This is a genomic window from Acinetobacter amyesii, assembly GCF_002018365.1.
GTDB classification, from domain to species: Bacteria; Pseudomonadota; Gammaproteobacteria; order Pseudomonadales; family Moraxellaceae; genus Acinetobacter; species Acinetobacter amyesii.
The window spans coordinates 288,357-346,027 of record NZ_MVKX01000004.1 but is presented as its reverse complement, the minus strand read 5'-3'; the positions used below and the strand labels follow the sequence as shown (position 1 = coordinate 346,027).

General features: G+C 40.8%; 58 protein-coding genes (2 of these 58 cut by a window edge). 26 read left to right on the top strand and 32 right to left on the bottom strand.

Annotation, left to right across the window (positions count from 1 at the left end; genetic code table 11):
- The 6 genes from B1202_RS08485 to B1202_RS08460 form a co-directional block, all read right to left on the bottom strand.
- On the bottom strand, positions 1-520 hold the 5' portion of the coding sequence (locus tag B1202_RS08485; RefSeq protein ID WP_078190122.1) for a GTP-binding protein. It extends 26 nt beyond the left edge of the window; the window shows 520 of its 546 coding nt (coding positions 1-520); it begins with the start codon at positions 518-520; the stop codon falls past the left edge of the window.
- 15 nt (positions 521-535) lie between these two features.
- Complete coding sequence (locus B1202_RS08480; protein WP_078190121.1) at positions 536-1,510, bottom strand: hypothetical protein; 975 nt, start codon at positions 1,508-1,510, stop codon at positions 536-538.
- Positions 1,511-1,596: 86 nt separating this feature from the next.
- Positions 1,597-1,956 (bottom strand): hypothetical protein, encoded by a 360-nt coding sequence (locus B1202_RS08475; protein ID WP_078190120.1) that lies wholly within the window; start codon positions 1,954-1,956, stop codon positions 1,597-1,599.
- A gap of 427 nt (positions 1,957-2,383) precedes the next feature.
- Positions 2,384-3,025 carry a hypothetical protein gene (locus B1202_RS08470; protein ID WP_078190119.1) on the bottom strand — a complete coding sequence of 214 codons (642 nt, stop codon included), beginning with the start codon at positions 3,023-3,025 and terminating at the stop codon, positions 2,384-2,386.
- An 18-nt stretch (positions 3,026-3,043) separates the two neighbouring features.
- Positions 3,044-3,472: a ClpXP protease specificity-enhancing factor gene (locus tag B1202_RS08465; RefSeq protein WP_078190118.1), complete on the bottom strand. Its 429-nt coding sequence runs from the start codon at positions 3,470-3,472 to the stop codon at positions 3,044-3,046.
- A 27-nt stretch (positions 3,473-3,499) separates the two neighbouring features.
- On the bottom strand, positions 3,500-4,153 hold the full coding sequence (locus B1202_RS08460; RefSeq protein ID WP_078190117.1) for a glutathione S-transferase N-terminal domain-containing protein: 654 nt from the start codon (positions 4,151-4,153) through the stop codon (positions 3,500-3,502).
- A 164-nt stretch (positions 4,154-4,317) separates the two neighbouring features.
- Here B1202_RS08460 and B1202_RS08455 point away from each other — a divergent pair, with 164 nt between their 5' ends.
- Positions 4,318-4,563: a hypothetical protein gene (locus B1202_RS08455; protein WP_078190116.1), complete on the top strand. Its 246-nt coding sequence runs from the start codon at positions 4,318-4,320 to the stop codon at positions 4,561-4,563.
- A gap of 62 nt (positions 4,564-4,625) precedes the next feature.
- On the opposite strand, the gene rpsI is transcribed toward B1202_RS08455, so the two are convergent.
- Positions 4,626-5,012 (bottom strand): 30S ribosomal protein S9, encoded by a 387-nt coding sequence (gene rpsI / locus B1202_RS08450; protein ID WP_078190115.1) that lies wholly within the window; start codon positions 5,010-5,012, stop codon positions 4,626-4,628.
- Positions 5,013-5,024: 12 nt separating this feature from the next.
- A complete protein-coding gene (gene rplM, locus B1202_RS08445) occupies positions 5,025-5,453 on the bottom strand; it encodes a 50S ribosomal protein L13 (protein ID WP_004722943.1) in 429 nt (142 codons plus the stop codon).
- Positions 5,454-5,644: 191 nt separating this feature from the next.
- On the opposite strand from rplM, the gene B1202_RS08440 reads away from it, so the two are divergent.
- The 5 genes from B1202_RS08440 to B1202_RS08420 all read left to right on the top strand — a co-directional run bounded on the left by B1202_RS08440 (position 5,645) and on the right by B1202_RS08420 (position 9,672).
- A complete protein-coding gene (locus B1202_RS08440; protein WP_078190114.1) occupies positions 5,645-6,025 on the top strand; it encodes a hypothetical protein in 381 nt (126 codons plus the stop codon).
- Between the two features lie 89 nt (positions 6,026-6,114).
- A complete protein-coding gene (pdxA, locus tag B1202_RS08435) occupies positions 6,115-7,098 on the top strand; it encodes a 4-hydroxythreonine-4-phosphate dehydrogenase PdxA (protein WP_078190113.1) in 984 nt (327 codons plus the stop codon).
- A gap of 69 nt (positions 7,099-7,167) precedes the next feature.
- Complete coding sequence (locus B1202_RS08430) at positions 7,168-7,977, top strand: pilus assembly protein PilJ (protein WP_143221591.1); 810 nt, start codon at positions 7,168-7,170, stop codon at positions 7,975-7,977.
- Positions 7,978-8,007: 30 nt separating this feature from the next.
- Positions 8,008-8,820, top strand: a complete 813-nt coding sequence (rsmA, locus tag B1202_RS08425; RefSeq protein WP_078190111.1) for a 16S rRNA (adenine(1518)-N(6)/adenine(1519)-N(6))-dimethyltransferase RsmA — start codon at positions 8,008-8,010, stop codon at positions 8,818-8,820.
- Between the two features lie 6 nt (positions 8,821-8,826).
- Positions 8,827-9,672, top strand: a complete 846-nt coding sequence (locus tag B1202_RS08420; RefSeq protein WP_078190110.1) for a symmetrical bis(5'-nucleosyl)-tetraphosphatase — start codon at positions 8,827-8,829, stop codon at positions 9,670-9,672.
- Positions 9,673-9,725: 53 nt separating this feature from the next.
- Here B1202_RS08420 and B1202_RS08415 read toward each other — a convergent pair whose 3' ends face one another.
- The 6 genes from B1202_RS08415 to hflX all read right to left on the bottom strand — a co-directional run bounded on the left by B1202_RS08415 (position 9,726) and on the right by hflX (position 13,959).
- On the bottom strand, positions 9,726-10,172 hold the full coding sequence (locus B1202_RS08415) for a DUF2147 domain-containing protein (RefSeq protein WP_078190109.1): 447 nt from the start codon (positions 10,170-10,172) through the stop codon (positions 9,726-9,728).
- Between the two features lie 140 nt (positions 10,173-10,312).
- Positions 10,313-10,762 carry a DUF2147 domain-containing protein gene (locus B1202_RS08410; protein ID WP_078190108.1) on the bottom strand — a complete coding sequence of 150 codons (450 nt, stop codon included), beginning with the start codon at positions 10,760-10,762 and terminating at the stop codon, positions 10,313-10,315.
- Between the two features lie 60 nt (positions 10,763-10,822).
- On the bottom strand, positions 10,823-11,275 hold the full coding sequence (locus tag B1202_RS08405; protein WP_078190107.1) for a DUF2147 domain-containing protein: 453 nt from the start codon (positions 11,273-11,275) through the stop codon (positions 10,823-10,825).
- Positions 11,276-11,523: 248 nt separating this feature from the next.
- Complete coding sequence (locus B1202_RS08400; protein ID WP_078190106.1) at positions 11,524-12,198, bottom strand: LrgB family protein; 675 nt, start codon at positions 12,196-12,198, stop codon at positions 11,524-11,526.
- Positions 12,199-12,209: 11 nt separating this feature from the next.
- Entirely contained in the window at positions 12,210-12,581 is a 372-nt protein-coding gene (locus B1202_RS08395; RefSeq protein WP_078190105.1) for a hypothetical protein, read from the bottom strand.
- 43 nt (positions 12,582-12,624) lie between these two features.
- Entirely contained in the window at positions 12,625-13,959 is a 1,335-nt protein-coding gene (gene hflX, locus B1202_RS08390; RefSeq protein ID WP_078190104.1) for a ribosome rescue GTPase HflX, read from the bottom strand.
- Positions 13,960-14,371: 412 nt separating this feature from the next.
- Here hflX and B1202_RS08385 point away from each other — a divergent pair, with 412 nt between their 5' ends.
- The gene (locus B1202_RS08385; protein WP_078190142.1) at positions 14,372-15,196 is read left to right on the top strand and encodes a lysophospholipid acyltransferase family protein; all 825 of its coding nucleotides are present in this window, start codon (positions 14,372-14,374) and stop codon (positions 15,194-15,196) included.
- A gap of 44 nt (positions 15,197-15,240) precedes the next feature.
- Here B1202_RS08385 and B1202_RS08380 read toward each other — a convergent pair whose 3' ends face one another.
- Complete coding sequence (locus B1202_RS08380; RefSeq protein ID WP_228145144.1) at positions 15,241-16,860, bottom strand: phospholipase D family protein; 1,620 nt, start codon at positions 16,858-16,860, stop codon at positions 15,241-15,243.
- 104 nt (positions 16,861-16,964) lie between these two features.
- Between B1202_RS08380 and B1202_RS08375 the strand changes: the two genes are divergently transcribed.
- Positions 16,965-17,975, top strand: a complete 1,011-nt coding sequence (locus B1202_RS08375) for a metallophosphoesterase (protein WP_078190102.1) — start codon at positions 16,965-16,967, stop codon at positions 17,973-17,975.
- A gap of 295 nt (positions 17,976-18,270) precedes the next feature.
- On the opposite strand, the gene B1202_RS08370 is transcribed toward B1202_RS08375, so the two are convergent.
- Both B1202_RS08370 and trhA read right to left on the bottom strand, forming a co-directional pair.
- Positions 18,271-19,584 (bottom strand): MFS transporter, encoded by a 1,314-nt coding sequence (locus tag B1202_RS08370; protein WP_078190101.1) that lies wholly within the window; start codon positions 19,582-19,584, stop codon positions 18,271-18,273.
- A 145-nt stretch (positions 19,585-19,729) separates the two neighbouring features.
- On the bottom strand, positions 19,730-20,371 hold the full coding sequence (gene trhA / locus B1202_RS08365) for a PAQR family membrane homeostasis protein TrhA (protein WP_078190100.1): 642 nt from the start codon (positions 20,369-20,371) through the stop codon (positions 19,730-19,732).
- Between the two features lie 107 nt (positions 20,372-20,478).
- Here trhA and B1202_RS08360 point away from each other — a divergent pair, with 107 nt between their 5' ends.
- Positions 20,479-21,702 carry a class I SAM-dependent methyltransferase gene (locus tag B1202_RS08360; protein ID WP_078190099.1) on the top strand — a complete coding sequence of 408 codons (1,224 nt, stop codon included), beginning with the start codon at positions 20,479-20,481 and terminating at the stop codon, positions 21,700-21,702.
- A 39-nt stretch (positions 21,703-21,741) separates the two neighbouring features.
- Complete coding sequence (locus B1202_RS08355) at positions 21,742-22,167, top strand: GNAT family N-acetyltransferase (RefSeq protein ID WP_228145143.1); 426 nt, start codon at positions 21,742-21,744, stop codon at positions 22,165-22,167.
- An 81-nt stretch (positions 22,168-22,248) separates the two neighbouring features.
- On the opposite strand, the gene B1202_RS08350 is transcribed toward B1202_RS08355, so the two are convergent.
- From B1202_RS08350 to B1202_RS08340, 3 genes are all read right to left on the bottom strand, one after another.
- The gene (locus tag B1202_RS08350) at positions 22,249-22,587 is read right to left on the bottom strand and encodes a hypothetical protein (RefSeq protein WP_078190097.1); all 339 of its coding nucleotides are present in this window, start codon (positions 22,585-22,587) and stop codon (positions 22,249-22,251) included.
- A 184-nt stretch (positions 22,588-22,771) separates the two neighbouring features.
- Entirely contained in the window at positions 22,772-24,904 is a 2,133-nt protein-coding gene (locus B1202_RS08345; protein ID WP_078190096.1) for a 3-hydroxyacyl-CoA dehydrogenase NAD-binding domain-containing protein, read from the bottom strand.
- A gap of 322 nt (positions 24,905-25,226) precedes the next feature.
- Positions 25,227-26,432, bottom strand: a complete 1,206-nt coding sequence (locus B1202_RS08340; protein ID WP_078190095.1) for an acetyl-CoA C-acetyltransferase — start codon at positions 26,430-26,432, stop codon at positions 25,227-25,229.
- 16 nt (positions 26,433-26,448) lie between these two features.
- Between B1202_RS08340 and B1202_RS16595 the strand changes: the two genes are divergently transcribed.
- On the top strand, positions 26,449-26,913 hold the full coding sequence (locus tag B1202_RS16595) for a hypothetical protein (protein WP_228145142.1): 465 nt from the start codon (positions 26,449-26,451) through the stop codon (positions 26,911-26,913).
- A 50-nt stretch (positions 26,914-26,963) separates the two neighbouring features.
- Here the strand turns inward: B1202_RS16595 and B1202_RS08330 are convergent, their stop codons facing one another.
- Entirely contained in the window at positions 26,964-27,974 is a 1,011-nt protein-coding gene (locus B1202_RS08330) for an AraC family transcriptional regulator (protein ID WP_078190094.1), read from the bottom strand.
- A 210-nt stretch (positions 27,975-28,184) separates the two neighbouring features.
- Here B1202_RS08330 and B1202_RS08325 point away from each other — a divergent pair, with 210 nt between their 5' ends.
- The 5 genes from B1202_RS08325 to B1202_RS08305 all read left to right on the top strand — a co-directional run bounded on the left by B1202_RS08325 (position 28,185) and on the right by B1202_RS08305 (position 35,725).
- Positions 28,185-29,306: a CaiB/BaiF CoA transferase family protein gene (locus tag B1202_RS08325; RefSeq protein WP_078190093.1), complete on the top strand. Its 1,122-nt coding sequence runs from the start codon at positions 28,185-28,187 to the stop codon at positions 29,304-29,306.
- Positions 29,307-29,471: 165 nt separating this feature from the next.
- Complete coding sequence (locus B1202_RS08320) at positions 29,472-30,761, top strand: carbohydrate porin (protein ID WP_078190092.1); 1,290 nt, start codon at positions 29,472-29,474, stop codon at positions 30,759-30,761.
- A 171-nt stretch (positions 30,762-30,932) separates the two neighbouring features.
- A complete protein-coding gene (locus B1202_RS08315; protein WP_078190091.1) occupies positions 30,933-33,338 on the top strand; it encodes a glucose/quinate/shikimate family membrane-bound PQQ-dependent dehydrogenase in 2,406 nt (801 codons plus the stop codon).
- Between the two features lie 265 nt (positions 33,339-33,603).
- On the top strand, positions 33,604-35,247 hold the full coding sequence (locus B1202_RS08310; RefSeq protein WP_078190090.1) for a nitrite/sulfite reductase: 1,644 nt from the start codon (positions 33,604-33,606) through the stop codon (positions 35,245-35,247).
- A complete protein-coding gene (locus B1202_RS08305; protein ID WP_078190089.1) occupies positions 35,240-35,725 on the top strand; it encodes a DUF934 domain-containing protein in 486 nt (161 codons plus the stop codon). The genes B1202_RS08310 and B1202_RS08305 overlap by 8 nt, the downstream gene beginning before the upstream one ends.
- A gap of 70 nt (positions 35,726-35,795) precedes the next feature.
- Here the strand turns inward: B1202_RS08305 and B1202_RS08300 are convergent, their stop codons facing one another.
- The 3 genes from B1202_RS08300 to B1202_RS08290 form a co-directional block, all read right to left on the bottom strand.
- Positions 35,796-36,245, bottom strand: a complete 450-nt coding sequence (locus B1202_RS08300) for a VOC family protein (protein WP_078190088.1) — start codon at positions 36,243-36,245, stop codon at positions 35,796-35,798.
- A 207-nt stretch (positions 36,246-36,452) separates the two neighbouring features.
- Positions 36,453-37,628 (bottom strand): thiolase family protein, encoded by a 1,176-nt coding sequence (locus B1202_RS08295; RefSeq protein WP_078190087.1) that lies wholly within the window; start codon positions 37,626-37,628, stop codon positions 36,453-36,455.
- A gap of 113 nt (positions 37,629-37,741) precedes the next feature.
- Positions 37,742-38,263, bottom strand: coding sequence for a GspH/FimT family pseudopilin (locus B1202_RS08290; RefSeq protein WP_078190086.1), 522 nt, complete (start codon positions 38,261-38,263; stop codon positions 37,742-37,744).
- A gap of 378 nt (positions 38,264-38,641) precedes the next feature.
- Between B1202_RS08290 and omp38 the strand changes: the two genes are divergently transcribed.
- Positions 38,642-39,691, top strand: coding sequence for an outer membrane protein Omp38 (gene omp38, locus B1202_RS08285; protein WP_078190085.1), 1,050 nt, complete (start codon positions 38,642-38,644; stop codon positions 39,689-39,691).
- 428 nt (positions 39,692-40,119) lie between these two features.
- Positions 40,120-42,297, top strand: coding sequence for a TonB-dependent receptor (locus tag B1202_RS08280; protein WP_078190140.1), 2,178 nt, complete (start codon positions 40,120-40,122; stop codon positions 42,295-42,297).
- A gap of 65 nt (positions 42,298-42,362) precedes the next feature.
- Here the strand turns inward: B1202_RS08280 and B1202_RS08275 are convergent, their stop codons facing one another.
- Entirely contained in the window at positions 42,363-43,427 is a 1,065-nt protein-coding gene (locus tag B1202_RS08275; protein ID WP_078190139.1) for an SDR family oxidoreductase, read from the bottom strand.
- A 233-nt stretch (positions 43,428-43,660) separates the two neighbouring features.
- Positions 43,661-44,032, bottom strand: coding sequence for a rod shape-determining protein (locus B1202_RS08270; RefSeq protein ID WP_078190084.1), 372 nt, complete (start codon positions 44,030-44,032; stop codon positions 43,661-43,663).
- A 434-nt stretch (positions 44,033-44,466) separates the two neighbouring features.
- Here B1202_RS08270 and rlmF point away from each other — a divergent pair, with 434 nt between their 5' ends.
- On the top strand, positions 44,467-45,441 hold the full coding sequence (gene rlmF, locus B1202_RS08265; protein WP_078190083.1) for a 23S rRNA (adenine(1618)-N(6))-methyltransferase RlmF: 975 nt from the start codon (positions 44,467-44,469) through the stop codon (positions 45,439-45,441).
- Positions 45,442-45,788: 347 nt separating this feature from the next.
- Positions 45,789-46,253 (top strand): heteropolymeric bacterioferritin subunit Ftn, encoded by a 465-nt coding sequence (ftn, locus tag B1202_RS08260; RefSeq protein ID WP_067762676.1) that lies wholly within the window; start codon positions 45,789-45,791, stop codon positions 46,251-46,253.
- Positions 46,254-46,309: 56 nt separating this feature from the next.
- Here the strand turns inward: ftn and B1202_RS08255 are convergent, their stop codons facing one another.
- The gene (locus B1202_RS08255; protein WP_416202514.1) at positions 46,310-46,843 is read right to left on the bottom strand and encodes a peroxiredoxin; all 534 of its coding nucleotides are present in this window, start codon (positions 46,841-46,843) and stop codon (positions 46,310-46,312) included.
- 223 nt (positions 46,844-47,066) lie between these two features.
- Here B1202_RS08255 and B1202_RS08250 point away from each other — a divergent pair, with 223 nt between their 5' ends.
- The 6 genes from B1202_RS08250 (at position 47,067) to B1202_RS08225 (ending at position 52,266) form a co-directional block, all read left to right on the top strand.
- Entirely contained in the window at positions 47,067-47,798 is a 732-nt protein-coding gene (locus B1202_RS08250) for a YqiA/YcfP family alpha/beta fold hydrolase (protein WP_078190081.1), read from the top strand.
- 86 nt (positions 47,799-47,884) lie between these two features.
- A complete protein-coding gene (gene bioA / locus B1202_RS08245; protein ID WP_078190080.1) occupies positions 47,885-49,177 on the top strand; it encodes an adenosylmethionine--8-amino-7-oxononanoate transaminase in 1,293 nt (430 codons plus the stop codon).
- The gene (locus B1202_RS08240) at positions 49,174-50,331 is read left to right on the top strand and encodes an 8-amino-7-oxononanoate synthase (RefSeq protein WP_078190079.1); all 1,158 of its coding nucleotides are present in this window, start codon (positions 49,174-49,176) and stop codon (positions 50,329-50,331) included. The genes bioA and B1202_RS08240 overlap by 4 nt, the downstream gene beginning before the upstream one ends.
- A 7-nt stretch (positions 50,332-50,338) precedes the next feature.
- Positions 50,339-51,127 (top strand): malonyl-ACP O-methyltransferase BioC, encoded by a 789-nt coding sequence (gene bioC, locus B1202_RS08235; RefSeq protein ID WP_078190078.1) that lies wholly within the window; start codon positions 50,339-50,341, stop codon positions 51,125-51,127.
- Positions 51,124-51,768 (top strand): dethiobiotin synthase, encoded by a 645-nt coding sequence (bioD, locus tag B1202_RS08230; protein ID WP_078190077.1) that lies wholly within the window; start codon positions 51,124-51,126, stop codon positions 51,766-51,768. Before bioC ends, bioD begins: the two co-directional genes overlap by 4 nt.
- 39 nt (positions 51,769-51,807) lie before the next feature.
- Positions 51,808-52,266, top strand: coding sequence for a nucleoside deaminase (locus B1202_RS08225; protein ID WP_078190076.1), 459 nt, complete (start codon positions 51,808-51,810; stop codon positions 52,264-52,266).
- Positions 52,267-52,370: 104 nt separating this feature from the next.
- On the opposite strand, the gene B1202_RS08220 is transcribed toward B1202_RS08225, so the two are convergent.
- The 5 genes from B1202_RS08220 to B1202_RS08200 form a co-directional block, all read right to left on the bottom strand.
- A complete protein-coding gene (locus B1202_RS08220; protein WP_078190075.1) occupies positions 52,371-52,784 on the bottom strand; it encodes an ExbD/TolR family protein in 414 nt (137 codons plus the stop codon).
- Between the two features lie 18 nt (positions 52,785-52,802).
- Positions 52,803-53,228, bottom strand: coding sequence for an ExbD/TolR family protein (locus tag B1202_RS08215; RefSeq protein WP_078190074.1), 426 nt, complete (start codon positions 53,226-53,228; stop codon positions 52,803-52,805).
- A gap of 14 nt (positions 53,229-53,242) precedes the next feature.
- On the bottom strand, positions 53,243-54,118 hold the full coding sequence (locus B1202_RS08210) for a MotA/TolQ/ExbB proton channel family protein (RefSeq protein WP_416202517.1): 876 nt from the start codon (positions 54,116-54,118) through the stop codon (positions 53,243-53,245).
- Positions 54,119-54,155: 37 nt separating this feature from the next.
- Positions 54,156-54,854 (bottom strand): energy transducer TonB, encoded by a 699-nt coding sequence (locus B1202_RS08205; RefSeq protein ID WP_078190072.1) that lies wholly within the window; start codon positions 54,852-54,854, stop codon positions 54,156-54,158.
- 148 nt (positions 54,855-55,002) lie between these two features.
- Positions 55,003-57,671 carry the 3' portion of a TonB-dependent receptor gene (locus B1202_RS08200; RefSeq protein ID WP_078190071.1) on the bottom strand. The gene runs 43 nt beyond the window's last position, so the window shows 2,669 of its 2,712 coding nt (coding positions 44-2,712); the start codon falls outside the window, past its right edge; it ends in the stop codon at positions 55,003-55,005.

Below are 57,671 nucleotides of genomic sequence, written 5' to 3'. Positions count from 1 at the left end.
CGATTGAGGTAATTAAAGCTTCAAGTAGCAGTAAAACGTCAGATTTTTTGCGACAGTCGATAAAGAATAGGGGCGAATATAAGTCCTGACTAATTAACCAATCCTTGTAGATAGCAGTATTCGTTGAACTAGTGATTTCGTCTGTATGGGTAATTCCAATGGCTATGTTATCTGTATAGTTTTGGAAGGTTTCTAAATAGCTTTCGAGTTCACTTAAGGGGTCATTAACATTATGATCAATCAGAATAATTGCCCCGATTGCGCCTTGACAAATCACTGGCCAAATAAAATCAAAACGACTTTGTCCAGGGGTACCATATAAACCTATTTTTAAACCATCTTCTAAGGTCACTTCTCCGTAGTCGATACCTACTGTGGTTTCAAGTTTTTGATGGCTGGTTTGATCTGTATTAAACGCCTCGGTCAGTAAAACTGGGATATCAGAAAGTGAACGTATCGCTTCAGTTTTTCCAGCACCCATAGAACCAGCAAAGACAATTTTATATTGCTGAAGAATCATGTTTGATGTCCTATTCTAAAATCCAAATTTACGTCGTAATTTACTAAAGAAGTTTTGTACAAAGTTCTTTTCTTCTGTTGGTTCATGCGTTTCAGGTGGCGTGTAATGTTTATCCCAAAGATTTATCTTTTTAATATTCAGTGATGCCATATTCGCAGCAATGAACTGTCGAACGGTGCTGAGGGGTATATCATATTGTTCTGTGATCGTTGATATCTTTGCGCCCTGGATAAAGCATGCAGAAAGTTGAAAAATTTGTTTATGAGATAAATGTTCAGCAGGTTTTGGCCAGCTTAAAATTCGAAAATGACCATCTTCAGGAACTGTTTGATAAAAATTCGGAGTTTGCCAAAATAGATTCCATATCCAGTCTTGAAGGATGACTGGATGCTTTCGGCTTACATGGGTCATATCTTCAATTGATGCGAAATCATATTTAAAACTAGCATCGGTGTGTTGAAGTTGACGCTCGAGGTTGAGCCAAGCTATGTTTTGTGCGGTATCGATTACCGCTATTGTGCCTAGATCATCATATAGGTGCAATTTTTCATGATTATCTTCTGCATACATTTTTTTGAAGTAATCATCTTCCAAATTAAAATCGCTAAAGCATTGAGTCTGACACTGTTGTGCATACTCTATGGATTCGTTAAGGCCATTATGGCTGACGAGATGCTTATCAATCCATTGATTGAGCTCTTGATTGTCATCAACGGGAAGGAACAGAGTATTATTTCTGACGCGCCCTGATTGTTGGTTGTCTTTCGAGATCTTGAGCCAAGGTAAAGCGCGGCGCGTTAATATTTTTTGAATTCCTTCAGTGTCAAAAAAACGCTCATGAATAAATAAGCAATCGAGATTCACATCAGATGCACTTTTCCATTGGATATTAAAGTGCTGTGGAAAAATTGCGTAAAGCTGATGTTTGAGTTGATCTGAATCATGAATACTTAATCCTGCAATGCCGATATTGATATATTGCTTATTCATGGTGTTCCTCGACTAATTTTATTCAAACCTGTAAAACATTTTGGGAATAAAAAACCCTCTTATTGGCATAAGAGGGTTGGGTGAAATTAAGCAAAATCTAAACTTTTTTCATAGGTTTTTAATTCGTGTCGAGCCATGGCTAGGTTTGCTTTGGCACGATCAAGTACTAAATATAAGAACACGGATTCATTATTTTCCAGCGGACGAATCAAGTGATACTGTTTTCCTAAGGTAATTAAAATATCGACAATATGATCATCTAAGTTGAGTGACTGAGCGACACGTCTTTTGGAGCGAACCACTTCAGTATTTCCAGCAGCTGCTAACTCTAAATCAATATCTCCTCCGCCTTGTGTCGCCATAGCTAGGCCACTTTCACCGTCTACCAGTGCCGCTGCATGAAAACCGTCGATTGTTGTGAGTGATTCTAATGAAACTTTAGCCATTTTTATGCCCCTCTTTTAGGTTATACATGATTATTATTTGTAGATATTTGGGTAATTAAATTAGCGTTTTTAACTACTTAATTTAATTATAGGAAGCAAGCATTGCTTTGCAATCAAATTAATTTTTTGCTTTAAAAGGATAATATTTTCTAATTATAGTGTTTAGTTTTTGGATTAAAAAAATGTGATTTAATTTGCTGTATATATTTTTTTATGTGTTTTCGGACTTCATTTTTGATTTAAAATTTACCAAAAATTCAAATGTAAAGTTTTGTAAATATTGTGATAAAACTCGATTTTTGCAGAATAAAGCTGACTAATTTACATAAAGAAAACAAAAAGTGATCTAAAGACGTGTAATTTAGAATATTCGATTAAAAAAAACCTGCTTAAAAAGCAGGTCATTGATTTAGAAAAATGAAGTCACTTAAGCAAAAATATTACAAGCTGCAGATGCCAAAATCCATAAAATCACCACTGCAACGATAGGCTCTACAATTTTTGACCATGTTGGCACTTGTACTTCAGTTGTCACGTCATCTTGCGTATGTTGTTGATTAACCATTTGATTGAACTCCTTCATTGATGCTTCTAATGATATCTCTTCTTGTAGATTTGGTTTAGAACCAAGGAGCTCTGTTAGGTTGTTTGTTGACCAAACCCAATCATCCGCTTGACCAGAAAGATGTTCAATTTGTCCGTTGAGTAATTCTCGAATACTTTGTGGCGAATGTGAGCCTGTATCATGAAGTTGTTTTAATTCATTTAATTGTAAATGAAAAACTTCTGTAGTTAGGTTTTCGAGTTCAGAGCGTTCTAATATTGATGCATTTGAAGGGGTGGTGGTGAGATGACGTGAAACCTCCTGAATATAGAGTTCATCAGGCTGAGTAATTTCTTGATAAACTTTTTCACCATTAATGCGTAGCTGATGAATCAATTCACCTAAAGTTAAAGCATTAATTTCACGTAAATGTTGTCGTTTTTCTTCACGATTTAAATGACTTAAAAGCGTAGGCTTTTGAGATTCTATTTGTTCGACAAAATATTGTACTAAATCAAAAGCCATTATTCGCTTCCTTATTCTTTAATCGAGCAACCTTAAACCCGGTTTTTTCTTCGGTTGCTCTTGTTGTTCTTGGTCGTTTGATTTTAAAGCATTTTGATCATTCTGAATACCTTCATATTCTTGAGGATCGAAGAACATGCCTTGACCATTTTCACGTGCATAGATGCCTAGAACAGCAGAAAAGGGGATATAGAGGTTTTGCGAAACGCCACCAAAGCGTGCAGAGAAAGTAATCGTCTCATTGCTCATGTGTAGCGCATGCGTTGCATGAGGTGCGATATTCAGGACAATTTGGCCATCTTGAATATATTGAACTGGCACCATCGTACCATTCTGTGTCGCATCGACAAGTAGGTAGGGCGTAAGTCTATTTTCACAAATCCATTCATAAAGTGCCCGTGTCAAGTATGGACGCGTTGGAGTGAGTTGTAGTTCCTGTTCAGACATAATGCTTACTCGAATATTTATGGAAAATTAATTTTTTGCTAAAAGCTCGCTATAGCGATTTTTTTCCTGCAATGTCATTGATTTGATAAATGCTGGACGGCTAAAGATGCGTTGGCAATAGAGAAATATAGGGCGGCATTGCTGTTTGGGGAGCTCAATACCCATGGCTTTTAGGCGCAGAAATATAGGCGCGAGCATACAGTCTAACATGCTAAATTGTTCAGACATAAAATAAGGATAATGCTGAAACAAGGGGGTTAGTGATATGAGTGTATCACGTAATTGTTTTTGTGCTTTTTGCTTGGCTGTTTCATCGAGGGTATCGGGGTGGCGAAGCATAATATCCGCCAGTCTTAACCAATCTTGTTCGAAGCGCCATACATATTGACGTTGCTCTGCACGAGGCATAGGTGCATCGGCATACAGCTTATTTTGACGATAACGGTCATCCAGATATTCGGCAATAATACTGCTGTTATAGAGTTTTAGGCCATTTTCAATCATCATCGGAAGTTGATTATATGGATTTAAACTTGCAAGATCTTCGTCTTCATCATCAGCAATAATTAAATTATGTTTGATTTGCTTCTCTGCAAGTACATAGCGTATCCAGTGTGAGCGAAAGTCATCCGCATGACTGTAAAGCGTAATCCCTTGGAGAGGTGCATTTTCGACTGACATAATCCGAGACGATGAGAAATGAATAAGATAGGATACTAAAATTAGACAGTAAAATCACGGAGACTTTAGCAATATCAATGCAGCTACAGTGAAAATTACAGTTTTGTTTTATTTGATTTTATCTGATAGATTTTCATGTCATTCATTTACCTGATCATCACCGCATGATGACCATTGCACTTGTACAAAAATTATTATTTTTCGCTGCTGTTTTTTTTATGGGTATTGGCTTTTATACGGCACTCGCTGGAGGTTATGCTTCTGATTATGGAGCAGAGGATGATAGCCCAGAACAACAAAGCAAAATGACCATCTGTACAATTACACTAACACTGTCGGTTATATGCTTAATTGCGAGTTTGAGTCTCTTTGTTTATCAGATCGTTATTCTATTAGCATCATCTTCATAAAAATTAAGACATAAAAAAACCTTGGCATAAGCCAAGGTTTTTTGTCCGATTCGGTAAACGAATTAACGTTTAGAGAATTGAGGACGTTTACGAGCTTTACGTAAACCAAGTTTCTTACGTTCAACTTCACGAGCATCACGAGTAACGAAACCAGCTTGACGAAGAGCAGGTTTAAGAGTTTCGTCAGAAGCGATCAATGCACGAGTAATACCGTGACGGATAGCGCCTGCTTGACCACCGATACCACCACCAGCAACAGTGATGTAAAGGTCATATTTCTCAGTAGCTTCTAAAAGCTCAAGTGGTTGGTTAACAACCATACGAGCAGTTTCACGACCGAAATATTGTTCTAAAGAACGGTTGTTGATTACGAGTTTACCAGTACCAGCTGATAGGAAAACACGTGCAGTTGCGGTCTTACGGCGACCTGTACCATAGTTAGTAGCCATGTGCTGTATCCCTTAGATGTCCAAAACTTGTGGCTGTTGAGCAGTATGTGGATGCTCAGTACCAGCGTACACTTTCATTTTCTTGATCATTGCATAACCAAGAGGACCTTTTGGCAACATGCCTTTTACAGCACGTTCGAAGATTTCTTCTGGTTTGTGAGCAACTAATTTTTCAAAATTAGTTTCACGAATACCACCAGGGAAACCAGTGTGGCGATAATATTTCTTATCAAGTGATTTTTTACCAGTCACTTGAACTTGCTCAGCATTGATAACAACGATGTAGTCACCAGTGTCAACGTGAGGAGTATAAGAAGTTTTGTGCTTACCGCGTAAACGACGAGCGATTTCAGTCGCAAGGCGACCTAAAGTTTTGCCAGAAGCATCAACAACGTACCAGTCGTGTTGAACTTCAGCTGGCTTAGCGCTGAGAGTTTTCATTAAACCACTACCTATTATAGTTGGTTTGGACTATGGAAGCTGTCCAAACAAAAGGAGACGCGATTCTATACGAATACGTGAAGAATCACAAATGAAAATATAAAATTTCAAGCGCTGTATTGTAGTATATTTCTTCAGCAATAAACAGTAGATAATCCAGAAATTATAAAAAACGCGGATGAAAGTAAATCATGTCGAATTCTAATCTGTTAAAAAACACATCTGAACCCTTATTTTGGCGGCCTTGGCTGCATTTGATGGGCTTATGTAGCGCCTTGATTTTAAGCCCAACTTTTTTGTATTTGGTGTATTTGCACGGGGCGGATGGCGCAATCATCGTTTTGTTGATGATGCTCACTTTATTTTTCCTTAGTTATTTATTGGTTTATCTGTTGATTGGATTATTGCTTGTGGGTGGTATGTGTTTTTGGTTGATAACGAAGTACCCGCAACATGTGTCAGCCGTTCAGCGCGGCATTGTCATTCTTATTGCATTGATTTGGATTATTGGCATTTCAGGTTTTACTTTCGGTTTCATTCCATACAATGTCGCACAACGTAATTATTTTTGAGTTTTAGTTCGGTATTTTTAGTCAAATAATTAGGTCTGTCATGTGCATCACACAGTATAATAATGCTATTGCACACACAGGATAGACCCATGCTGCCTTTATATATCACGAGCGGTGAACCCGCAGGTATCGGACCTGATATTTGTTTGAGCTTAGCCAATCGAATAGATGAAAGGCCAATTGTGGTACTTATTGATAAAGATTTGCTGCTCAAGCGTGCTCAACAGTTAAAGCTCGAAGTTGAACTGATTGACTATGTTGGGCAGGAGGTGTCGGCAGCTTTAGGCCAGCTTTATGTGGAACATGTACCTGTGACTAAATCTGTCATCGCAGGTCAGTTAGATGTAAGTAATGCAGCCTATGTGTTGGAGCAATTACGACGTTCTGCAGACTATGCGATGTCAGGCAAAAGTGTTGGAGTTGCTACAGCACCTGTGCAAAAGTCGATTATTAATGATGCCGGTATCCATTTCAGCGGACATACGGAGTTTTATCAAGAATTTGCAGGCGTTGATCGTGTCGTCATGATGCTTGCGACAAAAACGCTCCGTGTCGCATTGGCAACGACACATTTACCGCTTCGTGATGTTGCGGATGCCATTACTCAAGATCGATTGCATCAAGTCATCGATATTTTAATTCATGATTTAAAAACTAAATTTAAAAAAGATCATCCGCATATTTTAGTCTGCGGTCTAAACCCACATGCGGGTGAAGATGGCTATTTGGGCATGGAGGAGATTGAAGTGATCAATCCGGTGCTAGAGCGTTATCGCGCTCAAGGGGTGAATATGAGCCTGAGCTTACCTGCTGATACCTTATTTACCCCTGAAAATTTAAAAGATGCCGATGCGGTTTTGGCGATGTATCACGATCAGGGCTTGCCTGTATTAAAGTCACAGGGCTTTGGCGAAGCCATCAATATCACTTTGGGCTTGCCGTTTATTCGGACTTCAGTGGATCACGGCACAGCACTGTCACTGGCTGGAACCGGTCTTGCTAAAAGTTCGAGTTTACAGGTGGCGGTCGATTTAGCTTTAGAATTAGCACGTGCGAAAAATAACGAAACTTAATAATAAGGGTTTGAATTTCATATGAATAATAGTAGAAAATTATCAAAAATAAAACATGAAAATAACAAGATGCTTAGGGCGAAATCGATCATTCGCCCATTTTTGGGGATTACGTTAGCGTTGATGCTGTCAGCATGTTCAACGCTCGCTACAGATCATCATTCTTGTGAATTAAAAGTATTATCGCTGCAAATTCCAAAACAGACGGAAGGATTTATACGTTTTGCATCACCGCGTGCCGTGGATGGCTTTAAACATAATCAGCAAAAATTTAATCAAGCGCTGACCGCGATGCATAAAAAATATGCGAATCGTGGCGGTGCTGATAAAATGCTTCAAGATGGACAGGCAATCAATGCTAATATTGATCTGCTTGTACAGCATCAAAATAGCCTGAATGCGCTATATGAATATCAACTTCTTGTAAGTGAAACCATTCCAAGTATTCAAGCTGAATATAACATTCTGGCTGATATGATGGCTAGAGCAAACAATTCAGCTATTCAAGCAATTATTGCCAAAAATCAAGTCTATATTGCGGGACGGCTGTTGGATTCTTTGCTGAATTTAACTGATGTGAATTCTATTCATCCAGACGATTTAGATGACTTTTTAGCAGATTTTGAAACTTTCAATATTTATTTGAAGGCTCAACTGAATGGTAATCCTGAACTGGGTGTAGAGCGCGTAAACAATGCTGAAATGCGCGAAAGTTTGCTCTCCATTCAGGCTGAAACTGAAGAAATGATGAAATCTGAAACAATGGCTTTGTTGAAACAAAGAGAGCCATTGCTCAGTGTAATTAAAGCGGCTCGGGATAATGTGACCAAGTCCGAAGAAATTTTTGCTCGCTTGAGTGAATTTGAATCAAGTCAGTAATCGTTGTAATAAACCTATGCGGAGAATTTTATGTATCAAATTAATGCCCTAAACCCAAAAGATGAAGGGCATCACACGCGTAAGCGGTTTGGACAGAATTTCTTACATGATCAACGTGTTATTGCCAAAATTGTACGTTCGGTAAATCCGCGTACTGGTGACAATATTGTCGAAATTGGTCCCGGTCTTGCTGCGCTTACATCGCCTTTAATTGGTGAATGTGATGCTCTAACTGTGGTTGAGCTGGACCGTGACTTAGCCGCAGGTTTGCCGGGCCGTGTGCCGCATCCTGAGCGCTTGACCATTGTTGAAACCGACGCGCTGAAATATGACTTTACCGAGCTGTTTGCCGAAGGCCGTCCACTGCGCGTGGTTGGCAACTTGCCGTATAACATCTCGACTCCGCTGCTGTTCCATCTCTTGGAGTTTGGCGACAAAGTCAAAGACATGCACTTCATGCTGCAAAAAGAAGTCGTGGACCGTATTACCGCTTCACCGAATACTAAAGAATACGGCCGTTTATCGGTGATGATCCAATACTTCTGTAAACCGACGTTTTTATTTGAAGTACCGCCGGGCTCATTTAATCCGCCGCCAAAAGTCACCTCTGCGGTATTCCGTTTAGAGCCTTATGCCGTTAAACCGATTGTGGCGAAAGATGAAAAAGCGCTTGCACGTTTGGTTTCACATGTCTTTACTCAGCGCCGTAAGACGTTACGTAATAGCTTAAAAGGCATGCTGGTTGAAGATGGTTTTGAAAATGCAGGGGTTGATCCAATGGCACGTCCAGAAACACTGACACTTGCAGAATTTGTCGCATTAGCAGATCAAATGGTGGCTTAAATAATTATGACTCGCTCTATTCGCTATAACTATGTCATTGGTGATGTTCAAGGCTGTTTTGAAGCATTAAAAGCTTTACTGAAAGAGATCAAGTTTGATGCAGACCAAGATTTTATTTGGTTTGCAGGTGATCTCGTTGCACGGGGTGAAAACTCGGTAGGTGCTTTGCGTTTCATCAAAAAATTAGTGGATAGTGAGGTTGCGGCGACGGTACTGGGCAATCATGATTTGACTTTACTGGCATGTGCTCGCGGTATTAAGGAGATCAATCCTAAAGACAATATCGATGATGTGATTCACGCCTTAGAAAGTGATGATTTGATTGATTGGTTACGCAAGCAGCCGCTGTGTCTATTTCCGAATGAGCAAACTATTTTGACTCATGCGGGTATTCCTTTGAATTGGACTGCGCAGCAAACCGCAGACTTGGCAAAGGAAGTGGAAGCAGTGATTGGTCATGACGACTTTGATGTGGTCGATGCGTTTCTTCAAGTGATGTACGGTAAAGAGCCGAACCTGTGGTCGGATGATTTGTCTGGTCATGCACGTTTACGCTGTATTACCAACTATTTGACACGCATGCGCTTAACCGATGCTGAAGGCCGTTTAGAGTTCAGTTTTAAGGATTCACTCGATGACCCTATGCCGAAGGGTTTTCAGCCATGGTTTGAGTTTGAGTCACAAGCAGCACAGACCCATCAAATCCTGTTTGGCCATTGGGCGGCTTTGCAAGGAAAAAGCATTTCAGCAAAAATCCAAAATGTGGATGGCGGATGTGTCTGGGGCAATCAGTTGATGGCCTATCGTTTAGAAGATCAGCACATGTTTGCGGTCGATAATCCTGTGATGTAAGTATTTAAAAATAAAAAAGCCGCATTGATGCGGCTTTTTTATTGGTGTGAGGATTAATCTAAACGAATCCAAGTTTGGTTACGACCTAAGACTGAAACGCCAATACTTGCACGAATCGAAATACGTTTTCCTGTGCTGTTTAAGCGCACTTTAGCATCATAAACTTTGCCAGAAAGAGGGTCGATAATACGACCTTTTTCATAATTATTTGTATTATTAATCTGCTTTAAACCTTTGACAATTTCCATGCCGAGAATCGGTTGGTTGGTATAAGGTGCAGGGCACTTATTGCAGTTTTTTTGCGGTGTATAGCCCGGACGTGGCGTAATTTTAATAATTTTACCGGTATAGGTATTATTTGATTCTTTGTGAATCGAAATAATCGCTTTGGCCGCTCCTGTTTTATCGTCAATTTGTTGCCACGTGCCAGCAATGTCATTTGCAAATGCGACATTCATCAAACCGAATGTGCACAGGCTGAATAATATTTTTTTAAACATAATCGCTTTTCCCCTAGAAGCGTGATTTATGAGCACGTATGTTAGAAAGTTTACGAGAATAGTCAACTTTATTTTTAAAATAATTTGAATATCTTAGGCATAAAAAAACCGCCATGTTGGCGGTTTTTATGACAATGAGCTTATTCTTGGCGAATCCAAGTTTGGCTACGACCAAGTGCTGAAACACCCATATAGCCACGTAGTGTGAGACGTTTGCCACTGGCATTTAAGCGAACTTTTGTGTCGTAAATTTTGCCAGAAAGTGGGTCAATAATACGGCCTTTGTCGTAATTATTGGTCCCTTCAACATGTTTTAAACCAGTTAACACATCAAGGCCTAAAATCGGTTTGTTTTTATAAGGTGCAGGGCAATTTACGCAGGTGTCACGTGGCGTATAACCCGGACGCGGCGTCACTTTGATGATTTTACCCACGAATGTTCCATTACTTTCTTTACGGATTTCAATAATGGCTTTTTGTGAACCTGTTTTATCATCAATTTGTTGCCAAGTCCCTGAAAGGTCTTGAGCAAAAGCTGAACCACTCATTACAGCAGCTAAGAATAAGAGGCTCACTTTTAATTTTTTCATCAGATATTCCCTGTAGGTGGTTCACCTATATCAAATCAATTAACTGAATAAATTTAAAATTTATTCAGTGCGAATCCATGTCTGTGTACGACCAATCGCGGAAATCCCCAGATATCCACGTAAATGTAAGCGCTTACCATTGGCAGAAATTTTGCCTTTTAAGCTGTAAATTTTGCCCGCTAAAGGGTCAATAATTTTCCCTTGAGAGTAGGTATTTTCACTTTCAAGTTTCAGCCCCTTAAATACATCCATCCCTAAAATAGGCTGGTTGGTATAAGGTGCAGGGCAATTCACACATTTTTCCTTTGGTGTATAACCCGGACGTGGCGTCACTTTGACAATTTTGCCGGTATAGGTGTCTTTGGCATCTTTTCGAATTTCGATCAATGCTTTAGGCGAACCGGTTTTATCGTCAATTTGTTGCCAAGTCCCTGTAAGATCTTGAGCATAGAGTGCAGAGCTTGTGACTACAGCACCAAATAATGCAGCCCATTTCAAACTTTTTTCGATCATATTAATAATCCTTTATCAATACACTTTGTGAGGGTTTATTGATCATACTAGGTAATATTTGAACTTAGAGCAACTACTCTAAGCATAAATATTTACATTTTATTCGGGAAAGTTGACATGTTGCACAAAAGTGCCTTTACCAAAAATGTAACATCCACAGCACATCGTTCAATGTATTGTGGTGTACCCTAGAATTTATATTAAGTTTATTTTTTATACAAAACAATCATTTAAAAGTGATTGCTCAGTCACATATTTTGTAGATAGAGTATGAAAGTTGGCAACCAGATTGCTGTGAATACTGCATTTACTGCCATCCCAAATGCTGCATAGCGCCCAGCAATGCTGCCGCGCTGCCAAGCTTGAGCTGTGCCAATCGCATGTGCAGCAAGTCCTAAGGCGAGTCCTGATGCACGTTCATCATGAATATTTTTAAGTATGATGGGTGAAAATGCTGCACCAATCACCCCTGATAAAATCACAATCAAAATCACCAAAGGAATCGGGGAATGCAACAGCGTGGCAATGTTGATGGCAATAGGGGTGGTCACTGCCCGTGTAGCAAAAGCCATAATGGTTGGATCTGACAAATGCAGCAAATAAGCCAGCCCCATAGGGAGGGCAACGGCACTGATACTGGCAAAGACTAAAATCCCGCCCACGGCTTTTAATGGCAAGTCATCGTAGCGCATCGCTGCTAAAGGAATGGCCAAGGCCACTGTGACATAGCCGAGTAAGTTATTGAACAGTGGATTGACCTGCGCCATATAACTTTCATAGGAAATGCCAAAAAGATAGAGCATACCAATGACGAAAAACATCCCAATCACAATCACGGGGATTTGCGGTAATTTTTTATTAATGGGTTTTGCGACAAGATAGGCGATCAGGGTAATGATGAATCCAGAGATGATTGAAAGCATGTTGATTCTCCTTATAGCCATTTCTTAGACATTTTTGCGTAGACCCACAGCGGTATGAGGGTGCTGACAAAGAGAACAATCAAAAACATTGGAATTTCATCACCTAAATGCATCATCATCAGCAATGAGCCTGCACTAATGGGTAGGAAGGCAAAGGCACTTTCTTTCATGATTTTATTATTGGTATCGACCAAACTGGCTGGAATTTTGTTGAATTTTCTCCAAAATGAAAGCACGATCAAGAGGCTAATCAAACCGACTAGATTGCCTAATTCTGGGTGATTGAATTGCTTCATGACCCAGACCGCGCCTTCACGGAAAATAATAATTAATGCAATAGTGCCTATCCAGGCTTTCCAATCGATGCGCTTGATCCAGTCCATTTTTGTCTTTCGTTAAAATTATACTAATCAAGTTTTAACCGATTTAGTCTTTAATTTCAAATTCTTCAAGTGGACGTTGAAATTGTTGCGCACGCGTTCCCAAGATTTCTTCGATGGGTAAATGCGCCTGTTTAATCAGTTGCTCTAACTTATGCGGGGCAATGATGACGTGCAAAATTAAGTTGCCTTGTTCATCATAACTTTCATTTTGGATCACATTGAGCGCATACAGTTGTGTTCTTAATTTGCCATAAGCTGGTTTTAGACGGACTTCAAAGCTTTGAATTTGGCCCATTAAGCACTCTTGAACCGCTTGGCGTAATAAGGGAAGACCTTTACCACTATGTGCTGAGACATAGACACGTTCCGGCTGATGTGGCTTGCCATAGATGATTTTAGGATCTTCGCCACTGACATCAATTTTGTTATAAACGCGCAGAATCGGAACATCGACACCAATTTCTTTCAGTACTTTTTCGACAGCCTCGATTTGTTCCATCATGTCCGGACTGCTGGAGTCAATGACATGTAACAATAAGGTCGCCTCCAACGTTTCTTCTAAGGTGGCTTTAAACGATTCGACCAATGAGTGTGATAAATTACGCACAAAACCTACAGTATCGGCAAGCACTAAGTTACCGATACCATCCCAATGTAGACGGCGTAAGGTCGGATCAAGTGTCGCAAACAGTTGGTCAGCTGCATAGACATCGCTTTTTGCTAAATTATTAAATAAGGTCGATTTACCCGCATTGGTATAACCCACCAATGACACGGTCGGAACAGCAGCTTTTTGACGTGCCACACGACCTTGCATACGTGTTTGGCGGACTTTCTCAAGTTTCGCTTTGAGTTGTCCCATACGGAGCTTGAGTAGACGACGGTCGGTTTCCAGTAGCGTTTCACCCGGTCCACGTAAGCCAATCCCGCCTTTTTGGCTATCGAGATCGCCACGACTACGAATCAGTCGTGAAGCCATATGTTGTAATTGGGCCAATTCAACTTGCAATTTACCTTCATAGGTACGTGCGCGTTGGGCAAAAATATCTAAAATTAATTCTGTGCGATCGACCACACGACATCGCATGATGCGTTCAAGATTACGTGCTTGGGCAGGGGTGAGGGCATGGTCAAAAATGACCAATTCGGCTTCATGTTCTGCAACCACTTCTGCAATTTCTTCAGCTTTCCCTGAGCCGATAAATAATTTGGCATCAGGCTTGATACGCTGTGCATGCACATGCTGCAGAATATTGGCACCTGCAGATTGAGCTAGTAAGTGGAATTCTTCGGCATCAAGGTCTGCGAGCATTTGTACTGCCACGCTGACTAAAATTACGCGTTCACCGCTCGCTTGATGTTGATTTAAATTTTCCACTCAGCACACACTCCTGTTTAAAGATTCATTTTAGGCGAAAATGGAGTGCGAGGGTTAATCTAAGTGAGGGATTAATGGCTAAGTTGCTGTATGACCTGCTGTTCAATTAGAGAAAGCTGCGAAAGCTCAGCGCCAATAAAAAAAGCACACTCATATACATCAGTGAAAAACCTGCAATGGCTTTTAAAGCTTGCCATGACGAAATAGGGGGGTGGTCCGAATGTGAGTGATTCATAATACATAACCTTTAAAACCGATATAAAAATGATATTTGATTTTTAAAAACGATTAAAATGGGAAAATATTATCTTCGACTTCGGTTTTTATGATCAATGCAAAAAAACTGTCTTCGGTATATGATGATGAAAATTTACGCCAAATTGTGGCACCGTGTCATTTTAGTGAACCGTTTATGAATCAACCTCAAATCGTCAATACACCGCAAATTAATGTGTTTTCAAAATTTTATTTGTATTGTAAAAAAGTCGGTGCAGCAGCTGTTGCCGTGACGCAGGGTTTTTATTTGGTTTATCGTCATCAATTGTATAAAGACCCGAATAACCCGCAAAATACTCGCTATGTGCAGTATTTTTGTCGCAAGTTATGCAAAGTATTCAACCTTGAAGTCAAAGTGCATGGTGAAATTCCACGACAACCAGCCCTTTGGGTAAGTAATCATATTTCATGGTTAGACGTGGCAGTTTTGGGTTCTGGCGCACGTGTTTTCTTTTTGGCGAAAGCTGAAATTGAAAAATGGCCAGTGCTGGGAAATTTGGCGAAAGGCGGTGGCACCTTATTTATTAAGCGTGGCTCTGGTGACTCGATTAAAATTAAAGAACAAATTACGGGCTTTTTAAAACAAGATACGCCGGTACTTTTTTTCCCAGAAGCCACCACTTCGGATGGCAGCAAAATTAAAAAAATTCATGGCCGTATTTTAGGCGCGGCGATTGAAGCCGAGCGTCCAGTCCAAATTTGCTTAATTTGCTATGTGAATCAAGACGGTGAACTAGACAATATTGCGCCCTATGTCGGAGACATTAGCTTTGATCGGCATGTCAAAAATGTCTTAGAAATGCCAAATGTCACCGCGCATCTGATGACATTGCCCGCAATTGATTCGGCAGGACATACTGTTGAAAGCCTAACGCAAGAAGTGCAGCAAAAAATGAATCAGGGATTGGCAGAGCTTCAAGCCAAAGTTCTTAAAGCGCCAGTTCCAGTTGAAGCTAAATAATTTAATGATACAGGCTGTAAGGGGGTGCCTTTGCAGCACAATCTTTACATAAAGCCTTCGAGCGGCAACCAAGAGATAAATTTCACCCCTGCTTTTTGCCACCACTTGATTTTCGGTTCACGTGGATAAATACGCGTTTGACCATTTGACAGCTTAATTTTCCAATTGATTTGTTGGTCTGCATTAAGTACCAACTTATAGGCATATTTACTCAAATTTTCATCCATGGTGTAGTGGACGGCTTTGGCTAAGCGTGGGCTATTCAGTAATACCCCAATTTCAGTATTTAAATATGCTGAGCGAGGGTCAAAGTTAAATGAACCAATAAAAACTTGTTTTTCATCAATTGCCATCAGTTTGGCATGCAGACTCGAACGGCTTAAACCTTTTAGACTAACTTTGGATTTTTCCGCGAGCTCTTTGGTATTGGTGTTGAGGTTTTCTGCATCAGGTCTAGAAAGAAACTCATAGAGTTGAACGTCATGCTCCAAGAGATCTTGGCGATATTTACTATAAAAAGCATGAACCAAAGGCACGTCATTGGCCTGGAATGAGTTGGTCAAAACTCTGACTTTCACGCCATCGGCACTGAGGTTTTTCAGGCGTTCCGCACCTTGTTTTTCTGGAACAAAGTAGGCAGAAACGATATCGACACTTTGCTCCGGTTTATCTAAACGGTTGAGGAGCTGAAAGTTGAGATGCTCTTCTTTTTTTGCCTTAGATTTGATTTTGCTTGGGGAATCTTTGACCACTTCGGCTTTGACCCAGTCAAATTGGATTTTATTGTTGAGCCAGTCATCAAAGGCATGTGAACGGTTGGCTAAGTCTAAATAATTGACCACAGTGGCTTCTTGGTTATAGTCATCGAGTTGTTGTTTGAGACTGTCAAAGCGCAAGCTATAGTGGCGTGGATTGACCAATTGGCGTACTGGAAAGGCATAGTCATCATTCCAATATTCGTCAAAAGAATGAATGATTTCATCGGATGCCGCACCAACCAGCATGACGTCGACATCGGAAAATTGATAATTATCACTGACGTTATAGTATTGGTTACTCATATTGCGACCACCAATCAATGCGATCTGATTGTCTGCAATAAAGCTTTTGTTGTGCATACGGCGGTTGATGCGTTTTAGATCCAGCACCATATCGACAGGGCGGAAATGTCGGAAGCGGTAGGGGTTATACAGTTTGACATCAATATTGGCATGTTGGTCGAGTGCCATATAAATGCCTTCCATTTTTTTGGCATTGTTGTCATCGACCAATAAACGAATTTTGACCCCACGATCAGCAGCTTTGATCATGGCATGTAGGGCCAAAGCACCAATTTTGTCGTTATCCCAAATGTAGTATTGTAGGTCTAAACTTTTTTCGGCCTTATTAATTAGCTCGATGCGAGCCGCTAAGGCTTCCAATGGGTCATAAAGAACATGGTAACCGGTTAAGTTTGGATTTTGTTCACGTAGCGGCAGCACAATTTTCGCAAGGCTAGTATCGTCTGTAGGAGTATTAAAGGCATATTCCACAGGTTGAGTTTGCTGTTTAGGCAAGGTACTACATGCAGATAAAGTCAAAACAAGGCTACAACTCAGCAAAACCGCCTTAGTGTGGTTGTGTATGAAGGGCAAATTTTGCTGTTTCGGTGTAGCTGAGTTCATACTGTTAGACATACTAAAAAATTTGATTTGAGTATAAGTGTCAGCTGTGAAAAGATAAATATAGTGACCGAGTTTTCTCGTTAGGCAAATTGTAGAGCAAATGTATGTGGGAATTAGATTCCGTAGTGATGTATTTTTATATCGGGTTGGCTGTGCTGGGCGTTTGGGCAATTTCCCAAGCTTGGTTAAGTCAGTCGCGCACGGAAACGATTCATCCGTTTAAAGCCTTCGTACATTTGTTGGCATTTTATCTCTCGTATTTACTTATTCCTTTGTTCTTCTTTAGCTTTTATGCAGGCTGGAGTGGTTATTATTCACTACATGAAGCGATTTTTGTCGGTGCTGTTACGGGGCTTTTGTGTTATGCCCGGTTTATCGAGCCGCACATGATTCAGGTAAAAAAATGCCAATATCAATTGCATGAAACACGACAATTATTAAAGCCAGTTCGCATTGCTTTAATTGGTGATTTACATATTGGTTTATTTTCGGGTCATGAACGTCAGTTAAAAATGATCGTCGATAAGATCAATGCACAAAATCCTGATTTGGTCGTGGTTGCAGGGGATTGGACTTATGAGCCAGAAAATAAGTTAGCTGAAGAACTGGCCGTACTAAAAAAAATTATTGCTCCGATTTATTCGGTGAATGGTAATCATGATGAGCAATATCCCGGTCCGCCTATTCAAGAGTTATTAAAACATGCATTAGAAAGTAACCATGTGGTGGATATCGAAGGGCAGGTGGTCGAGTTTAATGAGTTTCGCTTATTAGGCGTTGGGGACTTATGGGCTGGTAAAGCCGATATGCGCTATTTGCCAGAATTGCCACAAGATAAACCTTGGATCATTTTGTCGCACAATCCAGATACCGTCGATATGGTACCTAAACTGCCAGGACGACCATTGATGTTGTCGGGACATACGCATGGTGGACAAGTAGAATTGCCATGGTTGACCGATTATGTAATGAAAAAAGTGTCGATTTTAGGTCATAAAAAAGGGCTATATCAGCATGACAATGCAGATGTCTTTGTCACTGTTGGTACGGGCATGGTTGGGGTACCTTTCCGTTTTCTTGTGCCACCGACCATTGATATTATCGAGCTGGTTTAATCAAAAACTACCGTTCATTATTGCTTAACGGTTTGGTGATTGTTCCTCTTGATGAAGAGCTGCGGACTTGTTATTTAATGGAATTGAACCGTGCCATCAGACATTTGCTGTTTGAAGTTGAGTGAATGACAGTGTCTTGGAACAGATAATGTGTATTGCTACTTAGAGGGATCTAAGCTGCATTCATGAATTAAATCGAAATGCTGTCAACAAGAGAGTAGGTAATCAGGTCATAGGCTCCATTTGAGACATAAAAAAGCCAGCAATAGGTGCTGGCTTTTTTATTGAGTACTGATTAAACCTGATTATTCACATCATCATTTTTGGTTTCGCGAATCATTAAGAACGCGATCAATGAAAGGATTGATGCCGCAGTTAGGTAGTAACCTACTGCATATAAACCATAGCCAGTTGCAAGTTTAGTTGCGATCAATGGCGCGAAAGATGCACCAAAAATACCTGCCATGTTAAAGGTTAAAGCTGAACCTGTGTAACGTACAGACGTTGGGAAGATTTCAGACAATACCGTACCAATTGGACCATAGGTTAAACCCATGATCGCAAGACCGATACATAGGAATAAGAACACCATCGCAGTACTGCCAGACTCAAGCATGCTTGAAAAGACTAAGCCAAACAATGCAGATACAACACAAACCGCAATCGAAGTCGCTTTACGACCAAATTTTTCAGCAAATACAGCAGAAAGTGGAATGAAGGCAGCAAAACAAAGTGTGGCAACCAGTTGAAGTTTTAAAAACTCTTCACGTGTGTAACCGAGCTGAGTTGTACCCCATTGTAAAGCGAATACGGTAGTTAAGTAGAACACAACGAATGTACAAATCGCAGCAATCGTACCGAGAATTAACATACCCCAGTGCTTAGTGATCACTTCTTTGAACGGAATATTTACTTCTTTTTGCTTATCCAATACTTTTTGGAACGCTGGTGTTTCATGTAATTTTAAACGAATCCACAGACCGACAATAACCAATAGCGCACTTGCAATGAATGGAATACGCCAGCCCCATTGCATAAACTCAGCTTCAGACATGAAGTGACCTAAGGTCAAGAATGAGCCTGTTGCAAGAATAAAGCCGATTGGCGCGCCCAATTGAGGGAACATACCATACCAAGCACGTTTGCCTTCTGGCGCATTTTCAGTTGCAAGTAGCACGGCACCTGACCATTCACCACCTAAACCAAGGCCTTGACCTAAACGACAAAGCGCAAGCAAGAGTGGAGCAACGATACCAATTTGCGCATAGGTTGGAAGCAAGCCGATACATACTGTCGAAATCCCCATGGTGAGGAGTGCGGCAACCAATGTGGCTTTACGACCGATACGGTCACCTAAATGGCCAAAGAATGCTGCGCCAATCGGGCGAGCAATGAAGGCAATTGCAAACGTTGCTAGAGATTGAATCGTTGCGGTTGTTGGATCTGTACTCGCAGGGAAGAACAGATGCGGGAAGATAATGACAGCCGCAGTTGCATAGATGTAGAAATCGAAGAATTCGATTGTGGTACCTACAAGACTTGCTGTAAGTACGCGGAATTTTGAATTTGTTGGTTGCTGTTCAGTGGCAGCAGCACTTGAAGACGCCATGGTGGACCTTACACTTACTAAAAATAATTGAACTTAGTTTTAAAAGCGTAATCTTTTTAAAAAAGGCGTAATTTCTTAAAAAAATACGAAATACCAACTTACGGACTGCGGAATTAGGGTCACTAAAGAATGCAGTGTCAGTGGGTTATATCACGTAGAGATAAATCGACAGGAAATGTGATCCTGCACCTATCAATACAAAAATATGCCAGATAGCGTGTGTATATCTTACCTTTTTTAAGGCATAAAACAATGCACCGATTGTATAAGATAGCCCGCCAATGATCAGGTAGGTTAAAGCTTGATCAGATAAAAAGCGTTGCATATCATCCATTACCAGTACTGCAAGCCATCCCATCACCAAATAAGCAATCAACGAAATCTTTTGAAAACGATGAATGAAAATTAATTTGAATAGTGTTCCAATTGCAGCAATAACCCACAGTGCAATGAGTAAATAATGCGCTTTTGCGGTAGGTAGTGCGATTGCCAGAAACGGGGTGTAAGTACCTGCAATTAAATAATAGATTGCGGTATGGTCGAGTTTTTTGTACCAACCACGGCGCTCAGGAGACTCTGCGAAGTGATATAGACTCGACGCTGAAAACAATAACAACATACTGAATGCATACACCCAAAGTGCAAGCCATTGTCCAGTTGGAAGGTATGAGCCTTTTAATATCAGTAGGATACCTGCGATGGCAGACAACGCTGCACCGAAAGCATGGGTATAGAAATTCAGTCTTTCTTCAGCTGGGTCATAAGCTAAAAGATGGGGAGTATTCATAACGTATCTTTTATAATAATTTAAATATACACATGTATAGTAATTCAATTTTGCTTTTGGTGTAAGAAGATTTAAAATTGTTTTGCAAATTTATTTAGGTTTATATTATGTCATCTTTGGCTTCTCCCTCTACGCAAGAGCAGCAATTTTTAGCAGCCTTTCAGCAAGCCATTGAAACACAGCGTTTTGATCGCATGATCTTGAGTCAGTATAAAGGTGAATTAGACCAATTAGAAAAAATGACCTTACGAGTCATTTCGCTGCAAGGTGAGTCATTTCTCAGTTGTTTATATCGTTACAAAACCCAAGACATCACCAAAAACTATCCAATCGCATCTGCAAATCAACAAGTCGAAAGTTTATTGAGCTGTTGTAAGCAAGCCAACCTGATGACCTTGGATGAAGAAATTCAGCTTAAGAAAAATAAAAAGAAAGCCATGCTAAGCATTAGCAAAAAGCAGCCAGCCTTAGGGAAAAATCCTACGGAGCAGCAAGGGCATGATCGAGCGAAACACCGCTATGTCGATCAAGACAGTTATTTCTTACAGCCACTCGGTATTACGGATGCAAAAGCACAAATTATTCCGAGCATGGCACGTAAATGGAAACAAATTAATAAATTTGTAGAAATTTTTTCAGGCGCTTTAAGCCAGATCAAAGAGACCGATCAATCTCTACATGTCGTGGATTTTGGTTCAGGTAAAGGCTATCTGACTTTTGCATTATATGATTATTTAGCAAAACACCAGCAAGTGCCTAAAGTGACAGGGGTTGAGCTAAATCCGAAAATGGTGGAATTTTGCCAAAGCGTTGCGCAGCAGTCGAATTTCAGCCAACTGGATTTTTTCCAAGGCGATGTTCGTACCTATGCGCCTGAGCGCTTAGATGTCATGATTGCACTGCACGCTTGTGATGTAGCAACGGACTTTGCGATTCATACCGGCATTCGATTAAATGCGCAAATGATCATGTGTGCGCCGTGTTGTCATAAAGAATTGCGTCCGCAATTGAAAGCGCCGCAAGTGCTCGTACCGATGTTGCAATTTGGTATTCATGCAGGCCAGCAAGCAGAGATGCTTACTGACACGATTCGTGCACTTTTATTGAAAGCTTATGGTTATGAAACCAAAGTTTTCGAATTTGTGGCACTTGAGCATACCAGTAAAAATAAAATGATCTTGGCAACCAAACGTGCAGACTATGTCGAACCTGATCAAGCGGTATTGGCGCAGATTCAAGCTTTAAAAGACATGTATGGCATTCAAAAGCATTCGTTGGAATTATTGTTGAATGATCAATGGGACCAGCAAGATATTGGCTGTAAATGCTAAATGCTAAATGCTAAATGCTAAATGCTAAAGGATGAAGGGATGCAGCAGTTAAATATTCAATTTGGTCCGTGGGAGCAACTGGCATCTGCAGCTCGACCGATACGTGAACAGGTCTTTATTTTAGAACAGCAGATATCCCCCGAAGATGAATGGGATGCAGAAGATGAGAATTCACTGCATTTTATTGTTCATGATGGGATGAAAGCCGTTGCAACTGCTCGTTTGTTGAAAAATAACAGTATAGGTCGTGTTGCTGTTTTAAAGGCCTATCGCGGTCAGGGGATTGGTAAAATCTTGATGCAAGCCATTATCGAACAAGCGAAATTAGAACAACGTGAATATTTAAAACTATCTTCACAAATGCATGCTATCCCTTTTTATGCAGCGTTGGGTTTTGTTGTTGAAGGTGATGAATATTTAGATTGTGGTATTCCGCATCAAGATATGTATATGGCTTTGGCTTAAATACTTAAAATTCGAAGTTTATAAATAAAAAAACGCTTAATATTTTAAGCGTTTTTTTTATTGCATAGATTGGGTCAAAGCTTAGTGGCCATGATCATTCGATGCAGTAGGTTCAGGGCTCATGTCATCCATATGTGCATGTTGTTCTTCAGTCATATGCATATCTGCTGCAGTCGGCGCAGAAGCTTCACGAGCTGCTTGATCAGCTTGCGCCTTTTTCAAAGCTTCTTCTGACATCACAGGGGCATTTTTAAATGCATGCTGTTGAGTATTGTCTTTTTTCTGTTGGCTCGGCATATAGTCTGGTTCATTGGTCACAGCAAGCCAGAAAATACCCATGAATAGCGCACCTAAAATACAGAAGATAATCAGTGCTTTCCAGCCCCATGGTGATTTTTCAGGAGAAGTATGATCAGTCATAACAAGCTACTCAATCGGATAAAAAGAAATCAAAAAACTTGTTACTTTATAACATAAAATAGATGAGAGTTCGCGTAAAATCTAGACTTGTTTGCAAACACGCGAATGCGAAGGAAAATTAAAAGGAGCCGAAGCTCCTTTTGATGTGATTGAACAGCAAAATTTGCATGCTCAAAATGAATAATTAAATCTTCTCAGCTTTCGCCACTTTGTCTTTCAGCAATTGCGGTGCTTTGAAGCGTTCGCCATATTTTGCTTCTAGTGTATTGGCACGCAATAGCGCTTTTTCCAAACCATATTGATTTAAAAATTGAAGTGCACCACCTGTCCAAGGGGCAAAACCAATCCCGAAGATTGAACCGACATTGCCATCGACAGTCGATTCCAAAACACCTTCTTCTAGGCAGCGTAAGGTATCGAGTGACTGTACAAACAGGAAGCGGTCAATCATTTCCTGTTCAGAAATAGCATTATCTTTCTGCCATTTGCTCAAGCCATCCCAGAGATGCTTTTTACCGCCTTCAGGGTATTCATAAAAACCTGCGCCGGCAGCTTTACCTTTACGTCCGAACTCATGAATCATCGTTTGAATAACGTCATCCGCACCTGAGCGAGGTAAGTCTTTGCCTTCAGCTTGTAGTGCTTTACGGGTCTCAGTTGCAACATGCTCAGAGAGTATTAAAGACACTTCATCTTGAATCGCCAATGGGCCTACAGGCATGCCGGCTTTCAGCGCTGCCATTTCAATACGCGCAGGGTGTACGCCTTCAGACAGCAGACGCAAACCTTCTTGTACAAAGGTGCCAAAGACACGGCTGGTAAAGAAACCTCGGCTGTCATTCACCACAATTGGCGTTTTGCCAATTTGCTGCACAAAGTCAAAGGCTTTAGCCAAAGTTTCAGCCGACGTGTTTTTACCTTTAATAATTTCGACCAATTGCATTTTGTCGACAGGGCTAAAGAAATGCAGCCCGATAAATTTTGCTTGATCTTGAGATGCATTCGCCAAGCCTGAAATCGGCAAGGTTGAGGTATTGGATGCAAAAATACCACTCTCTGCCAGATAGGCTTCTGCTTCTCGCGTCACTTTGGCTTTGAGTTCGACATTTTCAAACACCGCTTCAATGATCAAGTCACAGCCTTGTAGATCGGCAGCATCTGCAGTGGCATGAATCAGTCCTAAAACTTGATCACGTTTTTCTGCACTTAAACGGCCTTGAGCTACTTTTTTATCCAGCAGTTTTTGGCTATAGGCTTTGCCTTTTTCAGCAGCTTCTACAGAAACATCTTTGAGTACAACTGCAATGCCTTTTGATGCTGTGGCATAAGCAATGCCTGCGCCCATCATACCTGCACCCAAAATACCAACTTTGGTGGCTTGCCATTTCGCGACGTCTTTTGGACGGCTTGCACCAGATTTAATAGCGTTGAGACCATGCCAGAAGGTGCCGATCATATTTTTAGAAATTTGACCGGTTGCAAGGTAAGTAAAGTAACGTGATTCAATGGTGAGCGCCGTATCAACATCGACTTGAGCACCTTCAACCGCAGCCGACATAATGGCTTCGGGTGCAGGGTAACAGCCCTTGGTTTTGTCACGCAGCATAGCAGGGGCAATGGCGAGCATTTGCGCCACAGTTGGAGTCGATGGTGTGCCGCCCGGAATTTTATAGCCTTTTACATCATAGGGCTGCTGTGATTTTGGATTGGCTTTGACCCACGCAATGGCTTTGTCCATCAATTCTTCAAGGCTATCTGCAGTGTCTTGAATCAGCCCCAATGATTTGGCTTTTTCGACACCAATTTGTTTGCCTTCCATTAAGAGTGGAAATGCATTTTGCAGACCCAATAAACGTACCATACGGACAATACCGCCACCGCCCGGCAGTAAGCCTAAGGTCACTTCAGGTAAGCCAAACTTCGCCTTAGCATTATTAAGTGCGATTCGATAATGACAGCCAAGAGCTAACTCCCAGCCGCCGCCAAGCGCTGTGCCATTTAAAGCAGCCACAACTGGAATGCCGCGGGTTTCGATATAACGCAGTTTGGCTTTCATCTCTTCAATCATATTGAAGAATTCAGTCGCATGTTCAGGTGTCGCTTGAATCAGTTCGTCTAAGTCACCGCCGGCAAAGAAAGTTTTTTTGTTCGAACGGAAAATAATCCCTGCGATGTTTCCGTCAGCTTGCAGTTTGTCTACTGTTTCAGCCAGTGCAGCACGGAAATCTGCATTCATGGTGTTGGCAGATTGGTTTGGAGAATCTAAAGTTAAAATGACGATATTGTCGGCATTTTTTTCAAATTGAATTGCGCTCATAAATTTTATCCAAATATTTTTTATGACGTTGTTAGTGACTTTTGAGATTTAAATTATTCATAGTCACTACGGAGTCTTTCCAAATTTATTTTTTACGGTTATTTCATTTCAGCTAAAGCAGTGCTTTAGCTTCATTCAGGTTCGACCTACTTTTGTTTTGGCAAAATGAGGAGCGATGCTCCGCAAGAAAACCATTTGTCATCCACAAAACCTGTCAAATAATGTCTTTTTTCTAAAAAATCGCAGAAACATTGTTTTCAAGTTTTGCTCAGGTTGTGGATGACACATACCAAGTATCAGATGTGGTGTACGGTTAGGTTAATTAAACCAACTCAATAATCGTTGCGATGCCCATACCGCCGCCTACGCACAAAGTCGCTAAACCGCGCTTTTTACCTTGGCGTTCCAATTCATCCATCAGGGTGCCTAAAATCATGGCGCCTGTTGCACCCAGCGGATGTCCTAATGCAATTGCTCCGCCATTCACATTGACTTTGGCAGGGTCGACCTTGAGTTCGGTAATAAAACGCATCACCACAGCTGCAAAGGCTTCATTCACTTCAAACAGATCAATATCATCAATGCTTAAGCCAGCTTTGGCTAAGGCTTTACGTGCAGCAGGTGCAGGGCCAGTCAGCATAATGGTCGGGTCTGCGCCCACTAATGCAGTTGCGAGCACTTTGGCACGCGGTTTTAGGCCTTGTTCTTTGACTGCTTTTTCCGAGGCAAGTAATACTACGGCAGCACCATCGACGATGCCCGATGAGTTACCTGCATGGTGTACATGGTTGACTGCACCCACTTCAGGATATTTTTGTAAGGCGATGGCGTCAAAGCCCATTTGCCCCATCATGGCAAAACTTGGGTTGAGCTTGCCTAAGCCTTCTGCTGTGGTCGTTGGTTTAATAAATTCATCTTTGGCTAAAACAGTGACGCCAGCTTTGTCTTTAACTGGAACGACAGATTGGTCAAAATAACCATTGGCTTGCGCTGCGGCTGCTTTTTGCTGAGAGTTGGCTGCAAAGGCATCCACATCTGCTCGGCTATAACCGTCAATGGTGGCAATTAAATCTGCCCCAATGCCTTGTGGTATAAAATCACAGGCCATATTGGTTTCAGGGTCGAGCGCCCAAGGGCCGCCATCTGAGCCCATTGGCACACGAGACATCGACTCTACACCGCCAGCCACCACAAGGTCTTCCCAGCCAGAGCGGACCTTTTGCGCTGCCATATTCACGGCTTCTAAACCTGATGCACAAAAACGGTTGATCTGGACGCCTGCTACATCATTGTCCCAACCTGCTGCAATGGCTGCGGTTTTGGCAATGTCCGCGCCTTGGTCACCAATGGGGGTTACACAGCCCAGTACAATGTCATCGACTGCAGCGGTGTCAAACTGATGGCGGTTTTGCAATTCGTTCAATAAACCGGTCAGCAGGCTGATCGGTTTGACTTGGTGCAGTGAACCGTCTTTTTTCCCTTTTCCGCGCGGTGTGCGGATGGCATCAATGATGTAAGCCTCGCTCATAATCCTGTCCCTATCTATGATGTATAAATTTTTTATTGGTTTTTTGAGTGTACGGATTAATCAATCCAGTGCAATGATGAGAACGGGCGAGTCGTTTGATATTTTTGGTCAACGCTTGCTGCTGAATAAGATAAAAATCAACCTGCATATTGAAAGCGAGGATCGGCTAAGATCAGTTGCTATCGATTCAGTACAAATTGAAGATCTGCTTATGCATAAAAATGTGAAGCGAGTGTTGAAAGGTCTGGCTTGGCTTGTTTTTGCAGGCTGCTTAGGTTTTGTATGTATGATCGGTTTTTATATTTACATGATCTATGGCATTCATCCTTCAGATGAAGGGACTGGCGGTTTAGCTTGTGAGTATGATCGAAATGATCATGTGACCAAGGCAGAAATGTATCGGATACGGGATGGCAAACGAGTGATCACGCCTGTCGATCCATTGCTTTGTCAAAAACAACGCGCAGATTTTCCGAAATAAAAAAACCTGATCGAGATCAGGTTTTAGAGAATGCTAGTTTTGAATGATGCTTAGTGATAACCATGTAATTGGCGGTATAGGCCTGGTGTTACACCGGTCCACTTTTTAAATGCACGGTGGAACGTACTGGTTTCACTGAAGCCAACTTGCTGTGCAACATCTTCAAGCGTTAAGTCTGGATTAAGCAATAAGTGAATTGCAGCATCACGACGTAAGGCATCTTTCACACCTTGGTAGCTCTTACCTTCAGCAGCTAAACGACGACGAAGTGTTTGCGGCGATAGATACAGCATTGAGGCAACATCGTTCAAGGTTGGCATTTCTTCACCAATTTGACTCTTCAGCACATCACGGATACGAGATGTTAATGAATTGGTATTTTTAAATTTAACCAATAACTGTGCAGGAGCTGCTTTTAAGAATTCTTCAAGCGTTTCTTCGTTTTGACGAATGGGTAAATCTAAATAATCCGCTGCAAATGTAATTTCAGTTCGTGGTGTATCAAACTGCATTACAGGTGCAAAAAACAAGGCATCATATTCGTCAGCATGTTCAGGACGTTCATAACCGAAGTGTACGCGTTCTAAAGGCAGACGACGTTCAATCAACCAAGAAGCGAGACCATGCCAAATCATCAGCATACTTTCTGTAATGAAATGGTCTGGGTCCATAGATTTTGGAATTTGAGGAACTAAACGTGCTTCATGTTTATCACGTTCTAGTGTCACCGACCATTCATCACCAAACAGTTTGTAGAACTGCGAAGACAATTCAAGTGCATCACCGAGGGTTTTTGCATGAATAATCAATTGGCACATAATGGCAAAAGTACCCAAGCGGCGCGGTTGAATATCAAAACCGACATGTTCGTCTTGGGTCACCATCCACAACATTTTAATAAAACGTGTGTATTGTTCAGGTGAAATACGGGCTTTGGGTTGGCGTAGAAGTTCAGCCTCAATGCCAACATGAGACAATAAAGTTTCGACATCCATGCCGAGACGTTTCACACCAGTTAAGGCTGCGTTGACGAAATGGATACTGATCGTATCACGACTCATGTTTAATCCTTCAGTCTCTTTAATGTTCACAAATGTTTGACCTAAATGACGCTAAAAAAAGAAATCATGGCAATTTACAACAGCGGTTTTGCCATTTTTACATGGTAAATTGCCGAAACTATCAAGGTAAATGGCTGAACATGACATTGTTTTAATCATTTTATATTTCTACCATGGATAAAAAATCTACACAATTAGAGAAAAATATCCATGGAAGCAGCTTTAAAAGGATTGAAAGTACTCGACTTTTCGACATTACTCCCAGGGCCATTTGCGACCTTGTATTTGGCTGACATGGGTGCGGAAGTTGTGCATATTGAGTCACCGACGCGTCCCGATCTGGTTCGTTTGATGCCACCTTATGCCAATGGGCAAGCCACAGCGCATAGTTATTTAAATCGCAATAAACAATCCATCGCATTGGATTTAAAAGACCCGAAAAGCATTGAACTGATCAAAGCCAAAATTTCAGACTTTGATATTGTGGTAGAACAATTTCGTCCAGGTGTCATGCAACGCTTGGGTTTGGATTATGCAGACTTGGCCGAAATTAATCCGCGACTGATTTATTGCTCGATTACGGGTTATGGCCAAACCGGACATTACAAAGACCGCGCAGGGCATGACATCAATTACTTGGCTTTATCGGGCATTTCAGGTCATAGCGGACGCCAAGATAGTGGCCCGCCACCGATGGGGATTCAAATCGCCGATGTGGCAGGCGGATCAATGCATGCAATTACAGGCATCTTAGCTGCGGTGATTGAGCGTTACCGTAGCGGTTTAGGACAATATATTGATATTTCCATGACCGATTGTGCTGTCGCATTGAACAATATGGCAGCAGCTGGCGTATTGGCTGCCAATGCGGTAACTGCGGCAGAGACGGCACATCTGAATGGCGGCAGTTTCTATGACTATTATCGAACGCAAGATGGTCGTTATCTGTCTATAGGTGGTCTAGAGCCGCAGTTTTTACATGGATTGGCGCAAATTCTAGATTTACCCGCTTTAGCGACTCAAGGCATGTCATTTGAACCGCAAGATCAGACTGAAATTAAGCATGCTATTGCCAGCAAGATACTGACCAAAACATGGGCAGAGTGGAAAATGATCTTTGCCTCTCAAGATGTGTGTGTGGAACCAGTTTTAAGTTTGGATGAAGCCCTAAATTCACAATTGGCTCAAGAACGGGATTGGTGTGTTGAAGTTCCGCTACAAGAAGGCGACACAATGACACAAACTCAACTGGCATGCCCGATTAAATTTTCTAGATCAGCATTGATTTATACCCATGTGGGTAAAACTTTAGGTGCGGATAATTGGTTATGAATGGTATGAAAAAAGGTTATAAGTTAAACAATAAAACCTTTAAAATCTCTTAATTAGATAAATATCTATGTAAATATTGAGTGTTGTTAACAAAAAAATAAATAAATTATACAAATGTGAGAGTATTATATGAACTATTAACACAATTGGTATATAGGTCTCCAAATGAAAATAGCTGTGAGTAAACTTGGATCTTTATATCTTAGCCTCGGAATAATGCTTGCGGGTTCAGCAACCCAAGCGGCAACTGCTGCAGAAGCTTTCAGTTCTGAAAGCCCATGGATGTTCGGTGATTGGAACGGGCAACGAACAGCTCTCCAACAGAAAGGTTACGATTTTAGTTTTAGTTATGGTGGCGAATTAGCCACTTTGTTAGATGCAAAGCATGCTTCTGGTCATGGCACTGAATATGCGGACCAATTCGCGATCGGGGCACATCTCGATTTAGAAAAAATTGCGGGTTGGAAAGATACCGAAGCACAAATCAATATCACTGAACGTAATGGTCGTTCATTGTCTCAAACTTCAGATGCATTAAATGGTCATTTAAGTGCAACACAAGAAGTGTGGGGTCGTGGTCAAACTTGGCGTTTGACTGATTTTTGGATCAAGAAAAAATTCTTAGACCAAAAATTAGATATTAAAGTCGGTCGTTTTGGTGAAGGTGAAGATTTCAACAGCTTTGACTGTGACTTTCAAAACTTAGCACTTTGTGGTTCACAAGTGGGTAACTGGGTCGGTGACCAATGGTACAACTGGCCAGTCAGCCAATGGGCTGCTCGCGTGAAATATAACATACAGCCTGAACTCTATGCACAAGTCGGGGTTTATGAATACAACCCTGAAAATCTAAAACGTGGTAAAGGTTGGAACTTGAGTACCGATGGTTCTAAAGGTGCGATTATTCCTGCTGAAGTAGTGTGGACGCCAAAAGTAGGGACACAAAAGCTTCCGGGTGAATACCGTGCAGGTTACTACTACAGTACCGCTGATGCCGATGTCATTGATAGCCCCGTAAATGAAAAAGATCACCATCAAGGTGGTTGGATTGTGGCGAAACAACAACTGACAGCACACAAAGACGATGCCTCACGTGGTTTAAGCGGTTTTGTGAATGTTACTGTGCATGACTCAGACACCAACAATGTGAGTGATATGCAAAACATTGGCTTGGTATACAAAGGCGCATTCGATGCACGTCCTCAGGATGAAATCGCGATTGGCTTAGGTCGTATCAGCATTAATGATGATGTGAATGACGCCAATATTGCCAATAACAGCGTTGATGCACGCGGTCTACAAAGTGAAGAGTATGACGCAGAGATTTACTACGGTATTCATGCGGCAAACTGGCTGACTATTCGTCCTAATATTCAATATATCCGTCACGTCGGTGCTTACAAAAATGGTGAGAATGCGTGGGTTGGCGGTATCAAATTTCAAACAGCATTTTAATTGATGTCCAATTAGAGTTCTTATAAAAGCAATTCGGTAATTCTGAGAAGAATTACGACATTTCCCCCTTGAATTGTTTTTGTAACAACTTCTCTTTGCGACATAAAAACGGTGGTGCGTTGAACGTGTTTCACGCACCAAATACAACATTCGACAATAGAGGTGGTCAACATGAGCAACCCATCTACTGGAACTGGGATGCGAACATTTACCGTCGTTGTGATGGCAATTTTCGCTTTAGTTCTATTGATTGGTGGTATCTGGCTGGCAGTCCTTGGCGGTTCTTGGTACTACATAATCGCCGGCCTGTTAATGCTGGCTTCAGCAATATACTTAAGAAAAACTCAAAACAGTTCTTTATACATTTATGCAGCGTTGATGCTGGGTACAGTGATTTGGGGACTTTGGGAAGCAGGTTCTGACTTTTGGGCACTTGCACCGCGTTTTGATATTTTAGGCTTATTGGGCCTTTGGTTACTGATTCCTGCCGTGACACGCGGTATGGAAAATGGCAAAACTGCGAAAATTGCATTATCAGGCACACTGGTGATTGCGATTATCGTCATGATCTATTCAATTTTTAATGATCCGCAAGAAATTAACGGTGAAATTAAAAATGCACAACCTCAAGCAGCCAAAGCGATTGAGGGCATTGCTCCTGAAGATTGGCCTGCCTATGGTCGTACACAAGGTGGTGTACGTTATTCTCCACTGGCTCAAATCAATAGCGACAACGTTAAAGATTTAGAAGTGGCGTGGACTTTCCGTACAGGTGAATTACCAACAGAAAATGACTCAGGTGAAACCACAAACCAAGTCACTCCGATTAAAGTCGGCAATGACATGTTTATGTGTACAACTCACCAACGTTTAATTGCACTTGATCCTGCGACAGGTAAACAAAAATGGGCATTCGATCCGAAACTTAAAGCGGACAATACCTATCAACATTTAACATGTCGTGGTGTGTCTTATTTTGACGCAGCAAATACCACTCAGTTTGCAAAAAGCTTAGAGAACAAACGCTCGACTTCAACTGAATGTCCGCGCAAAGTGATCTTGCCTGTAAATGATGGTCGTTTGGTTGCAGTCAATGTTGACACAGGTAAAGCATGTAGCGACTTTGGTCATAACGGCGAAGTCGATCTACAAAAAGATATGCCTTATCCGTATCCGGGCGGTTATATCCCAACTTCACCTCCAGTGATTACTGGTACAACCATTGTGATTGGTGGTTCAACTACCGATAACTTCTCGACTAAAGAGCCATCTGGTGTCATCCGTGGTTATGATGTCAATACTGGTGAATTATTGTGGATCTTTGATACGGGTGCGCAAGACCCGAATGCTATGCCTGGCGAAGGAAAAACCTTCTCTGTTGCGTCTCCAAACGCATGGGCACCTTTAGCATATGATGAAAAATTAGATATCGTCTATGTTCCAACAGGTGTGGGTACTCCGGATATCTTCGGTGGTCACCGTACGCCTTTAGATGAACGCTATGCAAACTCAATGCTTGCGATCAATGCATCGACTGGTAAATTGATCTGGAACTTCCAAACCACACATCATGATTTGTGGGATATGGATGTACCATCACAACCTTCATTGGCAGATATCAAAGATAAATCAGGTAATACTGTTCCTGCGATCTATGTCTTAACCAAAACAGGTAATGCATTCGTCCTTGACCGTCGTACAGGTAAAGCGATTGTACCAATCACTGAAAAAGCGGTTCCACAAACTGTAAAACGTGGTCCACAAACTAAAGGTGAGCATTATTCTGCAACTCAACCGTTCTCTGATTTTGATTTAGCACCAAAAGATAAATTGACTGATAAACAAATGTGGGGTGCCACTATGTTTGACCAGTTGATGTGTCGTGTGTATTTCAAATCATTAAACTACGACGGTATTTATACACCACCTTCTGAAAATGGCACATTGGTATTCCCAGGTAACCTAGGGGTATTTGAATGGGGTGGTATGTCGGTGAACCAAGACCGTCAAGTTGCTGTGATGAACCCAATTGGCTTGCCATTTGTCACTAAGTTGATTCCTACAGATCCAAACCGTGAGCAAACTGCGAAAGGTGCGGGTACTGAACAAGGCGTGCAACCGATGTATGGCGTACCTTATGGTGTGGAAATCAAAGCATTCTTGTCACCACTTGGCTTACCTTGTAAACAACCTTCATGGGGCTTTACTGCAGGTGTAGATTTAAATACACATGAAGTGGTCTGGAAAAAACGTATTGGTACAATTCGTGATAGTTTACCGAAATTGTTCCAATTACCTGCTGTGAAAATTGGTGTACCGGGTCTTGGTGGATCAATCTCGACTGCTGGTAATGTCATGTTTGTAGGCGCAACACAAGATAACTATATCCGTGCAATCAATGTAACGAATGGTGATACTTTGTGGGAAGGTCGTCTACCAGCAGGTGGTCAAGCGACTCCAATGACTTATGAAGCAAATGGTAAACAATATGTTGTGATCATGGCTGGTGGTCATGGTTCATTTGGTACAAAACTTGGTGATTACCTTGTTGCGTATGCTTTACCAGATAAAAAATAAGTGATTTTACATCGCTAAATAAAAAGCCCGATTTATCGGGCTTTTTATTGGCTGAAATTCTTAATGTAAATTTATGCTAAGTAATGGAAAAATAATTCAATATATTAATAAATAAAAGGTAAATCACCGAAATCCGCTATATCAGTGAAATTACGACAGTCTTATCAATAAAATCGCTATTAAATATGTAAAAAACGCATTTTCTTGATAGATGAAATCTCGTTATGCTGTGCATTGTTATAATAGAAATTACTAGCTGTACGCCATGTATTTATATACTGATTTTGACCAGCAACTGGTTAATGAACGTGTTGCACAGTTCCGTGATCAAACGGAACGTTATTTAGCAGGTAAATTGACGGAAGATGAATACCGTCCACTGCGTCTTCAAAACGGCCTTTATGTACAACGTTATGCACCGATGCTACGTATTGCAGTACCTTATGGCCTGATGAATTCTAAACAATTACGTAAAATTGCGTCATTGGCTCAAGACTATGACCGTGGTTATGCGCACGTATCTACTCGTCAAAACATTCAGTTTAACTGGCCTGCACTAGAAAATGTGCCTGACATGTTACAAGAGCTTGCATCTGTTCAAATGCATGCGATTCAAACTTCGGGTAACTGTATTCGTAACACCACCACTGACCAATATGCAGGTGTGGTTGCAGGTGAAATTGCTGACCCACGCCCAACGTGTGAATTGATTCGTCAATGGTCAACTTTCCACCCAGAATTCGCTTTCTTGCCACGTAAGTTCAAAATTGCAGTTTCAGCACTGGAAGAAACTGATCGTGCGGCAACGTCTTTCCATGATATCGGTGTGTATATCGTGAAAAATGAAGCAGGCGAGATTGGCTATAAAATCAAAGTTGGTGGTGGCTTAGGCCGTACCCCAGTGATTGGTAGCTTTATTCGTGACTTCTTGCCACGTGAAGATTTGATTGCTTATTTAGAAGCGGTACTTCGTGTATACAACTTACACGGTCGTCGTGATAACAAATATAAAGCGCGTATCAAAATTTTGGTGAAAGCATTAACACCAGAAGTATTTGCAGAGAAAGTGGAAGCTGAATTTGCACATACCATCAAAACTTTAAAAATTGATGCTGATACCTTGGCGAAAATGGATGAGAACTTCACACCATTTGATTACCAAGATTATGCGGATGAAGATTTTGCAGAGCAATTTGCCGCAGAGCCGAAATTTAAACAATGGTTCAACATCAACACCAATGCACATAAAGTCAAAGGTTACCGCATCGTTACGATTTCTCTGAAACGTGCGGGTATTGCACCGGGCGATATGACGGTTGAAGAAATGAACCTGATTGCTGACTTGGCTGATAAATATACCTTTGGTGAGTTCCGTACCACACATGAGCAAAATATTGCGCTTGTGGATGTACCGCAAAAAGATTTGTTTGATCTATGGAAGATCCTTGATCAACACAATCTTGCACGTGCGCATATTGGGTTCTTAACCGACATCATTTGCTGCCCAGGCGGTGATTTCTGTTCATTAGCGAACGCGAAATCGATTCCAATTTCTGAAGCGATCTCTCGTCGTTTTGATGATTTAGACACCATTTACAATTTGGGTAAATTGGATCTGAACATCTCTGGCTGTATGAATGCGTGTGGTCACCACCATGTGGGTAACATCGGTATTTTAGGTGTAGACAAAAAGGGTGCTGAGTTCTATCAAATCACTTTGGGTGGTAATGCCGACCATGATGCATCAATTGGTGACATCTTAGGCCCATCATTTGCAGCCGAAGTTGTACCAGACATCATCGAAGAAATCTTAAATACTTATCTAGACCTTCGTGCAGAAGGCGAAGAGTTTATTGATACTTACCGCCGTGTTGGCATCCAACCATTTAAGGAGCGTGCATATGCTTAATACAGCACTACAAGTCCTCTCTAAAGATGGCTCGATTGCAGACAATACTTACCAAGTCATTGGTGAAGATGGAGTGTTGCCACAAGGTGACGTGGTTCTAACGGTTGAACAGTTAGATCAACTTGCGAATGTGTCTGGTAAAAAAGCACTTTTCGTAACGGTGGAGGCTTCACCTGAAACCAATGAATTCCCGCTTGACCAGTTAGATGCCATTTTCATCGAATTTGCCGGTTTTAATGATGGTCGTGGCTATTCATTTGCTGCATTGTTACGTCGCCAAGGTTTCCAAGGCGAACTACGTGCGACAGGTGATGTATTCAAAGACGTGTTGAACTACATGAAGCGTTCAGGTTTTGATACATTTGTGGTGAAAGAAGGTAAAGATATTGCTGAAGCTGCTGCTGGCTTAGGTGATTTTACCAATCCATACCAAGCTTCAACTGCTGTGCCGCAAGCACATTATCAAACAGGTGCTTAAGTACCTTGATGGATTAAAAAAGCCTCCATTCGGAGGCTTTTTTATTGATCGAAATACTTTTAATGAGTGATTATTCGTTTTCAAGCTGGCAATTGACCATCCATTTAATACCGAACTGATCGGTAAATGCGCCATACAACGCGCCCCAGAACGTCTTTTCGAGAGGCATTTCTATAGAGCCGCCTTTGGACAATGCATCAAACAGTCGTTTGGCTTCAGCTTGTTCACTACTGTCTAAATTAATCGAAATATAGTGATTGCTGCCTACGGTAAAAGGTTGGTTGGTTTGTGCACAAAATTGTTCGTTGACATCTGAGGCCATCAGCACGGTAAATTCATTGATTGGCAAGGAAATATGCATAATCTTTTGCTGTTCTGCATCAGACAGTGAAATGCCTTCCTCAGCAGGCATATCACCATAACGCATCACATTGAGGAACTCTCCACCAAATACAGAACGATAAAAATTAAAGGCTACCTCGGTATTGCCTTGAAAATTCAAGTAGTGATTGAGCTGCATAATGGTCATCCATTTTTTATTATGTTGACATTTATTTTAAGAGCCTTTGCTGAGCTGTATGTGAACAATTTATGTCTAAAATGTAAGCATAAAAAATCCCTCTTACAGAGGGGTTTTCAGTCTCCCTCCTTTATTAAAGGAGGGATTAGGGGAGGGTTAAAGAATATTCCCTCTAAATCGCCCTTTGTGAAGGGAGTCTACAGAGCATTAAAGCAATTCAATCGCCACAGCAGTTGCTTCACCACCACCAATACACAGCGCTGCAATACCACGCTTACCACCTGTACGTTTTAATGCATGGATCAGCGTTAAAATAATGCGTGAACCTGTAGAACCAACTGGATGTCCAAGCGCACAAGCACCACCGTTGATATTTACTTTTTCAGCATCTAATTTAAATTCATCAATAGGGCACATCGTGACCATAGCAAAGGCTTCATTGATTTCCCATAAATCTACGTCAGCAACATTCCAACCCGATTTATCTAGAACTTTTTGAATTGCGCCCACAGGTGCAATGGTAAATTCTGAAGGATGCTGTGAATTTGATGCATAAGCCACAATTTTCGCGAGCGGATTTAAACCTTTTGCTGAAGCTTGTTCAGTTGAAGTTAAAACTAAAGCAGATGCACCATCAGAAATAGAACTGGCATTGGCAGCGGTAATGGTTCCATCTTTAGCAAAAGCAGGGCGCAGTGTTGGAATTTTTTCGATATTAGCGTTAAAAGGCTGTTCGTCTTTATCGATAATCACATCACCTTTACGACTCGAAACAGTGACAGGCACGATTTCGTCAGCAAAATAACCCTCAGTAATTGCAGTTTGTGCACGTTTAAGCGAGCGAATGGCGAAGTCATCCATTTGTTCACGTGTATAGCCTTTGGTATTTGCCATATCCTGCGCAAAAGACCCCATGAGTCGGCCCGTTTCTGCATCTTCTAGGCCATCTAAGAACATATGATCTTTAACGTCACCGTGGCCCATACGGTAGCCAGCTCGTGCTCTGGTCAAAACATAAGGGGCATTGGTCATAGACTCCATACCACCTGCAACCACGACTTGAGCCGAACCTGCTTTAATCATATCTGCCGCTTGCATCACGGCCTTCATCCCTGAACCACATAGCTTATTGATGGTTACGGCACCAGTTGAATCTGGAAGACCAGCCTGACGCATCGCTTGACGGGCAGGACCTTGTTTCAGGCCAGCTGGGAGCACACAGCCCATAATGACTTCTTCAACATCTGTCGGTTGTAAACCCGCGCGTTCGATGGCTGCTTTAATTGTGACTGCGCCTAATTCAGGTGCAGTGATAGCGGCTAAACTTCCTTGAAAACCACCCATTGCTGTACGGGCACCATTCACGATGACGATATCAGTCATTACATATCTCCATTTTCTTATACATTAATTTTTGAATACGTCAGCAGTATAAGTAAAATTGAACAGGAATAAAGCAAATTTAAAAGGCTGCTTTGGACTCACCGGTTCTCAAATTAGCAAGTGGCTGGGTTTTCAAATCGGATATGTCCCATTCGACTTAAGACTGCTCGGATCGGTTGAAGCGTTGATTTCGAACAGTAGTAGAAACTGCCATTTGAACCATTGGGTAAACCTGAGCTGGCCTGAAAGGTTAGACTTGGAATGTGTAGAGTCCCACGCCAAGAGAGGTCCCCATATTTTAAGTTAAGTTTGTCTTGTAGTAATATTTTTTCATTTGCGTCGACTTGACGGTTTTTATTACTGTCAATAAATATAATCAGACCACTGTTCCAGTTGTTAGGTTGGCAAAGTTTAAAGTCAATACTAGGACAAATCACAATATTGGAATGATAAATAGTGGCCTGAGCCCGTGCGAATGCATTGTGATTCTGAATAGTTAATTTGACGTTATTCGCTTCGCGCTGCGCCATTAAATTGTTGAAATGTGGTAAAGCTATCGTCACGATAATGACCATAATCGCAATTGAGACTAAAAGTTCAAATAAAGTAAAGCCGGTTTCTTTGTTGTAAGGCATTGATTTAATCCAAAAATTAATATTATTTTTATATATTTAGTGTTATATGTGTTTTTAATCGCGATATTAATTTTGAGTATAGAATTTTATTACTCAATTTTAGATAAAGCTGTTAAAATGAAAATAGCAAGTGACAATAGGCGATTCACTGCTCAAAATTGAGTAAAAATTTACCGAATTACAACGGAAATTGTAAGTAATTTTGTCAATAATTTACTTGATTAGATTAATCAAGCACTTGGAAAAAGAATAAAGTGTTTGTATGATTCAGCGTGAATAGCTTAAAAAAAAAACTGGGGTATAAGAAAGCCTATCTCAGGATAGCCAATTTTTCGGCTTGAGCTTGAACAACAATTGTTATCTCTGGAGGATAAATCCATGAAAATGAGTCGTATTGCATTAGCAATGCTCGTAGCTGCTCCTTTAGCAGCTGCAAACGCAGGCGTAACTGTTACTCCATTAATGCTTGGTTACACTTTCCAAGATTCTGAACACAACAACAGCCGTGGCAACCTTACTGAAGGTCCAGAGCTACAAGACGACTTGTTTGTTGGTGCAGCACTTGGTGTTGAATTAACTCCATGGTTAGGTTTCGAAGCTGAATACAACCAAGTTAAAGGCGATGTGGATACTGATTGGGGTGAGTACAAACAAACTCAAATCAACGGTAACTTCTATGCTACTTCTGATTTGATCACTAAAAACTATGACAGCAAAGTTAAGCCATATGTATTGTTAGGTGCTGGTCACTACAAATACAAATTTGACGAAGCTGCTGCTCGTGGTTTAGGTGCTGACCGTGGTACTACTGAAGAAGGTACTTTGGGTAATGCTGGTCTAGGTGCTTTCTGGCGCTTAAACGATGCTTTATCTCTACGTACTGAAGCTCGTGCTACTTACAACATCGATGAAGATTTCTGGAACTACACAGCTTTAGCTGGTCTTAACGTAGTTCTTGGCGGTCACTTGAAACCTGCTGCTCCTGTAGTTGAAGTTGCTCCTGTAACTCCAGTTGCTCCAGTTGCTCCAGCTCCTCAAGAGTTGACTGAAGATCTTAACATGGAACTTCGTGTGTTCTTTGATACAAACAAATCAAACATCAAAGATCAATACAAACCTGAAATCGCTAAAGTAGCTGAAAAATTAGGCGAATACCCTAATGCTACAGCTAACATCGAAGGTCACACAGATAACACTGGTCCACGTGCTCTAAACGAACGTTTATCACTAGCTCGTGCTAACTCTGTTAAATCTTCACTTGTTAACGAATACAACGTTGACCCAGCTCGTTTATCTACTCAAGGTTTCGCGTGGGATCAACCGATCGCTGACAACAACACTAAAGAAGGCCGTGCTATGAACCGTCGCGTATTCGCTACGATTTCTGGTAGCCGTACTGTAGTGGCTCAACCTGGTCAAGCTCAATAATTTGAGTTTAACTTCGGTTAGAAAAAAGCGGCTCTTTTGAGTCGCTTTTTTATTAAAAATTTAAAAAAGAGACTTAAATTTGGCTAAATGGCACTAACGCAAAAGCGTTGTTTACTTTTAAATAATCGTTGGATGTAAATGGATATATCTATTCAAAGGCAATAAAGCATGTAAAAATTCAAATTATTTGTATATTAATTAATCATTTGTTTGCCTTATTGCTTTAATTGAACATACACAGTTTGTGTTTTTAATTTTTATAAAAATAATTAAAAACAAATATTTACATTTGTCTTATCTACATTTTATAAAAAATTAATATTTATATTTCTCATTAAAAAAATATAATCATCGGGATTCATGATGCAGTTAAGAATTATTCTAAATATAATAATGATTCTTATTCAAATAAAACTAATCTTGAAATGATGTATAATTTTGCAAAAACACACTTAGTACGTTCTATAACTTTGGTGCTGCTCGGTGTTGGAGGGGCAACATCTGCGTTTGCAGCGGATACAACGGTACTTGAGACGATTGAGGTTGAGGTGCCTGCAGAAAAGCAACTTGCAAATGGTAAGTTGAAAGCCAATACAGACCTTGGTGCTTTGGGAAATAAAAAAATTGTTGATACGCCATTTAGCGTTGCTGCATATAGTGAAAAGTTAATTGAAGAACAGCAAGCGACCACCGTGGGTGAAGTGCTGAGAAATGATGCGAGTGTTCGTATCACAACAAACCAAGGCCATTTAAACGAAAACTTTAATATTCGTGGCTTTGATGTCAATCATGATGATATTGCATTGAATGGTATGTATGGTATGGCCCCTTATGGGCGTGTACCGACTGAATTTTTAGATTCTGTAACGGTTTTAAAAGGTCCGAATGCATTGGTTGCAGGTATGTCGCCTGCAGGTGGAGTGGGTGGTGTTGTCATTGCCAAAACTAAGCGTGCAGATCAGCAGAAGACCCAAGTTTCAGCATCCATGGAAGACGGTGGCTTTTATCAATCAGGCTTTGATGTTTCACGTCGCTTCGGTGCTGAAAAAGAGTTTGGCTTACGTGTGAATGGGGCTTATGGTCAAGGTGAGCACATCATAGAAGGCATGGATGATAAACATGCTTCAGGTGCAATTGCTGCTGATTATACAACAGATAAATTGAAACTGAATTTTGATGCGTATGCTGTACGTGATGACCGTAATGGTGGTTCGCCTGCGATGGTGGCATTTGGTGTCAAAGATGCACATGGCCATACCTATAATGGCGTGCTTGCTGCACCTAAAGGCGATACCAATTATTTTAAAAATTTGGAAGGCCATACTGATAGTGAGTTTGTAGGCTTAAGTGGTGAATATGCATTTACACCTGACTTAAATGTTTATGCAGGTGTAGGACATATTGACAAGGCGTATAGTGGGCATATTTTTGGTACGCGTCTTGTTGTCGGCCAAGCAGATGGTCATGCCACATCTCAATACTATCGTACGGGGTCATCTGAGTCGATTACATCTGCAAATACAGGTATTCAATATAAGTTTAATACGGGTGCTGTAAAACATGCTGTAAATGTTCGAGCTGATTATTTGACCAAAGAAACAGATCAGCATGTTGCGGCAACACAAGAGAAAATTAATTCAACTAATTTGTATGATCCTGATACGACTGTAGGGATGCCTTCTGCGTACCCAGTGGTTAAACCGAATTTAGATAATAAATATACTAGCTATACGGTATCTGATCAGATTTCAATGATGGATGATAAGTTGCAATTTATTGTTGGTGCACGTTATCAAGATATCGATACTAAGAATTTACAGAAAAAAACAGGCTATCAAGACGATAAAATTTCCCCAAGCTTAGGTGTTGTGGTTAAACCTTTTGGTGAGAATCTTTCTATTTATGCCAACTATGTTGAAGGTCTTTCTGAAGGTGTAACGGTGAATAATGTTGCAGATGCCAACAATAATGTCACCTTTGCGCCATTCCAAACCAAACAATATGAATTGGGTGCTAAATATCAAACAGGTAGTTGGTTAAATACATTTGCACTATATCAAATTGAAAAACCATCGACGATGTCGTCTGATTATTCTGACGGAATTGCAGGCAGTGGCGTCAATCAAATTACAACAGATGATGCAGAAACACGTTCACGTGGTATAGAGTGGGCATTTTCAGGTGAAATCTATCAAGGGTTGAGTCTGATGGGCAGCATGGCTTATATCGATGCCGAATATATCAAAGCTGGAACAAAAAATGGTGTAAATAATCAAGGTAATACGGTGTATGGTATTCCTGACTTTACCGCAACACTCGGCTTAGATTATGCAGTGCCGTATGTGGATGGTTTGAATGTCAATGCACGTGCAAACTACGTGAGTGAACAGTACTTAAATGAAACCAATACACTTAAACTGCCAGACTATACAATTTTAGATCTTGGTGCGCGCTATAAAACTCAGTTAGGTGGTGTGAACACAACGTTCTTAGCTAATATTGATAATGTGACTGATGAAAAATATTGGGAAGGTACATTTAACTCAGGCTATGCCTTAGTGGGTGGCCCACGTACCTATAAAGTTGGTGTGACTATTGATTTCTAAGTTAGATTAGTTTTTTTAATATAAAAAGCCACCTATTCAAGGTGGCTTTTTTGTTGATGAGTGATTCACGGAATATATTGCTTCACAACACCGTCATTGAGGAGTTGTTGGAAATGCTCAACCACACTGTTTTGAATATCACGGTATTCGATCCCTAATTCTTTCTTGCTCTTAGCTGCATTAAAGTAAATTGGGTAGCCCATATTGAGTTCAACAAATTTACGAGGGAAGCCGGCAAGAGGGCCAAATGCCTTAAAGGCAAACTTCGGTAAGGTATTGCGCGGAAATGGAAATTTATTCCCAAAATGTGCGCGCAATAATTTGCCCATATCTAATAGGCTTAATGTACCACCACTAATTATATAACGTCCGCTCGCTGAGGGATTGAGAGCTGCTTGTACGTGCGCATCGGCAACATCGCGAACATCGACGATACCATTCCACATTGGTGGAACACCGGCCAAAGTCATACCATTGGCAAACTGTTGTAGCACTTCAACGCTTCCTGACTGTGTTGACGCAGTTAAAGATGGCCCCATGACCAATGCTGGATTGACACAGACCAGATCCCAACGGTTTTGTGCTTTTTGCATTTCCCACGCTTTGCGCTCAGCCATCACTTTTGAATATGGATAAGGCTGATGGGTTTCTGAACTGGAGGTATTCCAATGCGATTCATCAAATTCATTATGCTCGGTCTGTAGAATATCAATGGCATCACCATAGGTTGATGCGATGCTTGAAGTCACGACAACACGTTTTACTGACTCAGTTTTATTGACACTGTTGAGCACATTTTCAGTGCCTAAAATAGCTGGCTCGATAATATCTTTTATTGCGTCTTTATAATTGGTGACGACAAATGGAGATGCCATGTGGATCACAATGTCACAACCTTGCATGGCTGAATCAAATGCACCCTCATCCAATAAATTGGCTTGAAACAGTTTTAAAGCGCCAGTTGTTTCAGCTGCGATTTTTTCGAGATGTGCAAATCCTGATGTTTTATTGAGATCACGAACTGTGGCATGCACTGTATGACCTAATTCAAGTAAGTTCTTAATGACCCAACTGGCAATATAGCCTGTCGCGCCTGTGACGAGTATCTGTCTTGTTGTCTTGCTATTCATATTCTTCAACTTTAATTGACGCATTTTTTTATCATATTGAGAATATTTGGTTTTGTCTTTGATTGATTTGAAAAAATATATGTTGATGATTGGATTTAATGAGCTCTGAATTAAACAGAAAAAATGACAAAGAGTCATATCTAACTTGTGAGCTTTAATTTAAAGCCTAGATCAGAGTTATAGGCTTCTTCATTTCGTATAGTAGCCATTATGTTAAATGGGGCTTTTAAAAATTATTCTTCAATAGAATTTCCATCAAGGTCATATAGCTTTACTTCTCTTGCACCAGTATTAAAAAATAACTCCTTAAAAGCTCGTATTTCAATCTTAGTTAAACTACCTTGTATCGGCTCCATTATTTGGACAATCGTAATAGGAGCTGTAAATTTGAAAAAAGATAAACCGTTAGAATGGTGTCTCATTAAAGCTTTTAATGTTGTTGTAGCGCTTTCAAAATCTGCCAAAATCATTCTTGGGTGATCATAAGGTGATTTAGGAATTTCAGTTGCTTTGACTATGCCATTCTCTGCCATCAAACTTATACGGTTTTTATAAAAATGTACCCATATTGCTTTAGGATATTTTTTTAAATCGTCTCTTATCATTTTAGTTCTTAACTTGGATGTTCATTTAATTATAAATATATATTTTTTTTAATTTCAATTGGATAATTCTTAATTTATTCTAAAATTAACATAATACACGTTATACGGAATGTAAGTTTTTATTTCATATAAATCATCGTCTTATGTTGGTATAGAAAGCCCGATCACCACCGATTGGGCTTTTTTTGTTGATTCTTCATGTTTCATGATTGTTATTTAATTAATGTTTCACGGTTTTGTTTAATGATATAGCAAACAAAAATGTCCAGATTAAATAAGAATAGATGTCCAAGTCGTTATTGATTTGCAGATAGACAAATAAAAGGTTTTGGGAGAAATTGAGAGTTAAATTCACGTACAATATTGACTAATTTGCAGGTATAGATCCTGCCTTATCAGATGATTCTGTTCTCCCGTTGAATATTGGCATACACATGGCGCAAGCAAAGAAATCTTTTCCGCAGCAAAAATCGGAATTACATGCACGAAATCTGCATCGCAGTCGTTACGATTTTCCTCAGTTAATCAAGAGCTGTCCGGAACTTACGCCTTTTGTCAGCCCAAATAAATATAACGATTTATCGTTAGATTTTTCTGATCCAAACGCTGTGAAAATGCTCAATAAAGCGTTGCTCAAGCATTTTTATGGCATTCAATATTGGGATATTCCCAAAGATTATCTTTGCCCGCCTATTCCGGGCAGGGCTGACTATATTCACTATTTGGCTGACTTGTTGAGTGCCAACAACAAAGGGCAGATTCCAACAGGACACCCCGTTCAAGTCTTAGATATTGGGGTGGGCGCGAACTGTATTTATCCGATCATTGGTCATCGGAGCTATGGCTGGAAATTTGTCGGCTCAGACATACATGCTGCATCGGTTAAAAGTGCTCAATTTATTGTGGAGGCAAATCCGAATCTGCGTAAAGGCATTCAGATTCGATTGCAGAAAGCAGCGAGCCATATTTTCAATGGTGTGATTAAACCTTCAGATCGTTTTGATTTGACCATGTGTAATCCGCCATTTCATGCCTCGCAAGATGAGGCAAACGCGACAGCCACTCAAAAGTTAAGAAAACTAGGCAAGCCGGTTGATCGGACAAAGGTGGTGTTAAACTTTGGCGGTCAAAAAAACGAACTCTGGTGTGATGGCGGCGAAGAGCGATTTGTCTGCCAAATGGTGCAAGAGAGCATTCAGTTTGCTGAGCAATGCCTTTGGTTTAGTACGCTGGTTTCCAAGAAAACAACATTGCCTGTGCTCTTAAAAGCCATAGCGAAGAGCGGTGCAGTGGATGTAAAAACGATTAAAATGACGCAGGGACAAAAAGAAAGCCGTTTTGTCGCTTGGACTTTTTTAGATTCAAAGCAGCAGCAAGCATGGAAGAATGCGCGCTGGACTTCAGCTTAAGTCGGTCTTCTTTGGAAATTTGGGTCATCAGTGCACTATTCCATGAATAGAGGAGAGGCAGTGCAAGTATGGCGTCTTGGATCAATCTGGCGATATTTTTGCTAAACAAGACGCATTGTTAATTGTTACAAAAAACAGCATCCAGCGATTTTTGATTATTTCGTGTTCTAAATGCATGGAATATTCTGCAAGGGCTTCTTTTATATGTGAAAAATGCGCGGAATTGAACTGCAAATGCGTATGTTTATCATTTAAATTTTATATAAATCATAAACTTACAAAAATTATATTTTGCATTCATTTTGAAACTTGTCCATAATATTTGAAAAGGGTATGGAGTGAAGAAAATGCGTGGCAATCCAGAAGTCGTAGACTACTTAAATATGCTGATCGGTGGCGAACTGGCTGCTCGTGATCAATACTTAATTCATTCCCGTATGTATGAAGATTGGGGCTTAAGTAAAATCTTTGAACGTATCGATCATGAAAGCCAAGAAGAAGGCTCACATGCAGATGCATTGATTCGTCGCGTATTGTTCCTTGAAGGAACACCGAATATGAATCGTGATGATATTGAAGTCGGTACAGACGTTGTGACCTGTTTAAAAGCAGATTTGGCGCTTGAATATCATGTGCGTGAGAAACTTGCACAAGGCGTAAAATTGTGTGAAGAAAAGGGTGACTATGTGACCCGTGATATGCTCCGTCAGCAAATGTCAGATACTGAAGAAGATCATACTTACTGGCTTGAAAAGCAAATGCGTTTGATCGAACTTATTGGCCTACCAAATTATATTCAGTCTCAAATGTAATTTAAAAATATCCAAAAAACCCAGCTTCTGCTGGGTTTTTTATTGGGGCATGAAAACTATTGTTGTAGTCTTTTGATATCTGCCAAAACTTGCGCAGCATGTGTCTGTGTATTCACACTGGTATAGTGATAAACAATAATGCCTTTCGGATCAATGAGAAAGGTTTCACGTTTGGCAACTTTCAAAATCCCTAAGTTTCGTACAATACCTAGCTGTGTCGCCAGCTTGTGCTGTTGGTCGGCAAGAATTGGAAAGGGAAGTCCGAGTGTTTTAGAGAACTTTTGATGTGATGCAACATCATCTAAGCTTGCACCCAAAACAACCGTATTACTTTTTAAAAATTGTGGATATAGGGTTTTAAATTGATTGGCTTCTTCTGTACAACCCGGTGAATTGTCTTTGGGATAAAAATATAGAACAAGCCATTTCCCTTGATATTGCTTCAGTTCGTGCCACTTTCCATTTTGATCTTGCAATTTAAAGTTGGGTGCGGGTGTGCCTACCCATTGTTTTTGTTTGTTTTGACTGGTGCTGAGTATTGATGTTTCAGCAACTGTGATTTGGGTAGTTGCTATTAAGGCACATGTCATGAAACAGATTTTTAGCAATGAAGAAACTTTCATAGAGCATCAGTTTATATTGTTCTTTATCTGATCTTAGCAAATTTTAAAGCGCTGTAGGCTGGCTGATTTTATATTTATCAAAGTCGATTTCGAATGTCTTTTGGCAAATCGGTTGATGTGCTGAAATGCCACTATCAAACGTGCTCTGAACTTTTATACTATTTGGAATCGTTTAATTTTAGAGTTTGCATTGAAACAACAGATTTTACTTATTACTGGCTGGGGCGGAGGTCGTAAATTACTTGCTCCTTTACAGCAGGCATTGATCACACAAGGGTATCAGGTCGAATTATGGAATATTTTTGATGCCTTAAATCTAGAAGTGCTCGAACAGAAAGTTGAATTGGCGCAGCAATTTGATGTGATTTGCGGCTGGTCTCTTGGTGGTCAATTGGCAACGATTTTGGTAGATGAAATTCAAAAAAAATGTCAACAACAGAAAGTGCTGATCACATTAGGCTCAAATCCAAGTTTTGTGGCTCATGAACAGTGGCCTGTTGCGATGGATCAAACCAGTTTTCAAAGCTTCAAACAATCTTTCGAGCAGGATGCTATTTCTACCTTAAAGAAGTTTGGTTATATGGTTTGTCAGGGCACTGATAGCAGCAAGCAAGATTTCATCACCTTGCAAAGTTTGATTCAAGCGCAAAATTTAGATGTGCTTCGAGCAGGATTGAACTGTTTGGGTGAATTGAATAATGTCAATATCTTGAAAAACTACACAGGTCATCAATATCATTTGTTTGCTAAGCAAGATTTTTTAGTTAGTTACAAAGTTGAACGCTTACTACGTAATTTAGCTGTAAAGTTTTTGGAGACAGAATTGGTTTCTGGCTCACATGGCTTTCCATTGTTTGAATCTGAAGTGATAAGTTGCAAAATCTGCCAATATTTAAAGAAAATAGAACAAATCTCTGACTAGCTGGGCTTTATGGCAATTTATTTTTCATTGCCGTGGGTTTAACATCTTGCCACATGGATGTTTAAGCCTGATACATGGAGTGAGGGATGGCCAATTTAACCGATCTACAATTTGATCAGCAGCATATTTGGCATCCCTATACATCGATGACTCAGCCCCTTCCAACGTTTAAAGTGAAACGTGCGCAAGGGGCGATGATTGAGCTTGAAGATGGTCGTCAATTGATTGACGGTATGTCTTCATGGTGGTGTGCGATTCATGGTTATAACCATCCCGAGCTAAATCAGGCAGTGACCGATCAACTGCAACAGATGTCACATATCATGTTCGGTGGATTGACACATGATCCCGCGATTCAACTGGCTAAATTACTGTTAAAAATCACCCCGCCCAGTTTAGATAAAATTTTCTTTGCCGATTCCGGTTCGGTTGCTGTCGAAGTGGCCTTAAAAATGGCAGTGCAGTATTGGGCGTCTTTGCATCAACCGAATAAAACCAATTTTGTCACTCCACGTTCTGGCTATCATGGCGACACTTGGAATGCTATGTCTGTGTGTGATCCCGTGACAGGGATGCATCAAATTTTTGGCCCAAGTTTGCCAAATCGAATTTTTGTTCCTACGCCGCAAGTTGGCTTTGACCAAGCGTGGAATCCTGCGGATATTGCTGAACTAGAAAAGACTCTCTCTGAACAGCATGCGCAGATTGCAGGCCTGATTTTAGAGCCGATTGTGCAAGGTGCAGGAGGCATGCGTTTCTATCATCCTGAATATTTGCGTCAAGCTAAGTTACTCTGTAAGCAATACAATATCTTGCTGATCTTTGATGAGATCGCGACAGGTTTTGGGCGAACAGGAAAACTATTTGCTTGGGAATGGGCCGCAGTTGAGCCAGATATTATGTGTATTGGCAAAGGACTGACAGGCGGTTATATGACCTTGTCTGCAACCCTGACTACGCAGAAAGTCGCGAATACGATTAGCCAAGGCGAAGCCGGCGTGTTTATGCATGGCCCAACCTTTATGGCAAATCCGTTGGCATGTGCTGTGGCTGTAAAAAGTACCGAACTGCTACTTTCTCAAGATTGGCAAGCCAATATTCGACGTATCGAAGCTCAGTTGAAGTTTCATTTACCAGCACTTTCATCGCTTGAACATGTCAAAGATGTGCGAATACTTGGTGCTATTGGTGTGGTGGAATTGACCTTTAATGTCGATATGAAAATGCTACAACAGGAGTTCGTCCGTCGTGGCATTTGGATTCGTCCATTCGGTAAGCTAGTTTATGTGATGCCGCCATATATTATTTCTGAGCATGAATTAAAAATTTTGCTAGAACAAATGGTTGAGGTGGTGAAAAATATGGAGCAGTCGGTATGAATCTGCTCAACTATTTTTCAGATCAACTTGATCAACTGAAACAGCAAGGCAACTTACGTCAGTTCACTTCAAGTCATCAGCACGATCGTTACATTAGTATTCACGATCACAACATGTTGAATTTAGCGTCAAATGACTATTTAGGTTTGGCTTCAAACCTACATCTACGTGAACAGTTTTTTGATGAAACCCCGAACGCACAGCGTTGGATGAGCTCATCCTCTTCGCGTTTATTAACTGGAAATTTTCCAGAATATGAACAACTTGAATTAACATTAAGTGATGCCTTTCATGGTCGTGCAGCACTGCTCTTTAACAGTGGTTATCACATGAATATCGGGATTTTACCTGCACTCGCAGACAGTAAAACCTTGATATTGGCGGATAAGCTGATTCATGCCAGTATGATTGATGGCATCCGATTATCGAGTGCGAAATATGTACGTTATCGCCATAATGATTTGGCGCATCTTTCTCAGCTTTTATGTAAATACCATGAAGATGAGGCTTTTGAGCGGATCATTGTAGTGACGGAATCGATTTTCAGCATGGATGGTGATGAAACTGATTTGGCTGAACTGGTGCGGATCAAAAAACAATTTTCCAAAGTGATGTTGTATGTCGATGAGGCGCATGCAATTGGTGTGCGTGGTGAGCGAGGTTTAGGTTGTGCTGAGCAATATCAGGTGATGGATGATATTGATCTTTTAGTCGGGACATTTGGTAAAGCACTGGCTTCAATAGGGGGGTATCTCATCTGTCATGCGATTATTCGTGACTATTTGATTAACTCGATGCGACCGTTGATTTTTAGTACCGCACAGCCCCCGATCTGTATGGCTTGGACAGATTTTATTTTCAAGAACGTTTTAAATTTAAAAGAAGAGCGTCAACATTTACAGCAAATCAGTCAAAATTTGCAACAAGCTGTGCAAGCCAAAGGTTTTGATTGTCCATCTACATCACATATTGTGCCTGTCATTATTGGCGAGTCGAATAAAACTGTTGCCAAAGCTCAAGCTTTGCAAGCGGCAGGTTTTTATATCATGCCTGTACGTCCACCGACTGTGCCGCAGCATAGTTCGCGCTTACGCATTTCACTCACTGCTCAGATTACACAAACTGATCTGGATCAGTTGACTCAATTGTTGTGAGTGACTTGTGAATAATATTGAGATTGATAAATCCCAAGTGGCGTTGCGATTTGCTCAGGCAGGGCTGAGCTATGCTGAACATGCCGTTGTACAAAAAGAGATTGCTCAACATTTATTTGAGTTGATGCAGCAGTATTGTCCAAAGTTGCAAAATCACCCTGTAGAAACGGTTTTTGAAATTGGATGTGGCTCGGGGAATTTAAGCCATTTAATGCTGGAAAATATGCAAATCAATCGTTTGGTTTTAAATGATCTATATGCAGAAATTCAACAGCATTTTCAGTCAAGTCCGCATATTCAGTACAGACTTGGAGATATCGAACAACTGGTATTTCCAAAGCATATCGACTTGATCGCATCGAGTTCGGCTTTGCAATGGGTGGGGAACTTTGCGGGTATTGTTGAGAAAGCCTTTCAAAGTTTAAATCCAGAGGCATATTTTTGTTTTTCGACCTTTGGAAAGCAGAATTTACAGGAAATAAAAGCTTTGACTGGGCAGGGTTTGGACTACCTCGATATCGACATGCTTCAAACCATATTAAGTAAACATGGTTTTGAAATTCTGCATCTTTCAGAGCAGACAGCGGCATTATATTTTGATCATCCAAAGCAGGTTTTGCAGCATTTAAAAGCGACAGGTGTGACTGCGACGGGGTCACATTTTCGTTGGACGAAACAATCGCTCTTTGATTTTTATTCAGCATATCAACAGTTTTCTTTGCGTGATGAGTCTGGGCAGATGCGTTATGCACTGACCTATCATCCGATTTTTTGTATTGCACGGAGAATGCCATGACAGGGCAAGTTTATTTCATTAGTGGGATCGATACAGGCATCGGTAAAACATATACCACTGGCTATCTAGCTAAAATATGGAATGAACAAGGCGCGCGAACGATCACGCAAAAGTTGATCCAAACAGGCAATGTCGATATTTCTGAAGATATAGAACAACATCGTCAAATTATGGGTACGGGGTTGTTGGTCGAAGATGAAACCAAACTTACGATGCCTGAAATATTTAGTTATCCAGCGTCACCACATCTCGCCACCAAACTCGATGGACGTGACATTGATTTTGCTAAAATTGAATATGCGACAAAACGTTTAACTGAAAAATATGACAACGTTTTACTCGAAGGTGCGGGTGGGTTGATGGTGCCTTTAACCACAGACCTTTTAACCATCGATTATGTTGTAGAGAAACAATATCCCGTTATTTTGGTGACATCAGGTCGTTTGGGCAGCATTAACCATACGATTTTAAGTTTGGAAGCACTAAAAAGTCGAGGCTTAGCACTTTATGCACTGGCTTATAATTTAAATGATGAATCTCAAGATGCATTGATTTCTAAAGATACTGCTGAATATTTAAAAGCATATTTAGCCAATCACTTTCCAGAGGCGTTATGGATTGATGTTCCTGTATTGGCATAATGGGCGAACTCTTTATATTGACAATAATTGGGCGTATTTATGACGGATCATGCGTTTATAGAACTTGCGATTCAACTTGCGAAAGAAAATATTGAGCAAGGTGGTCGGCCATTTGGTGCTGTGATCGTTAAGCATGGCGTTGTGGTGAGTACAGGGGTGAATCAAATATTAATCTCGGGCGATCCGACATCTCATGCCGAGTTAAATGCATTAAGACAAGCCGCCCAAGATTTAAATACGACGTCTTTGAAGGATTGTGTCGTTTATGCGAGCGGACAACCATGTCCAATGTGTTTGGCAGCTCTGCGAATGGTTGGAGTTGAAAAAATTGTGTATGCCTATTCAAATGCTGATGCAGAAGCCTATGGCTTATCTACAGCAGAGATTGCCGAAAAATTAAGACTTGAACCACATGAACAGCAAGGGTTGAGTTTTAGTCAGTTAAAGCCAAACTCTGATCATGAGCTATATGATTTTTGGAAGCAGAAAAATACTTAATAAATACTATGTGTTTATTTCTGAGTCACTAACTGTATAGATTTCTGTGAAGAATTAAAAAAGCCAACTGAGGTGATCAGTTGGCTTTTGTTGTTGGGGAGCAATTATTGATTTGCTGAGACCCCAATTTTTTTGACATTCAAACGTTGTGCGGCTGCCATTACCATAGCGACATCTTTATATTCTGTCATTTTGTCAGGTTGCACTTTGATCGTATCCTGATCTGCTTGTTGTGCAACACCAGCAAAAAGTGTTTCTAAAGCTTGCTTATTGGCAACGGGTTGACCATTCCAAAATAATTTACCTTGCGCATCAATGCGTAAAGTGACCGGTTCAGGCGGCTTTTCATTGGTTGGCGGTGGCGTACCGTTTGGCAAATCAATATTGATCGAGTTATTTGGAATTGGAATTGTGATAATAAACATAATGAGCAAAACCAACATCACATCGATCAATGGCGTCATGTTGACGTCCAACATAACATCATCGTCTTTATCGGAACCGACATTCATTCCCATACCTTGTCCCTCATCCGATTATGGTGCGGCAACAGGAGTAGTGACAAAAGCAATTTTGCCAATTCCTGCTGCTTGTGTTGCACTAATGACTTCATCAATCGCTTCATATTTTGTCACCTGATCGCCACGGATATGAACTTCAGGTTGCGGACGCTTTTTAGCTTCCGCTTGTAGTCGACTGATCAGCGTATCTTTATCTGCAATGTATTTTTCATTCCAGAAGATATCGCCATTTTTATTGACAGCAATCTGAATATTGATCGGTTTAGTTTCATAAGGCGTGTTCTTTTCCTCAGGCAACTTCACCGGAACTGTATGGATTGCAACAGGTACTGTAATTAAGAAAATAATGAGCAGCACCAACATAATATCAACCAAAGGTGTTGTATTAATGGCTGAAATTACATCATCTTCGTCACCATCTGAATTGACCATCATTCCCATGGCTGATGCCTCTCTTATTTTGTGTCGTTATTATTGTTTTTGATCTCACCGCTTAAAAGTACGGTGTGTAGATCTGAACCAAAGGTACGAACATTATCTAGAACTGCTTTATTACGACGCGTTAACCAGTTGTAGCCAAGAACCGCAGGTACTGCTACAGCAAGACCAATTGCCGTCATAATTAGGGCTTCACCGACTGGGCCTGCAACTTTATCAATAGATGCTTGACCTGAAATACCAATTGCCGTTAAAGCATGGTAAATACCCCAAACTGTACCGAACAAACCCACAAATGGTGCAGTCGAACCTACAGTTGCGAGAAAAGCTAATCCACCACTTAAATGGCTTTGAATTTTATCGATAGCACGCTGGATTGAAATAGTTACCCATGTGTTGAAGTCGATACGTTCCAGCAGATTACCGCCGTGTTTTTTGGTTGAATTAATGCCTTTTTCTGCAATAAAGCGGTATGCACTCGATTCGTCTAAGGTTTCTGCTGCGCTATCAATTGAAGCAGCATCCCAAAATTTAGCTTCAGCTTCTTTGCCTTGGCGCTTAATTTTAGCTTGTTGAATAAATTTAGTGACCATGATGTACCAAGTTCCAATCGACATCAGGACCAAGATAAAGAGTGTCGATTTAGCAACGATGTCACCTTCACGCCATAGTGCTTCTAAGCCATACGGGTTGTGGACTTCTTGGGTTGCTGCTGGTTTTGGTGGTGGCGTGTGTGATCCATCATCGGTAATTTGAATTTTATCTTCACTGATTTCGACTTTAACCATACTTGGCGGTGTTGCAGATTCTTCAGCAAATACAGATTGAAGCGGGAGTAATGTAGTTGTTGCTAATACAGTTGCTGATGCAAAAATACGTGCAGATTTCATCATTTTATTCATTCATATTCTCCAAGTTTTTGTAGATTCATTAATCAAGTTTAAATTCGTATTCAAGTTCATACCAATCTTCAACTGGCTCACCATTTTTGAGTGCAGGTTTAAAAGTACATAAGCTGAATGCTTTACTTGCGGATTTATCTAAAGATTTAGTACCACTCGATTTTTTAACCTTCACTTGCTTTGCACTTCCATCTGTACCAACAAGAACAGAAATATGGACTGTGCCTATTTCTCCAGCCATTTCGGCCTCACGTGGATATGGTGGTTCTTTACATCCAACACTTCCTTCAGAAGCACCACGTGTTTCTCCAGCAGGTTTGGGTGCAGGCGCAGGTGCCGGAGCTGCTGCAGCTACAGGTGCTGGTGCTGCCACAGGGCTAGGAGATGGGGAAGCTGTAGGCGTAGGTGTTGAAACGGCTTTAACTGTTTGAGTTGGTGCAGCTTTTTCAACGACCTTTTGTTCAGGTTGAGGGTCTGGTGTTTTCAGCACTTCCTTAACGAGTTTTGGTAATTCAGGTGGTTTTTCAATTGGTTTCGGTTTTTCTGGCTCAGGTTTTTTATCTTGAATAATGATTAATTCAACAGGTTCTTCTACAGTTTTCTCACCTTTTTTGGAAAGGCCAGTAATTAATCCGTAGAGTACAATGAGATGCAGAAGAATGACTGCCCCAATTCCGATCAGGCGTTTGCCGGAATTATTTTCTAATTCGGAAAAGCTTTTGCCCATTACTACTCCTGAAATGTGAGACAAACAATCAATAGTGAAATTGGCACTTGAGATATAAGTGTTTTTTGCATTTTTTATGTTTGACTAATTAATTAAATAAATAGTGCCAGTACAATTCCTGTTGGAATCGTACTGGCAAATTTAGCTTTTAGAACTTGTAAGTACCACGGACATAGAATGTACGACCAGTAGGATCGCTATAACGTGGGTCATAGCCATATTGGAAGTTATCTAATACGTTCGATGCAGCAGGCTCTTCAGCAAATAGGTTTTTGATACCACCAGTGATTTCTAAGTTTTTGAAACCACTGTATGTTCCTGCAACGTTATACAGTGTGTAATCAGGCACACGGTGTTTATCAAATTTTTCTTTGCCGATTTGGTTTTGGTCATCGTAGCCACGGAAGAACTGTTGTTCGAAGATGATTTTCCAGTTTTCATAGCTCCAATTTAGGTTCGCTGTGTGCTTCCAACGTAAAACAGCAGGGTCGTCATACACACCTACTAAGCCTTCCCAATCACCGCCTTTTTCTTCTTGGTAGTCATTTTTGATGACATAGGTACCATTAATGCCAAAGCCAAAACGACCTGTCGCGGTTAATGGTGAAAGATAATCTAAGCTAATGTCGATACCTTGAGTTTTAATACCCCCTGTATTCATTAGAATGGTATTGATGTATTCAATACGACCATCGGCACCACGCACGAATAATGAAGCATATTTCTCAGGATCTTCAAAAATTGAAGTTTCACCTACTTGGCCAACTAATTCTTCAATTTCAATGTTGTAATAATCAACAGCTAAAACTAAGTTTTTAATTGGTTCGTAAACAAAACCTGCGGTAAATGTTTTAGATTCTTCTGGCTGAAGATCTGGGTTACCACCTTGCATACGGTAGAACTGAGTATTACATTCGGTTTGATATTGAGGTGAAGTTGGATTACCGCCTGGACAAAGGACAGGGTCGTTATATTTTGCACCAGTGTAGGTTTTGCTTTGTTGTGCATTAATTTCCCAAAGGCTTGGAGCACGGAAACCAGTACTGTAGGTACTACGGAACATAAGTTGCTTCATTGGTTCCCAACGAATACCGACTTTTGGATTGAACGTATCGCCAAAATCGCTGTAGTCGTCATAACGTGCTGCAAGTTGAGCTTCAATTGTTTTGGTAATTGGAATTTGAAGCTCAGCATAAGCGGCAGTAATATCTCGGTCACCTTTACTCAGAGGTTTGTCAGGGTCAATACCACTACCCGGTACAAGGCGTACTAACTCAGAGTTTACTTTTGCTTCCCAATCTTGAGTTGTAAAACTTCCACCAAATGCAAAACCAACATCACCAGCTGGTAAGGTGTAAATCGGGCGGCTCACGGTAAAGTCAAATGTTGTGGAATCAAGTGTTGCTTCGTTTGTTGTACCACTCACATTTAATGAGTTCCAAACGTTAGCATCTGCAGATGGACCAAATGGGTTGATTGTGCCGTCATTTAATCCTTCTTGTAGTTTGTTACGATTTAAGTATCCACTAACAAAGCTATCTGATGCTTCGCCTTTTGCGTAAGTTACGCCACCGTTGATATCCCAACCGTATGCTTCACCTTCAAGTCCAGCAAAAATACGATGAGATTCATTGATAGATTGTGAAACACGGTTACCGGCTTGAGAGCGTAAGTAGAGTTGTAATGGATCACCACTTAGACCATCAACACCAGGGGTAATACCCTCGCCTGGATAATATTGACTGCTTTTAGGAATCGTGACAGAGCGACTATATACGTCTGGAGCAATAGAAGTCGTCACTTTGCTTTTTGCATAGACATATTCACCAATAGCGTTGAAGTTATCGCTAAGTTTGATGGTTGCACGACCAATTGCAGACAAGTCCTCAGTTTCTGGCTGAATACCAATTAAAGCTTGCGTATTGAGGAAGCAGAGTCCGCCATCTTCAGTGACATTGGTTAAATTATTACAATTGGCTGCACCACCATACGGGTTCGCTAATACACCTTCAGGATTTCCGTCAGCATCTAAAGGCCCGCCGTTTGGATCAAGAAAGTTAGCAGGGAAGCCATTTGCTGAACCAGCATCGATACCTAACTCAGGTAGAAGGCCACCACGACGGCTGACTTTACGGTCTTTTGCCATAATTTCTTTGGCTTTACGGTAGTCAATTGCGCCATAAACGTTAAAACCTTGTTCATCTAAGTCGCCATAGCCACCAAAAATCGAAACATCGTATTCTTCGCCGCCTTTATCCTCAGGTTTGAGTAAACCTCCGCTAATACCTAAGCCGGTGTATTGCTTTTTGGTAATAAAGTTAATTACACCTGCGATTGCATCTGCACCATAAATTGCAGAAGCACCATCACGTAAAACTTCAATACGTTCAACCATTGCAAGCGGAATGGTATTTAGGTTGGTTTCAGATGTACTAAAAGGGCTATAAGCCAAACGACGTCCATTAAGTAAGACGAGGGTTTTATCAGAACCTAGGCCACGTAAGTTTGCTGTTGAGCCTGATGTATTACTTGCACCAACGTTTTGCGCTGTACTGTAGCCCGCTTGGTTCGCACTAATTTTTATTAAGGCTTCTTCAGTCGTTGTAACCCCTTGTTTAGTTAATTCTTCAACTTTAATCACCGTAATAGGTGAAGAACTTTGAGCAGAAACCCCTTTAATGGATGAACCAGTCACAGTTACTTTGGCTACTTTCGTTGGCTTAACTGTTTCTTCTTCATTTGTTTCTGCTGCATGCGCTAAAGATAAACACAGCATACTTAAACTAAGAGTACTTAATTTAAGTATTGTTTTGCTAA

Bases quoted from the DNA above. Each gene is read 5' to 3' on its own strand.
- B1202_RS08480 (WP_078190121.1), bottom strand. From the start codon at position 1,510: ATGAATAAGCAATATATCAATATCGGCATTGCAGGATTAAGTATTCAT.
- B1202_RS08475 (WP_078190120.1), bottom strand. From the start codon at position 1,956: ATGGCTAAAGTTTCATTAGAATCACTCACAACAATCGACGGTTTTCAT.
- B1202_RS08470 (WP_078190119.1), bottom strand. From the start codon at position 3,025: ATGGCTTTTGATTTAGTACAATATTTTGTCGAACAAATAGAATCTCAA.
- B1202_RS08465 (WP_078190118.1), bottom strand. From the start codon at position 3,472: ATGTCTGAACAGGAACTACAACTCACTCCAACGCGTCCATACTTGACA.
- B1202_RS08460 (WP_078190117.1), bottom strand. From the start codon at position 4,153: ATGTCAGTCGAAAATGCACCTCTCCAAGGGATTACGCTTTACAGTCAT.
- B1202_RS08455 (WP_078190116.1), top strand. From the start codon at position 4,318: ATGATGACCATTGCACTTGTACAAAAATTATTATTTTTCGCTGCTGTT.
- rpsI (WP_078190115.1), bottom strand. From the start codon at position 5,012: ATGGCTACTAACTATGGTACAGGTCGCCGTAAGACCGCAACTGCACGT.
- rplM (WP_004722943.1), bottom strand. From the start codon at position 5,453: ATGAAAACTCTCAGCGCTAAGCCAGCTGAAGTTCAACACGACTGGTAC.
- B1202_RS08440 (WP_078190114.1), top strand. From the start codon at position 5,645: ATGTCGAATTCTAATCTGTTAAAAAACACATCTGAACCCTTATTTTGG.
- pdxA (WP_078190113.1), top strand. From the start codon at position 6,115: ATGCTGCCTTTATATATCACGAGCGGTGAACCCGCAGGTATCGGACCT.
- B1202_RS08430 (WP_143221591.1), top strand. From the start codon at position 7,168: ATGCTTAGGGCGAAATCGATCATTCGCCCATTTTTGGGGATTACGTTA.
- rsmA (WP_078190111.1), top strand. From the start codon at position 8,008: ATGTATCAAATTAATGCCCTAAACCCAAAAGATGAAGGGCATCACACG.
- B1202_RS08420 (WP_078190110.1), top strand. From the start codon at position 8,827: ATGACTCGCTCTATTCGCTATAACTATGTCATTGGTGATGTTCAAGGC.
- B1202_RS08415 (WP_078190109.1), bottom strand. From the start codon at position 10,172: ATGTTTAAAAAAATATTATTCAGCCTGTGCACATTCGGTTTGATGAAT.
- B1202_RS08410 (WP_078190108.1), bottom strand. From the start codon at position 10,762: ATGAAAAAATTAAAAGTGAGCCTCTTATTCTTAGCTGCTGTAATGAGT.
- B1202_RS08405 (WP_078190107.1), bottom strand. From the start codon at position 11,275: ATGATCGAAAAAAGTTTGAAATGGGCTGCATTATTTGGTGCTGTAGTC.
- B1202_RS08400 (WP_078190106.1), bottom strand. From the start codon at position 12,198: ATGCTTTCAATCATCTCTGGATTCATCATTACCCTGATCGCCTATCTT.
- B1202_RS08395 (WP_078190105.1), bottom strand. From the start codon at position 12,581: ATGGACTGGATCAAGCGCATCGATTGGAAAGCCTGGATAGGCACTATT.
- B1202_RS08385 (WP_078190142.1), top strand. From the start codon at position 14,372: ATGAATCAACCTCAAATCGTCAATACACCGCAAATTAATGTGTTTTCA.
- B1202_RS08380 (WP_228145144.1), bottom strand. From the start codon at position 16,860: ATGAACTCAGCTACACCGAAACAGCAAAATTTGCCCTTCATACACAAC.
- B1202_RS08375 (WP_078190102.1), top strand. From the start codon at position 16,965: ATGTGGGAATTAGATTCCGTAGTGATGTATTTTTATATCGGGTTGGCT.
- B1202_RS08370 (WP_078190101.1), bottom strand. From the start codon at position 19,584: ATGGCGTCTTCAAGTGCTGCTGCCACTGAACAGCAACCAACAAATTCA.
- trhA (WP_078190100.1), bottom strand. From the start codon at position 20,371: ATGAATACTCCCCATCTTTTAGCTTATGACCCAGCTGAAGAAAGACTG.
- B1202_RS08360 (WP_078190099.1), top strand. From the start codon at position 20,479: ATGTCATCTTTGGCTTCTCCCTCTACGCAAGAGCAGCAATTTTTAGCA.
- B1202_RS08355 (WP_228145143.1), top strand. From the start codon at position 21,742: ATGCAGCAGTTAAATATTCAATTTGGTCCGTGGGAGCAACTGGCATCT.
- B1202_RS08350 (WP_078190097.1), bottom strand. From the start codon at position 22,587: ATGACTGATCATACTTCTCCTGAAAAATCACCATGGGGCTGGAAAGCA.
- B1202_RS08345 (WP_078190096.1), bottom strand. From the start codon at position 24,904: ATGAGCGCAATTCAATTTGAAAAAAATGCCGACAATATCGTCATTTTA.
- B1202_RS08340 (WP_078190095.1), bottom strand. From the start codon at position 26,432: ATGAGCGAGGCTTACATCATTGATGCCATCCGCACACCGCGCGGAAAA.
- B1202_RS16595 (WP_228145142.1), top strand. From the start codon at position 26,449: ATGATGTATAAATTTTTTATTGGTTTTTTGAGTGTACGGATTAATCAA.
- B1202_RS08330 (WP_078190094.1), bottom strand. From the start codon at position 27,974: ATGAGTCGTGATACGATCAGTATCCATTTCGTCAACGCAGCCTTAACT.
- B1202_RS08325 (WP_078190093.1), top strand. From the start codon at position 28,185: ATGGAAGCAGCTTTAAAAGGATTGAAAGTACTCGACTTTTCGACATTA.
- B1202_RS08320 (WP_078190092.1), top strand. From the start codon at position 29,472: ATGAAAATAGCTGTGAGTAAACTTGGATCTTTATATCTTAGCCTCGGA.
- B1202_RS08315 (WP_078190091.1), top strand. From the start codon at position 30,933: ATGAGCAACCCATCTACTGGAACTGGGATGCGAACATTTACCGTCGTT.
- B1202_RS08310 (WP_078190090.1), top strand. From the start codon at position 33,604: ATGTATTTATATACTGATTTTGACCAGCAACTGGTTAATGAACGTGTT.
- B1202_RS08305 (WP_078190089.1), top strand. From the start codon at position 35,240: ATGCTTAATACAGCACTACAAGTCCTCTCTAAAGATGGCTCGATTGCA.
- B1202_RS08300 (WP_078190088.1), bottom strand. From the start codon at position 36,245: ATGCAGCTCAATCACTACTTGAATTTTCAAGGCAATACCGAGGTAGCC.
- B1202_RS08295 (WP_078190087.1), bottom strand. From the start codon at position 37,628: ATGACTGATATCGTCATCGTGAATGGTGCCCGTACAGCAATGGGTGGT.
- B1202_RS08290 (WP_078190086.1), bottom strand. From the start codon at position 38,263: ATGCCTTACAACAAAGAAACCGGCTTTACTTTATTTGAACTTTTAGTC.
- omp38 (WP_078190085.1), top strand. From the start codon at position 38,642: ATGAAAATGAGTCGTATTGCATTAGCAATGCTCGTAGCTGCTCCTTTA.
- B1202_RS08280 (WP_078190140.1), top strand. From the start codon at position 40,120: ATGTATAATTTTGCAAAAACACACTTAGTACGTTCTATAACTTTGGTG.
- B1202_RS08275 (WP_078190139.1), bottom strand. From the start codon at position 43,427: ATGAATAGCAAGACAACAAGACAGATACTCGTCACAGGCGCGACAGGC.
- B1202_RS08270 (WP_078190084.1), bottom strand. From the start codon at position 44,032: ATGATAAGAGACGATTTAAAAAAATATCCTAAAGCAATATGGGTACAT.
- rlmF (WP_078190083.1), top strand. From the start codon at position 44,467: ATGGCGCAAGCAAAGAAATCTTTTCCGCAGCAAAAATCGGAATTACAT.
- ftn (WP_067762676.1), top strand. From the start codon at position 45,789: ATGCGTGGCAATCCAGAAGTCGTAGACTACTTAAATATGCTGATCGGT.
- B1202_RS08255 (WP_416202514.1), bottom strand. From the start codon at position 46,843: ATGACATGTGCCTTAATAGCAACTACCCAAATCACAGTTGCTGAAACA.
- bioA (WP_078190080.1), top strand. From the start codon at position 47,885: ATGGCCAATTTAACCGATCTACAATTTGATCAGCAGCATATTTGGCAT.
- B1202_RS08240 (WP_078190079.1), top strand. From the start codon at position 49,174: ATGAATCTGCTCAACTATTTTTCAGATCAACTTGATCAACTGAAACAG.
- bioD (WP_078190077.1), top strand. From the start codon at position 51,124: ATGACAGGGCAAGTTTATTTCATTAGTGGGATCGATACAGGCATCGGT.
- B1202_RS08225 (WP_078190076.1), top strand. From the start codon at position 51,808: ATGACGGATCATGCGTTTATAGAACTTGCGATTCAACTTGCGAAAGAA.
- B1202_RS08220 (WP_078190075.1), bottom strand. From the start codon at position 52,784: ATGGGAATGAATGTCGGTTCCGATAAAGACGATGATGTTATGTTGGAC.
- B1202_RS08215 (WP_078190074.1), bottom strand. From the start codon at position 53,228: ATGGGAATGATGGTCAATTCAGATGGTGACGAAGATGATGTAATTTCA.
- B1202_RS08210 (WP_416202517.1), bottom strand. From the start codon at position 54,118: ATGATGAAATCTGCACGTATTTTTGCATCAGCAACTGTATTAGCAACA.
- B1202_RS08205 (WP_078190072.1), bottom strand. From the start codon at position 54,854: ATGGGCAAAAGCTTTTCCGAATTAGAAAATAATTCCGGCAAACGCCTG.